Annotated in this window: 54 protein-coding genes (2 of these 54 only partly in view); 5 read left to right on the forward strand and 49 right to left on the reverse strand. The window is 32.4% G+C overall.

All coding sequences use genetic code 11. From position 1 onward, the window contains the following. The 30 genes from G9F70_RS17335 to G9F70_RS17480 form a co-directional block, all read right to left on the reverse strand. A protein-coding gene (locus G9F70_RS17335) for a flagellin (protein ID WP_224617647.1) crosses the window boundary here: on the reverse strand, positions 1 to 707 show its 5' portion. It extends 118 nt beyond the left edge of the window; only the first 707 of its 825 coding nucleotides appear in the window; its start codon is at positions 705 to 707; its stop codon lies off the left edge, out of view. A gap of 756 nt (positions 708 to 1,463) precedes the next feature. Next, positions 1,464 to 1,805 (reverse strand): hypothetical protein, encoded by a 342-nt coding sequence (locus G9F70_RS17340; RefSeq protein ID WP_164944387.1) that lies wholly within the window; start codon positions 1,803 to 1,805, stop codon positions 1,464 to 1,466. Positions 1,806 to 1,840: 35 nt separating this feature from the next. Then, positions 1,841 to 3,451, reverse strand: a complete 1,611-nt coding sequence (gene fliD / locus G9F70_RS17345; RefSeq protein ID WP_164944388.1) for a flagellar filament capping protein FliD — start codon at positions 3,449 to 3,451, stop codon at positions 1,841 to 1,843. Between the two features lie 90 nt (positions 3,452 to 3,541). Continuing rightward, a complete protein-coding gene (gene fliS, locus G9F70_RS17350; RefSeq protein WP_411956006.1) occupies positions 3,542 to 3,937 on the reverse strand; it encodes a flagellar export chaperone FliS in 396 nt (131 codons plus the stop codon). Between the two features lie 12 nt (positions 3,938 to 3,949). After that, entirely contained in the window at positions 3,950 to 4,240 is a 291-nt protein-coding gene (locus tag G9F70_RS17355; RefSeq protein WP_164944389.1) for a hypothetical protein, read from the reverse strand. Positions 4,241 to 4,269: 29 nt separating this feature from the next. After that, positions 4,270 to 4,617 (reverse strand): flagellar protein FlaG, encoded by a 348-nt coding sequence (locus G9F70_RS17360; RefSeq protein ID WP_164944390.1) that lies wholly within the window; start codon positions 4,615 to 4,617, stop codon positions 4,270 to 4,272. A gap of 16 nt (positions 4,618 to 4,633) precedes the next feature. Then, the gene (csrA, locus tag G9F70_RS17365; protein WP_164944391.1) at positions 4,634 to 4,849 is read right to left on the reverse strand and encodes a carbon storage regulator CsrA; all 216 of its coding nucleotides are present in this window, start codon (positions 4,847 to 4,849) and stop codon (positions 4,634 to 4,636) included. A gap of 42 nt (positions 4,850 to 4,891) precedes the next feature. Beyond that, entirely contained in the window at positions 4,892 to 5,326 is a 435-nt protein-coding gene (gene fliW / locus G9F70_RS17370) for a flagellar assembly protein FliW (protein ID WP_164944392.1), read from the reverse strand. A 70-nt stretch (positions 5,327 to 5,396) separates the two neighbouring features. Beyond that, a complete protein-coding gene (flgL, locus tag G9F70_RS17375) occupies positions 5,397 to 6,710 on the reverse strand; it encodes a flagellar hook-associated protein FlgL (protein WP_164944393.1) in 1,314 nt (437 codons plus the stop codon). A 37-nt stretch (positions 6,711 to 6,747) separates the two neighbouring features. Beyond that, complete coding sequence (gene flgK / locus G9F70_RS17380) at positions 6,748 to 8,499, reverse strand: flagellar hook-associated protein FlgK (RefSeq protein WP_164944394.1); 1,752 nt, start codon at positions 8,497 to 8,499, stop codon at positions 6,748 to 6,750. A 15-nt stretch (positions 8,500 to 8,514) separates the two neighbouring features. Continuing rightward, positions 8,515 to 8,925, reverse strand: coding sequence for a flagellar protein FlgN (locus tag G9F70_RS17385; protein ID WP_164944395.1), 411 nt, complete (start codon positions 8,923 to 8,925; stop codon positions 8,515 to 8,517). Between the two features lie 2 nt (positions 8,926 to 8,927). Beyond that, positions 8,928 to 9,200 carry a flagellar biosynthesis anti-sigma factor FlgM gene (locus G9F70_RS17390; protein WP_164944396.1) on the reverse strand — a complete coding sequence of 91 codons (273 nt, stop codon included), beginning with the start codon at positions 9,198 to 9,200 and terminating at the stop codon, positions 8,928 to 8,930. 247 nt (positions 9,201 to 9,447) lie between these two features. Continuing rightward, positions 9,448 to 10,590 (reverse strand): flagellar motor switch phosphatase FliY, encoded by a 1,143-nt coding sequence (gene fliY, locus G9F70_RS17395; RefSeq protein ID WP_164944397.1) that lies wholly within the window; start codon positions 10,588 to 10,590, stop codon positions 9,448 to 9,450. Next, a complete protein-coding gene (gene fliM, locus G9F70_RS17400; RefSeq protein WP_164944398.1) occupies positions 10,583 to 11,578 on the reverse strand; it encodes a flagellar motor switch protein FliM in 996 nt (331 codons plus the stop codon). The genes fliY and fliM overlap by 8 nt, the downstream gene beginning before the upstream one ends. Before the next feature lie 146 nt (positions 11,579 to 11,724). Then, positions 11,725 to 12,126, reverse strand: coding sequence for a chemotaxis protein CheW (locus G9F70_RS17405; protein WP_164944399.1), 402 nt, complete (start codon positions 12,124 to 12,126; stop codon positions 11,725 to 11,727). Positions 12,127 to 12,138: 12 nt separating this feature from the next. Beyond that, a complete protein-coding gene (locus G9F70_RS17410) occupies positions 12,139 to 12,498 on the reverse strand; it encodes a response regulator (RefSeq protein ID WP_164944400.1) in 360 nt (119 codons plus the stop codon). A gap of 16 nt (positions 12,499 to 12,514) precedes the next feature. Beyond that, positions 12,515 to 13,114: a chemotaxis protein CheC gene (locus G9F70_RS17415; protein ID WP_164944401.1), complete on the reverse strand. Its 600-nt coding sequence runs from the start codon at positions 13,112 to 13,114 to the stop codon at positions 12,515 to 12,517. A gap of 11 nt (positions 13,115 to 13,125) precedes the next feature. Beyond that, entirely contained in the window at positions 13,126 to 15,180 is a 2,055-nt protein-coding gene (locus tag G9F70_RS17420) for a chemotaxis protein CheA (RefSeq protein ID WP_164944402.1), read from the reverse strand. A 29-nt stretch (positions 15,181 to 15,209) separates the two neighbouring features. Further along, positions 15,210 to 15,974 (reverse strand): CheR family methyltransferase, encoded by a 765-nt coding sequence (locus tag G9F70_RS17425; protein WP_164944403.1) that lies wholly within the window; start codon positions 15,972 to 15,974, stop codon positions 15,210 to 15,212. Positions 15,975 to 15,983: 9 nt separating this feature from the next. Further along, positions 15,984 to 17,051: a chemotaxis response regulator protein-glutamate methylesterase gene (locus tag G9F70_RS17430; protein ID WP_164944581.1), complete on the reverse strand. Its 1,068-nt coding sequence runs from the start codon at positions 17,049 to 17,051 to the stop codon at positions 15,984 to 15,986. Between the two features lie 75 nt (positions 17,052 to 17,126). After that, positions 17,127 to 17,615 (reverse strand): chemotaxis protein CheD, encoded by a 489-nt coding sequence (locus tag G9F70_RS17435; RefSeq protein WP_164944404.1) that lies wholly within the window; start codon positions 17,613 to 17,615, stop codon positions 17,127 to 17,129. A gap of 14 nt (positions 17,616 to 17,629) precedes the next feature. Then, positions 17,630 to 18,079: a chemotaxis protein CheW gene (locus tag G9F70_RS17440; RefSeq protein ID WP_164944405.1), complete on the reverse strand. Its 450-nt coding sequence runs from the start codon at positions 18,077 to 18,079 to the stop codon at positions 17,630 to 17,632. Positions 18,080 to 18,091: 12 nt separating this feature from the next. Then, positions 18,092 to 20,089 carry a flagellar assembly protein A gene (locus G9F70_RS17445; RefSeq protein ID WP_164944406.1) on the reverse strand — a complete coding sequence of 666 codons (1,998 nt, stop codon included), beginning with the start codon at positions 20,087 to 20,089 and terminating at the stop codon, positions 18,092 to 18,094. Positions 20,090 to 20,160: 71 nt separating this feature from the next. Continuing rightward, positions 20,161 to 21,045, reverse strand: coding sequence for an aminotransferase class IV (locus G9F70_RS17450; protein WP_164944407.1), 885 nt, complete (start codon positions 21,043 to 21,045; stop codon positions 20,161 to 20,163). Between the two features lie 99 nt (positions 21,046 to 21,144). Next, complete coding sequence (locus G9F70_RS17455; RefSeq protein WP_164944408.1) at positions 21,145 to 21,789, reverse strand: HAD-IB family hydrolase; 645 nt, start codon at positions 21,787 to 21,789, stop codon at positions 21,145 to 21,147. A 146-nt stretch (positions 21,790 to 21,935) separates the two neighbouring features. Further along, positions 21,936 to 22,319, reverse strand: coding sequence for a DUF1292 domain-containing protein (locus tag G9F70_RS17460; RefSeq protein ID WP_164944409.1), 384 nt, complete (start codon positions 22,317 to 22,319; stop codon positions 21,936 to 21,938). 319 nt (positions 22,320 to 22,638) lie between these two features. After that, complete coding sequence (gene nifJ / locus G9F70_RS17465) at positions 22,639 to 26,157, reverse strand: pyruvate:ferredoxin (flavodoxin) oxidoreductase (protein WP_164944410.1); 3,519 nt, start codon at positions 26,155 to 26,157, stop codon at positions 22,639 to 22,641. 169 nt (positions 26,158 to 26,326) lie between these two features. Then, positions 26,327 to 26,752 (reverse strand): flavodoxin, encoded by a 426-nt coding sequence (locus tag G9F70_RS17470; RefSeq protein ID WP_164944411.1) that lies wholly within the window; start codon positions 26,750 to 26,752, stop codon positions 26,327 to 26,329. A gap of 157 nt (positions 26,753 to 26,909) precedes the next feature. Beyond that, a complete protein-coding gene (locus tag G9F70_RS17475; protein ID WP_224617649.1) occupies positions 26,910 to 28,343 on the reverse strand; it encodes an MBL fold metallo-hydrolase RNA specificity domain-containing protein in 1,434 nt (477 codons plus the stop codon). A 108-nt stretch (positions 28,344 to 28,451) separates the two neighbouring features. Further along, entirely contained in the window at positions 28,452 to 29,525 is a 1,074-nt protein-coding gene (locus G9F70_RS17480) for an undecaprenyldiphospho-muramoylpentapeptide beta-N-acetylglucosaminyltransferase (protein WP_164944413.1), read from the reverse strand. Between the two features lie 220 nt (positions 29,526 to 29,745). Between G9F70_RS17480 and G9F70_RS17485 the strand changes: the two genes are divergently transcribed. The 3 genes from G9F70_RS17485 (at position 29,746) to G9F70_RS17495 (ending at position 30,837) form a co-directional block, all read left to right on the forward strand. Then, positions 29,746 to 29,940: an alpha/beta-type small acid-soluble spore protein gene (locus G9F70_RS17485; RefSeq protein WP_124998096.1), complete on the forward strand. Its 195-nt coding sequence runs from the start codon at positions 29,746 to 29,748 to the stop codon at positions 29,938 to 29,940. Between the two features lie 289 nt (positions 29,941 to 30,229). Then, a complete protein-coding gene (locus tag G9F70_RS17490) occupies positions 30,230 to 30,421 on the forward strand; it encodes an alpha/beta-type small acid-soluble spore protein (protein WP_164944414.1) in 192 nt (63 codons plus the stop codon). A 233-nt stretch (positions 30,422 to 30,654) separates the two neighbouring features. After that, positions 30,655 to 30,837 carry an alpha/beta-type small acid-soluble spore protein gene (locus G9F70_RS17495; RefSeq protein ID WP_124998100.1) on the forward strand — a complete coding sequence of 61 codons (183 nt, stop codon included), beginning with the start codon at positions 30,655 to 30,657 and terminating at the stop codon, positions 30,835 to 30,837. Positions 30,838 to 30,911: 74 nt separating this feature from the next. On the opposite strand, the gene recJ is transcribed toward G9F70_RS17495, so the two are convergent. Together recJ and G9F70_RS17505 are read right to left on the reverse strand one after the other, a co-directional pair. Continuing rightward, positions 30,912 to 32,681 (reverse strand): single-stranded-DNA-specific exonuclease RecJ, encoded by a 1,770-nt coding sequence (gene recJ, locus G9F70_RS17500; protein ID WP_164944415.1) that lies wholly within the window; start codon positions 32,679 to 32,681, stop codon positions 30,912 to 30,914. A 20-nt stretch (positions 32,682 to 32,701) separates the two neighbouring features. Next, positions 32,702 to 33,964, reverse strand: a complete 1,263-nt coding sequence (locus G9F70_RS17505) for a M16 family metallopeptidase (RefSeq protein WP_164944416.1) — start codon at positions 33,962 to 33,964, stop codon at positions 32,702 to 32,704. A 221-nt stretch (positions 33,965 to 34,185) separates the two neighbouring features. Here G9F70_RS17505 and G9F70_RS17510 point away from each other — a divergent pair, with 221 nt between their 5' ends. Beyond that, positions 34,186 to 34,650, forward strand: a complete 465-nt coding sequence (locus G9F70_RS17510) for a GtrA family protein (RefSeq protein ID WP_164944417.1) — start codon at positions 34,186 to 34,188, stop codon at positions 34,648 to 34,650. A 65-nt stretch (positions 34,651 to 34,715) separates the two neighbouring features. On the opposite strand, the gene G9F70_RS17515 is transcribed toward G9F70_RS17510, so the two are convergent. The 6 genes from G9F70_RS17515 to G9F70_RS17540 all read right to left on the reverse strand — a co-directional run bounded on the left by G9F70_RS17515 (position 34,716) and on the right by G9F70_RS17540 (position 43,098). Further along, on the reverse strand, positions 34,716 to 37,646 hold the full coding sequence (locus G9F70_RS17515) for a DNA topoisomerase IV subunit A (protein ID WP_164944418.1): 2,931 nt from the start codon (positions 37,644 to 37,646) through the stop codon (positions 34,716 to 34,718). 15 nt (positions 37,647 to 37,661) lie between these two features. Further along, positions 37,662 to 39,617, reverse strand: a complete 1,956-nt coding sequence (locus G9F70_RS17520) for a type IIA DNA topoisomerase subunit B (RefSeq protein WP_164944419.1) — start codon at positions 39,615 to 39,617, stop codon at positions 37,662 to 37,664. 121 nt (positions 39,618 to 39,738) lie between these two features. Then, on the reverse strand, positions 39,739 to 40,761 hold the full coding sequence (gene mnmH, locus G9F70_RS17525) for a tRNA 2-selenouridine(34) synthase MnmH (protein ID WP_164944420.1): 1,023 nt from the start codon (positions 40,759 to 40,761) through the stop codon (positions 39,739 to 39,741). A 90-nt stretch (positions 40,762 to 40,851) separates the two neighbouring features. After that, positions 40,852 to 41,238: a hypothetical protein gene (locus G9F70_RS17530; RefSeq protein ID WP_164944421.1), complete on the reverse strand. Its 387-nt coding sequence runs from the start codon at positions 41,236 to 41,238 to the stop codon at positions 40,852 to 40,854. A 102-nt stretch (positions 41,239 to 41,340) separates the two neighbouring features. Further along, a complete protein-coding gene (rlmD, locus tag G9F70_RS17535; RefSeq protein ID WP_164944422.1) occupies positions 41,341 to 42,696 on the reverse strand; it encodes a 23S rRNA (uracil(1939)-C(5))-methyltransferase RlmD in 1,356 nt (451 codons plus the stop codon). Positions 42,697 to 42,711: 15 nt separating this feature from the next. Beyond that, positions 42,712 to 43,098, reverse strand: a complete 387-nt coding sequence (locus G9F70_RS17540) for an RDD family protein (RefSeq protein ID WP_164944423.1) — start codon at positions 43,096 to 43,098, stop codon at positions 42,712 to 42,714. Between the two features lie 286 nt (positions 43,099 to 43,384). Between G9F70_RS17540 and G9F70_RS17545 the strand changes: the two genes are divergently transcribed. After that, on the forward strand, positions 43,385 to 44,140 hold the full coding sequence (locus tag G9F70_RS17545; protein WP_164944424.1) for a TSUP family transporter: 756 nt from the start codon (positions 43,385 to 43,387) through the stop codon (positions 44,138 to 44,140). Between the two features lie 66 nt (positions 44,141 to 44,206). On the opposite strand, the gene G9F70_RS17550 is transcribed toward G9F70_RS17545, so the two are convergent. From G9F70_RS17550 to G9F70_RS17600, 11 genes are all read right to left on the reverse strand, one after another. Further along, entirely contained in the window at positions 44,207 to 44,746 is a 540-nt protein-coding gene (locus tag G9F70_RS17550) for an NUDIX hydrolase (protein ID WP_164944425.1), read from the reverse strand. Positions 44,747 to 44,784: 38 nt separating this feature from the next. Further along, a complete protein-coding gene (locus tag G9F70_RS17555) occupies positions 44,785 to 45,069 on the reverse strand; it encodes an ATP cone domain-containing protein (protein ID WP_164944426.1) in 285 nt (94 codons plus the stop codon). A 777-nt stretch (positions 45,070 to 45,846) separates the two neighbouring features. Further along, positions 45,847 to 47,091 carry a phosphoribosylamine--glycine ligase gene (gene purD / locus G9F70_RS17560; protein WP_164944427.1) on the reverse strand — a complete coding sequence of 415 codons (1,245 nt, stop codon included), beginning with the start codon at positions 47,089 to 47,091 and terminating at the stop codon, positions 45,847 to 45,849. Between the two features lie 139 nt (positions 47,092 to 47,230). Further along, on the reverse strand, positions 47,231 to 48,733 hold the full coding sequence (gene purH, locus G9F70_RS17565) for a bifunctional phosphoribosylaminoimidazolecarboxamide formyltransferase/IMP cyclohydrolase (protein WP_164944428.1): 1,503 nt from the start codon (positions 48,731 to 48,733) through the stop codon (positions 47,231 to 47,233). Between the two features lie 54 nt (positions 48,734 to 48,787). Beyond that, complete coding sequence (purN, locus tag G9F70_RS17570) at positions 48,788 to 49,396, reverse strand: phosphoribosylglycinamide formyltransferase (protein WP_164944429.1); 609 nt, start codon at positions 49,394 to 49,396, stop codon at positions 48,788 to 48,790. Next, the gene (gene purM / locus G9F70_RS17575; RefSeq protein ID WP_164944430.1) at positions 49,384 to 50,382 is read right to left on the reverse strand and encodes a phosphoribosylformylglycinamidine cyclo-ligase; all 999 of its coding nucleotides are present in this window, start codon (positions 50,380 to 50,382) and stop codon (positions 49,384 to 49,386) included. Before purM ends, purN begins: the two co-directional genes overlap by 13 nt. A 9-nt stretch (positions 50,383 to 50,391) precedes the next feature. Next, on the reverse strand, positions 50,392 to 51,825 hold the full coding sequence (gene purF / locus G9F70_RS17580) for an amidophosphoribosyltransferase (protein ID WP_224617650.1): 1,434 nt from the start codon (positions 51,823 to 51,825) through the stop codon (positions 50,392 to 50,394). A gap of 73 nt (positions 51,826 to 51,898) precedes the next feature. Further along, complete coding sequence (gene purC, locus G9F70_RS17585) at positions 51,899 to 52,606, reverse strand: phosphoribosylaminoimidazolesuccinocarboxamide synthase (RefSeq protein WP_164944431.1); 708 nt, start codon at positions 52,604 to 52,606, stop codon at positions 51,899 to 51,901. Positions 52,607 to 52,633: 27 nt separating this feature from the next. Next, positions 52,634 to 53,113: a 5-(carboxyamino)imidazole ribonucleotide mutase gene (purE, locus tag G9F70_RS17590; protein ID WP_164944432.1), complete on the reverse strand. Its 480-nt coding sequence runs from the start codon at positions 53,111 to 53,113 to the stop codon at positions 52,634 to 52,636. A gap of 309 nt (positions 53,114 to 53,422) precedes the next feature. After that, positions 53,423 to 57,202 carry a phosphoribosylformylglycinamidine synthase gene (locus G9F70_RS17595; protein WP_164944433.1) on the reverse strand — a complete coding sequence of 1,260 codons (3,780 nt, stop codon included), beginning with the start codon at positions 57,200 to 57,202 and terminating at the stop codon, positions 53,423 to 53,425. A 225-nt stretch (positions 57,203 to 57,427) separates the two neighbouring features. Further along, on the reverse strand, positions 57,428 to 57,671 hold the 3' portion of the coding sequence (locus G9F70_RS17600) for an alanine/glycine:cation symporter family protein (protein WP_164944434.1). Its footprint extends 1,100 nt past the window's final position; only the last 244 of its 1,344 coding nucleotides appear in the window; its start codon lies off the right edge, out of view; the stop codon is at positions 57,428 to 57,430.

The following is a 57,671-nucleotide window of genomic DNA, read 5'->3' on the forward strand; positions in this document are numbered from 1 at the left end:
ACATCTCTAATTCTTGATTCTGATGATTGTAAGTTTTCTGATGATGTATTTAAGTTATTTATTGTGTGTTCTAATCTATTTTGCACTGAACCAAGATTAGCTCTTTCAGTTGAAACTTTTGCAATTGCATCATTTACTTTTGTAATTGCAGTTTGTGCATCTGTAGCTGTAGATATACTTTGACCACTTACATCTAATCCTGCTGTTGCTGCTGTCATATTACCAATTTTTAAATTAATTACTTGACTTGCATTTGCTCCTACTTGGAAGTCTAAACTACTAGACATGGTTCCACCAGATAAAAGTTTTTTAGTGTTAAATTCTGTTTGAGTACCTATTCTTGTAATTTCTTGTTTCATTTGGTTAAATTCTGTAGCAAGTGCTCCTCTATCTACAGTTGTGTTTGTTGCAGTTGCTGATTGAACTGATATTTCTCTCATTCTTTGAAGAATTGAGTGAGTTTCATTTAAAGCACCCTCTGCAGTTTGGATTAGAGAAATAGCATCCTGTGCATTTCTTGATCCTTGATCAAGTCCTCTAATTTGTCCTCTCATTTTTTCAGAGATTGCAAGACCTGCAGCGTCATCTCCAGCTCTGTTAATTCGAAGTCCTGAAGAAAGTTTTTCCATTGACTTTCCAGCATTAGCTGTGTTTCCTATCATTTGTCTGTGTGCGTTCATTGCATTCATATTGTGATTGATTATCATAATAAATTCCTCCTTGAGTTTTAAGTGTACTTCCTTGCACACTGTGTTTTTTATTTATTTAAAAGCCTTTTTAAATGGGCTGATAAAACTTGGTCAATATTACTTGTTATTAAATTTTAGTGTTATTATTATGAAGCTTAATGTATCGATTAAGTTAACATCCTACTCGCTTATTTATATTTTTAACTTCCAATAATAATATCGTAGGTTTAATTATATACTTTATAGTTTTTTTAAAATTATTTTATTGATTTTAACCTTTCATTCATTTCTATTATCATTATTGCATGTTTTTATTGAAATATAATTAGGATCACTTTGCATGTTATCAACCTTATCCTATAGTATCAAACTTTTCTGTATTTGCTATGTAACCGTGGTATATTGATACTCTTTTTGGCTTTATATCTCTATCAATTGTTGCGCCAACCTTCTTTGTCTACTGTATCAAATCTTCTATTTACATCAATTTTACTTCTTAAAATATGACTTAATCAATTTACCCAACTTCCTATTGCTATTCTATGTGGTGCTGAGAATACATAATTCATAATCTCAATATCACTAACATCTCTATTTCTACTCTTAAAAGCTATATATTATTCTACACATCTCCCATAAAAATTAATAGAACAAAGTTATTTTGTAGTATTACCTATTATGCTTATTTCTTATGAAAGTTTATTCCTACTTTTTTTCTAAGTGTCCATCCTATAGGTACCATTATATTTTACTTGTCCACTGTTTTTTTATCTATCATATTTGTTTATTAAACATGCTTGAATTGGCATAAAAGCTTTTATTATAATTATTATTAGCATTTTTAATTATTTGAATCCTATTTAATTCTTGTTTTGTATCTTCTTTCTTTAATTGCATTAATTCTAATAATTCATGCTGCACCTTTAATATATCCAGTTCATTACATATATCCGCAAATTCTTCAGTAGTATATTGCAGCTTTTCCATATCTTCAATAAGCATTTGTCTACTATCCAATAAAACATCTGATTTGTTAATTTCGTCCTGCTGCAGCACCCTAATAAGTTCCATAGTTACCTGCTTGAATTGTACTAATTTTTGTGTCAATTCATTCATAACAAATTCTCCATTCTATAGATTTTAGAAAGATTTTATTGTCCCCCACCTAATTGTTGCGTTAACCAACTTGATTGGGAGTTCAGCTTATTCATAGCTGTTTCCAATTTTGAAAACTTCAAATAAAAGCTATTCTCTCTATCTGCTAGACTTTTTATCATTTCAGTTATCTTTGCATCTTTCTTTATAATATCCGCAGATAATACAGATTTATATTCACTTTCATCCCCTTTTATACCTGCTCTTTCAAGAAAAATACCCTTTTTGTTATCATTGCTTCTTGTTGTTCTTGTATAATCTTGTAAAATATCACTTATCCTTTGAAATATACCTTGCTCATCGTTTCTTGTTTTTCTCTCATCGCCTATAGGATCTGCATTATATGAAGGATACTTTGTAGATTGCTTTGTAAACAGCTCGGTAACCTGTTTACCTTTAGTTTCAATAGCAGCTTTTAGTTTTGTCTCATCTATTATAATCTTTCCTCTTTGACTTGTATCCCTTGAGGTTGATAACCCAATTTCTGAAAGAGTTATGCCCGCATCTGTTACCCCATCGAAAAAGGCTCTTCTCATTGAGGTAAGCATATTGTCTAAATTTGAGTCACCCTTGAGCAAACCTACTTTAGCTTTAGTCTCCCATTGTTTAATTTCATCTTCCTTCATAGATGTCTTCTGTTCATCAGTAAGTGGAAGATACTTATATTGCTTCTGTTCATCAGCCTTTCCGCTAACCTTATCTACTAATTGATTATATTTATCTATGAACCCAATAATTTTATCATAAGTTTTTTGAGAATTTCCAGCAACTGCAATATTAGTTATGCCTTCCTTTGTTAATGTATAGTTAACCCCATCTATAGAAAAATAATTACCTCGTCCTGTAACAGGAGTTGCAACTGTAGAACCTGGAGGAGTTATTTTAACTATAGCATCCATTCCTTCCACTACAGTACTGCTTAAGTTTAATTTTCCTAGAACAGCACCCCCTACCGTTAATAATGCTTTATCTCCTATTCGTAAACTCTCTATGCTAAATTTTTGTGTTAGTTCACTATAATTTAGTTTAACATTACCATCTGTACCTTTGTTAACCGCATCCATTAATTGTGATATTGTAGCATCTTTTGATATTGTAGGCACCGTTGATGTTGAAGGGTCTCCTGATACTGTTAATGTCTTTGTTCGTTCTATAGCATTATCGTCTTTATACGTAAATGTTAAAGTTTCACCATCTACAATACCTAATGCACTTAATGCTGTAGATTTATTTGCTGTTACTACGCTACCCTCTATCTTGTCTGGTGTAGCTAACTGAGTTACTTCCACCTTATAGTTTCCAACCACAGCGCCTGCAGACGCCGTAGCACTAGCCCCAGCACTTTCTCCTGATACACCACTAGTAGCCGTTACATCAAAGCCATCATAGTTACTCTTTCTTAACACATTAGTATCAGGTTTTGTGTTACTAAAATATGTGTCTTTAATAGCGGTTGTGTCTGATAATATATCCCTATAAATTTCCTGCCTCCAAGCCACTATTTGCCTATCCTGTTTCATCTTATCCACTCTCATTGCATAAGGTTTCATCATTTGCTTTACAGTAGCATCCGTATCCATCCCTGTAGCCATACCAGTAATTCTCATTTAATACAACCTCCTCTTTTTCAATTGACAGATGATTTTTATGCTATGCATAAAACTTTCAACCCACAACTGTCAATCGTCCTCTGTTCTTTATTTCCCACCCTTAGATAATTTATAAGCCTCATTCCAAGTATCTCGAACATCTTCAATTAGTGGTATTATCTCATTCATGATTTTTTCACTTTTCTTAATGTTAGCGTCTGTAAGCCTTCTTGCTATAAAATCATAAATTCTCATTAAATTTTCTGCCCATTGACCACCACTATTTACATCTAAAGTTGCCATTAACTCATAAAATATATTTTGAGTTTTTATAATGTTTTCATGAGCCTTTTTAATATCTTTATCTAAAATAGCTTGTCTACCTATTTTTGAAAACTTTACAGCTCCATCCACAAGCATTAGGAGAAGTTGATCCTTCGATGCGAAGTTTACACTATTATTTTTATAAGTATTAAATGCATTTCCATAAGCGTTCATTGCCATATTCCCTCACCTCTACTTTTTAGTATCTATAAAATTTCCAGTGCACCTTTGCCCTTTTTCTAAATTGTCTTTAAAAGCCTCTACACCATATTCTGTATTTTTAAATGCATTTACAGTTATTTTATGATTATTCTTATATTTTAGAAGCTTGTCCTTAAATTCTTCCTGAGACTTTGAGTTATCTTTAGAATTTCTATCTTTATTTACAGATATTGCTCCTTTTCTATGAATTACACCGGACTTGGTTGTGTCCTTAACTCTCTGTCTTATTTCAACATCAATTTTATTTAACTTAAATTCCATAATACCCCTCCCAACTTTCTCCTAAAAAGTTATGCCTTTTTATCTACTAAAATACCAGCCATTTCGCACATTTTTGCTACCATGTCTAGTATTTTTCTTGAGGGAATTTCTTTTATCACTTCATTAGTATCATTATCAATTACCTTTATAATCATTTGGTTAAGTACATCATGCTTTTCATATTGTATGTGAGTACATTGTCCTTCTAAAAGTTTATTTATTTTGCTTACTGCATTTTCAACTTCTATTTCAATGTTTTCTTTCTCATCTAGCGAATTCTTACTTTCAGTAGCCTTTGGAATCTTACTGTTTTCCGAAACCTTATAAAATTTATCTAAATCTAAGGATTTATTTTGATTTATACCCCCAATATCCATGTTTGCCCCCCATAATTTATTTCTTTAACTTTTCTAAAGCTGACACATCAAAAACTATAGCTCTTTGATTTTCATCCGTCACTTCTCTATATAGTTCTGACCTTAAAATACTAATTTCCCTTGGTGCATTTATGGAAATTTTTACAGATCCATTTTCAATCTTAACTATAGTTATTTCCACATCATCACCTATTAATAGAGATTCACCTTTTTTTCTACCTATCACTAACATTTATCTATCCCCCTTGTTTCTCTCTGGCGTAGATAACACTTACTAATTCTCATTTCCTTTAAATAAAGGCTCCTTTATTTTATATTTATCATTGTCTAATATTAATTGTTCCCCTAATTTTTCTTTTATATTAATAATAATAGGAGCTTTTAAATTAGTAGTCATATTCTCGGTATTTGAACTTAAAGTTACTGTAGTTAATACTAATGCTTCTTCAGGCCTCAATATTTGTAGTTCATTTATATAGGTGTCCGGTATTTTAAATTCATAATCCGCAAGAACTGTAAATGGCGATACCAATACTAAACCCACTTCAGTATCTTCAATTGAGTGTAATATACTAAAAACTTCATTACTTTCTAATGGAAAAATTATAAAGTTTTTGAGTTCCTTAAATCCCGGCAGACCTTTTTTGAACACTATAACATCTTCATCACTATATTTTCTAACTCCATGGTACTTCGTAACGAGCTCCATATTACAAATCAACTCCTTTAATAAAAATCTTTTCTCTATTAACTCTCAACTCTCAACTTTCAATTCTCAACTATCTCAAGTAATCCAGCAATGAAGGCTGAAGTACCTTAGCGCTAGTTTGTAGCGATGCCATATATACAGTTTGCATAGTTGCATATTCCATTGTTTTTTCTGTAATATCTATATCTTCAGTTGCAGATAGGATTTCTGTCATATTAAAATTCTGATCTTCATTTCTAGTTTGTGCACTTTCCATTCTATTTTGTTTGGCACCAGCCTCAGAACGGAGCTTTAAAATGTTGGTCATAACCTTTTGTATTCCTTCCAAGTCTGCATTGGTCAAAGCTTTAATATCGTCAGCATAATTAGGATTCGGAGTGCCTGCTGAAATCTCCGGCTTCGAATCAAGATGTTTAGTAATATTCCCTAATAATTTCATAAGATTCTCATTAGCACCCGTTCCATAGTTTATAAGCTGTGATGCTGTAATATTATAATCCATAGTTACACCTTGGGATACTTCTACTAGTAACTTATCAGGTTCTTGGATTAAGCCTAAATCTTTAGCAGCTGTAGTTGGTTGAGCTGGTGGGATTACACTATTATCTGAGAATGTCACAGTTCCTGATGGAGTAATGTTAAATCGTCCATCGTTAGTTGCTGTAACTGTAACTGCATTAGCAGATGGTATAGATTTATTAATACTTTCTTGAAGAATAGCCGCTGCCTCGGTCATAGTGGTTTTACCACTTATAATCCCCTCAGTGGTTGGTGGTGTTGTCACTGATATATTTACTGGCATTGGCGATCCTCCATTTAATGATATATCGAATGTTGCCCCGAGCTCTACTGTTTTACCACTATAAGTCATTCCTCCAGCCATAGGTTTCCCAACCACCTTTGTGCTACAAATTAACTCATCATTTCCACCTGCATCCTTACTAGTTTGCATGGGTTTACTTGTTCCATCCGTTCCTCCAAAAATATACTTACCATCAAAGCTGGTATTTAATATTTGTGAAACTTCTTGTATTCTTTGATTAATTTCATCCTTAATAGCCTGCCTTTGTTCACTTCCGTAGGTACCATTTCCAGCGGATACTAAAAGCTCTTCAATTCTTCCAACTACATTGCCTGCATGTGATAATGCTGTATCTGTTGTGTCAAGGAAATTCATTGAATTTTTAATATTACTATTATATTGTTTATTTGAATCTATATCTGAATACATTTGCATTATTCTTGAAGATTTAAAAGGATCATCTGAAGCCTTTGTTATTTGTTTACCAGAAGTCATTTGGCCCTGTATCCTACTCATATTAGTTAAATTTGTTCTCATGTCTCTTAAAAAATTATTTGAAAGCATTTTATTGGTTACTCTCATATCTTCACCCCTTACTTAATGCGTATATTTCTATCATTTATCTTTTCAACCCATTAATAACCACATCTAAAAGCTCATCCACAGTAGATATAATCTTTGCATTAGCTTGATAAGCATGTTGAAATTGAATCATATTAGCCATTTCTTCATCCAAGGATACACCCGATATAGATGTCCTTGATTCATCTAAGCCTGATAATAGTGCTTCATGGTTTTTTACAATTCTTTTTGCTTCTTGGGTTTGCACCGCGAGTCTATTCACAATATCCGTAAAATAACCACTAACAGTCATACCATTCACACTTGATGCAATTGTTTTAACTCCTAGTACTGGGTCTAAACTAAATAGACTGCTGCTTTTCGATAAAAAATCCGCCCTAGTCGTTGTGTTATTAATGCTTTGGATATCTAATCTTATATCTCTAAGACTTGCAATAGCTAGTGCTCTTTTTCCATCAGTTGCCGATGGGGTATCACCTGCTGCAACCTTAATCTTCATAACATCATCAAGGATGACTTTGTTAACAGAAATATTACCTGCATTAATTTCTATTTCTCCATCTGCACCAGTTTTCGTACTATTAACAAAAATATTAGGTATGCCTGTTTCTTTCGTTGCATCACTTTCACCGCTATGCACTGCATTTATAGAAAATGCAATACCCTTAGCTAAACTATTTAACTGGTCCACATATTTGTCAATATCTTCCTGAACAGACATATAGCCTTTTAACTCTCCCTTTTGAGGTTTAAACAATGCTAGATTTGCGAAGTCTGCACTTGATTCCAGCTTAACTCCTGCTTTATCTATAGCATTTCCTTCCTTGTCAGCCCAAAGCACTCTACCTTGATCTAACTGTTTATATTGCTCAGGAGTTAAACTCATATTTAAAGTTGCTTTATTCTTCTCATTGGACATATCCCCATTTTTGTAATAAGTTACTTCATACTCTCCAGTTTCACCTGGCTTTTGTCCCGCTTTTGGTACAATGCTACTTACATAAGAAAACCTGCTAACCTCATCTTTGTTAATAGACTTTACAAGATATGCATTGTAACTGCCTACAACATCATCTGGTTTAAGATCTTCTCCTCCTAATGATTTTTTATCAATAGTTATCCCAAATTTTACGCTTAGCTGATCTACTAACAAGTCCCTTCTATCCATTAAATCATTAGGCTCATTTCCACCAACTTTTACACTTATAATCTGTTGATTTAATACATTTAGCTGATCTAACATACTATTTACATCCACTACATCCTGCTTAATAACCTGTTGACTATTGCCTTTTAATTTTGTTAATTGATTATAAGTATTATTTAATTCATCTGTAAGTGCTTTGGACTGCTGTGCTACCACTGTTCTTGAATTTGAACTTTCTGGATGTAATGAAAGTTCTTGCCAAGAATTGAAGACCTTTGTGAGGAGAGTTGACACTCCTGTATCACTAGGCTCATTCATAATACCTTCAACCCCTGTAAGGAATTTCTCACGTCCTTGGTATAAGCCACTAGTTCCATTTTCCGTTCTTACCTGATAATCTAAAAAATTGTCTCTAATTCTTGTTATGGAGGAAATCTGCACACCAGTACCTAATTGGCCTGGCCCCATAGCATTATTCATAGAAGGCATACCGAATGGCCTTGTAGTCTCCATAGTAGCCCTTTGTCTTGAATAACCTTCTGTATTAGCATTAGCTATGTTGTGACTAACTACATCTAAAGCCTTTTGTTGAGCACTCATGCCCCTTGTAGCTACATTAAAAGTTCCAAATAATCCTGACATCTCTTTCACCTCATACTATTTTTTTACTTTACCATATGCATTGTAAGTTTTTGTTTCTCTTGCTGGATTTAATACATTTAATATTCTATTTGTAAAACTAAGTCCTTGTTTTATAAGTAACTCGTTTGTATCCTTTTGAAGTACAACTTCTTGTAATAAGTTGTTTATTTTAAAATAATTCTTCTCAAGTTCTTCATCTTTAAATTCTTCAATTATGGACCTCATAGCTCTACTTTCCGTAAGTTTTCTTCTCTCAACTTCCATATGGGCTATATCTTTGTTAGCCTTTTTAATCTTGTCCACACAAGCTTCCATTCCAAAAATATCATTAACAACTATACATCTGTGTTGCTCTTCAAGTTCTACTAAAAGCACCATCACAGCTTCTATTTCCTGTATCATGACAACATTTAGTTTTTCCTTCATAACTAAATATCTCTCCCCTTCATAATATCCATCATTCTAGTAGCTGTTAATTTTGAATCCATCTTATAGGTACCCTGCATTACTTCATTTCTAATAGCTTCTATCTTAGCCTCGAAATTAACTGTTTTACTATCTAGTGATAATGCGCTTAAGCTTTTTCCTGCGGTGGACAATTCTATGGTATCTTTCTTTAATGCTACTGCCTTTAATTCTGTTTTAGGTGTATTATTTTTATAGAAACTAACCACATTATTTTTTACTCCATCTATTTTCATTCCTAACCACTCCTAGCTTTTTATATCTTTATACTAGATTCCTTCTAGTTTGTTCTCTCTATTTATATTATCGTATATAATCTTTCAAAGTTTATACAGTAAACAAATTATTAGTTTAATATTAATAATTTGTTTACTATATATATTTATTTGCATATGTTTTTTAAAACCATATGCAGTTTATAGCGCACAAAAATAAAAAGGAATAAATTTCTTTATTCCTTTTTATTTCCTATATGATTTCCTTTTATTCAGATATAGCTTTAACTCTTTCTTCTCCACTAATTATACTAGTAATTCTAACTCCAAAATTTTCATCTACAACTACCACTTCACCGTAGGCTACCTTTTTACCATTTACTAAGATATCTACTGGTTCTTCTGCTAGCTTATCAAGTTCAATTAGTGATCCAGTTCCCAAGTTCAAAATATCCCTAATGTTCTTTTTAGTTTTTCCAAGCACTACGGAAATTTCTAGTGGAACATCTAATATTAAGTCAATATTTCTAGGAGAATTATGAACCGTAGTATTTGTTAGAGGCACAAAAGATGCTTGTCTAACTTCTACTTGTGGCTGTGGCCTCTCAATAGGTTTTGCGTAATACTCCGGCTCAGCTGGAACACTTGTATAAGCTGCTTCCTGCTGCGCCGTTTCCCTTACAGGTGCCTGTTGTTTAATTTCACTTTGGGTGCTAGCTACTTTAGGAGCTTCCGCTGGTTGTTCTGTGCCCATCATAATAGCTACTATTTTTTTAGCAGTTTCAATAGGGAGCACTTGCATGATAACACTATCAATTAAATCACCAATTGTCATTTTAAAAGCTACCTGAACAACCTGTTCATCTTCATCTATACTATCACTTAAGGCTGAAGTACTATCATCCCATATCTTAGATTCCGGAGGTGAAATGTTTACTTCTCTAGCAAACATTGTTGCCATGGATGTTGCAGCAGATCCAATCATCTGATTCATAGCTTCTGAAACAGCGCTAACTTCAATTTCTGAAAGCGCTGGTGTACCTTCTATTTTGCCATCTCCACCCATCATTAAACTAGCTATAACTGCCGCATCTGGAGTCTTCATCACTAAAAGATTTCCCCCTGCAATACCACTTACAAACTTTACGTCTAAAGCAATATTCGGAACCTCAAAGTTAGCTCTTAATTCTCTAAGTGTACTTACTGAAACTATTGGTGTTGCTATATTCACTTGTTGACCTACTATAGTGGAAAGAGCTGTTGATGCTGAGCCCATCGAAATATTTCCAACTTCCCCTAGCAAATCTTTCTCAATATCAGAAAGCTCAAATTTTTCTATAGGTTCAGAGCTGCTGTCCCCTCCATTTAAGAGAGCGTCGATTTCTTCTTGTGAAAGAAAGCCGTTACTCATAATTTTCCACATCCTTATCTATTATATCTAATATCTTAATTCCCCTGTTTTTGCCTACAGTACCAGGTTTACCCATATAACATAAATGTTCCTCTACAAATACTTTAACTTTGCTATCGCTTTCATTATCTAATGTAATTACGTCACCTTCTGTCAATTGTAGAAATTCATTTACAGTAATATTTGTACTCCCTAGCACTCCTGTTACTGGAACGCTTACTATATTTAGTCGATTCTTTAATTTATTTCTAGAGTCGTTAACAAGTTCTTCATCATTTTCTCTAAACCAATATTGAACAACAAGTTTATCAAGTACTTTTTCAATGCTTAAATAAGGTATACAAATATTTATAAATGTACTATTATTATTCATTTCTACGGAAAAAGTAATTAGGGCAACTGGTTCATTTGGCGCTAGCGTTTGATTAAGTGCAGGATTAGTTTCTAATGCCTCAATTTCTGGTTCTACCTCTAAAACATCTTCCCAAGCAAGCTTCAAGTTAGCTATAAGCCCCTCATTAACATTTTTTAATATATTTTTATCTATATCAGAAAACTCTTTGCTTTTAACCTTTCTATTACCATCTCCTCCTAAAAGTATATCAATTACTTGAAAAGAGAACTGAGGGTTAGTCTCAAATAATATAGACCCATTTAGTGGTGGCATTTTAAATATAGTTAAAATCGTAGGATTAGAAATTGAATGAATAAATTCCTCATAGGTTATTTGCTCAATACTTTCAATTTTAACCTTTACATTATTTCTTAGCTGTGCGGATAAATGACTTGATATTATTCTTCCATAATTATCGTGAATTAACTCAAGCGTTCTCAAATGATCCTTTGAGAATTTTTGAGGACTTCTAAAATCATACAATTTAATTTTATGCTTTTCCTCTTCACCCGGGAGCTGATCTGGTTCTATTTCCCCAGAAGAAAGGGCAGATAAAAGTGAATCTATTTCACTTTGCGATAATACTTCTGCCATATTTCTACCTCATTTCTCTGTATAAAGTGTGCTTACTATATTCCATGAAGTTTCTATTTCTTAAAACTTACTTTTTATCTTTGGATAAATTTTTATCTTTCGGTAAGCTCTTATCTTTCGGTAAGCTCTTATCTTTCGGTAAGCTCTTATCTTTCGATAAGCTTACCAATATCAATTAATGTAACTATTCTATCTTTAAAATTTATAACCCCTTTAATATAGGCTTTTTTTCTGTCAGCTTCAACTTTTTCAATTAAATTTTCTTCAATTTCTAATACTTCATCAACTTGATCTACAGTTACTCCAACAGACTCTTCTTGCAGGTTTAATATAATAATATTTTCTTGGGCCCCCTCTCCCTTTTCAATATCTAAAAGGAGATTTATATCTAAGAGAGAAATTATATTCCCTCTTAGATTAATTAAGCCCTTTATATAATCTGCAGACTTAGGTACCTTTGTTATTTCCATCATATCGTTAATACTTTGAACAATAGAGGCTTCTACTGCAAACTGCTCCTCATTAACTTTAAATACAACCACTTGCATAACATTCTCCTCCTAGCCTAAAACTTTTTTTATTGCTTCAATTACCCTATCTGCTTGAAAGGGCTTAACAATAAAATCTTTTGCACCAGCTCTTATTGCATCCATAACCATGCTTTGTTGTCCCATAGCGCTACACATAATTATTTTTGCAGCAGGGTCAAAAATTTTAATTTCTTTAACAGCTTCAATTCCATCCATGTCAGGCATTGTGATATCCATAGTAACCACATCTGGTTTTTCTGCTTTATATAGCTCCACAGCTTTTAATCCATTGCTTGCTTCACCCACAACTTCAAATCCATTTTTTTCCAATATATCTTTTACCATCATTCTCATAAATGCCGCGTCATCAACAATTAGTACTCTAGCCATTTTATATTACCTCCAATTAATTTACACCTAATGAATTTAGTATTTTTTCTAGTGATCCAGGCATCGGTATATAATAAAAATGCCCGCTTACCTTTTGATTTTCTTGTAAAAACTGTGTTTCTAAATCAAGTACATGCTCATCATACTGACCTGATTCAATAAAAGTAGTAGAAAGTATTGCCCCCATCATGTCTACTGCAACAGCTGGCACAGAAGGCATAATCGTAAGACTCGTAAGTTTTGCTATTGCATTCATAAAGGAGCTTGAAATAATGTTCCCTATTTCGCATAATGCTGAACTTCCAATTTCAGTTATCTCTTCCTGCTGCTCACGTAAAAGACTTGATATAATTTTCAGTGCAGTTTCCTTATCGAAAGTAAACAGTATATTACCTGGTATATCTCCCAGGACTCGTACAATTACACCAATTACAACTTCTTCGACTTCGGTTCCAGAAAAAATGTCATCAAAGGGAACAATATTTACTGATGGCACCGCCATATCTACTTTTTCATTTAATAACTCAGATAAGGATGTAGCTGCATTTCCTGCACCAATATTGCCTACTTCTTGTAACACATCTAATTGCATAGCACTAAGCTCAGAATAATCCATATTATATCCTCCTATACTAAGGCTGCAGCATCAAGTATCAATGTAACTAGTCCATCCCCTAAAATAGTTGCGCCTATATATTCTGTTAATCCCTGCAGTGTTTTTCCTAGAGGCTTTATTACAATTTCTTGTTGTCCTAGCAATGAATCTACTAAAAGCCCTACTATTTTCTCTCCCACTCTTACAATAACAATGTATTTCTTATTCTTATTACTAGTTTCTATTTGCAATTTTTTGCTTACCCTTACTAGTGGAATTACAGAATCATTATAAACAATAACTTCTTTATTATTAGTTTTCTTAATTAGCTCCTCGTTATAGTCTATTACTCTATCAATATAACCAAGAGAAATAGCCATAGTCTCATCACCAATTTTTATTAATAATGCTTGGATGATTTGTAATGTCAATGGTAATCTTATAATAAAGGAAGTACCTTTGTCAATCTCACTTATTGCATCTACGGTTCCACCAAGGGCAGCAATTTTAGTTTTAACAACATCCATGCCTACTCCACGTCCAGAAATATCTGTTACTTCCTCATTAGTGCTAAAGCCTTGTGCAAAAATTAAATTCTTTATATCTGCGTCTGACATTCCTTCAGTATTTATACCAACTTTATTAGCTTTTGCCTTGATTTTATCAACAGCTAGCCCTTTACCATCGTCTTCCACCTTTATTATGGCTTTAGTACCTTCTGCATAAGCTATAAGTTTAATCACACCAATAGGATTTTTCCCCTTAGCGATTCGGTCCTCACTAGATTCTATGCCATGATCTGCAGCGTTTCGAAGCAAATGGAGTAGTGGTTCACCTATTTCATCAATAACCGTCCTATCAAGCTCTGTCTCCTGTCCTTGTATTTGAAGATCCATTTCTTTTCCTAAATCTTTTGATAAATCTCGTATCATCCTTGGAAATCTATTAAATACTACTTCTAGTGGAAGCATTCTTATTTTCATTACTAAATCCTGAAGCTCTGAGGTGGCCCTAGCCACTTGTTCTAGTGTTTCATTTAAATCATTTAATTTATGAACACTACTTATCTGTTCTAGTCTTGTTCTATGAATTACAAGTTCTGAGACCATATTCATAAATTTATCTAATCTATCCAGTTCTACTCTCACAGATTGATGAGCTTTTTTGTGAACTACCGCTTCTTTTTTATTCTTATTTTTATCCTCGTCCTTACCTTTAGCCTCCACGGTGGCACTATCTTTTGTTTCGCCCTTTTCAACTTTTGAAGATTGTTCTATTTCTTTAAATTCTCCTGATTTATCATCCAAATTATTCTTACCATTTTCAAGGTCAACATTTTCAACTTCAACCTTTTCCACTTCGGAAATATTTGTTAAGTTATCAATAACTTCATCTTTTTCTTTGTTAGTAATATATATTAAATTTATTTCGAATTCAAAGTTTTCATTTTCTAATTCTTCAGATCCAGGTATGGATTTTATTATTTCACCATATTCTTCTAAACTCTTAAATATAAGAAATGCTCTTGCTGACTTAAGTAGCGTATTTTCACTTAGTAGAATCTTTATTTCATAGGCATTGTACATTCTCTCCATAGCTTGTTTAATAACATTAACATCATATTCATTGAGTGTAATTCTCTCTGACCCATTACCCTTACTATCTCCTGTGACAGCTATTTCTTTTTTCTGATTTTCAACTGTTCCATTTCCTTCTGCTATGGAATGTAGATCATCTATTATATCCTCAATTTCAAGTTTATCAGAAATCCCCTCTGATATATTATTTACCATCTTTTCTAAAGTGTCTAGACATCTAAATAAAACAGTTACCACCTTTTCTGTTACTTTAAGTTCACCTTCGCGAAACTTAGAAAGAACATCTTCCATTTTGTGTGTTAATTCAGCCATTTGACTAAATCCCATAGTTGCAGCCATACCCTTTATGGTATGAGCTACCCTAAATATTTCATTTAGCTTGTCCATATCTTCTGGTTGTTGTTCTAGCGTAAGAAGTGCTTCATTCAACGTCTGCAAATTTTCCATAGATTCTTCTAAGAACATTGACATATATTGCGATGTATCCATTTTTTCCCTCCTTATTAATTGTACCTGCCTTATATTTTTTTATAAATAAATGTTGATGTTTTCTCAAATCCATACTCTTTATAATTATATATACTCTCAGTGGCCCCAACGAAAAGTAATCCGCCTTTTTTTAATGAGTCACTAAATTTTTTATATATTTTATCTTTAATCTCTGCATTGAAATAAATAACTACATTTCGACAGACTATTAAATCAAAATTGTTTTCATAATTATCTAAAATAAGATCATGTTTCTTAAAGTCCACCATTTTTTTTATGACAGAATTAATACAGTATTTATCCCCCTTAACTAGGAAATATTTTTCCAGAAATTGTTTTGGAACATTTTTAACTTCAGCATAGACATACTCACCATTTTTTGCTTTTTGAAGTATGGTACTGTCTATGTCTGTAGCTACAATTTTATGACTCGCTCCTTTGCATAAATCATCCATAATCATAGCTAATGAATATGGTTCAGCTCCAACAGAACAAGCTGCACTCCAAATCTTAAGCCCTCCGCTATAGTTCAGTTCCGATTTAACTTTTTGCGCAAGTTCCTGGAATATTTCTGGATTTCTAAAAAATTCTGTTACGTTTATTGTAATAAAGTCTAAAAATTTCTGTTTTTGACTCGGATCACTCTTTAATAAAGTAATATACTCTTCTACAGACCTCGCCCCAACTCTCGACATTAAACTTAAAATTCGCCTATGTAATTGATTAGATTTATAAGCGGCTAGATCTATTTTATATTCTTTTAAAACCCATTGCTGAAAATATATTAAATCCATTATCTATAATCATCTCCCCATGACAATTCTATTAATTTCTTGCGCAACATTATCTAGGGGAACAACTTCATCTACTTTACCTGTTTCAAAAGCCGCCTTTGGCATGCCATATATGGTGCAAGTAGATTGGTGCTCTGCCATAGTGATGCCTCCATTGTCTTTAATAGCTACTGTGCCTTGCGCCCCATCTCGTCCCATGCCGGTAAGTATAACACTTAGTAGCTTCGATCCATAGACTGCGGTGGCAGATATAAAAAGTTTATCTACTGCTGGTCTAACTCCCCAAATACTAGGTTCTGTATTTAAATGTATTCTCTTATCCCGTCCTATTTCCATATGATATCCACCAGGAGCTATGTAAACTACATTTTTTGAAACTGTGTCACCCTCCCCCGCTTCTACAACCTTTAATTTGCTGTTTAAATTAAGTCTCTCTGCAAAAGCCTTTGTAAACCCCATTGGCATATGCTGCACAACGAGTACTGGAACTCCTATATCCTCTGGCAAAGCTGTTATTACTTTATATAGGGCTTTAGGGCCACCTGTAGAAGCTCCGATGACCACGGCCTCTATATTGCACATTGAGGTGGTTCTATTGCGTGTTACGGCTCCTACGTTTGTAGCTACTTCATTTAATTCTGTAGTTGTACCCTTATTTGTATTTATCCTATTTGATTTGATTATTTTTTCAGACATTAGGGTATTTTTACCCTCCCTCTGCATAAAAGCCAATTTTATTTTTTGCACCAATTCATCTCTAACTTTATTGATGTCTAGTGATATTGCTCCAGATGGTTTTGCTATAAAATCGAAAGCACCTTGTGCAAGGCATTCCATAGTTAATTCTGGACCAGTTTTAGAGACACTACTAAGTATAATAACTGGTACATTAAGATTCATTTTTTTCAATTCTTTTAAGGTGGAAATACCATCTTTTCTTGGCATTTCAATATCCAAAGTTATTACATCAGGTATTTTACCAATTATTTTTTTTATCAGGTCTTCTCCATCTTTTGCTGTATCTATAACTTCCATTTCTGGCTGTTCATTGATCATATCAGAAATGATTTTTCTCATTAATGCTGAATCATCTACTACAGTGACTTTAATTTTTTTTAACAATATATCACCTCATTAATTATGTATAATATACTAAATTTCTACGGTTCCCATCCCCACTGTTCGAATAGACAGTACTCCACTTGTGGTATCAAATATTAAAGTTCTGCCTTTATTCCCGCCAATATCTTCTGAAAGTATTGGAATAGATAAACTTTTTAAAGCACTTTTCACTGCTATACCATTTCTATTTCCTATGTCCATGATTATACTTTTATCAGGAAAGTTAAACATTGAAGCTCCACCTGCTATTTTAGCCCTCATATTTCTAAGTGTTGCGCCTTTTTTTATCATCTTCTCTACCAGGATTGGTATAGCTAAATCTGCAAATTTCATTTCGTTAGTTATTTTATTAAATTGGCTACTATCTGGAAGCATTATGTGCGCCAATCCTCCAATACCTATCGCTTTATCATATATTGCAATGCCTATACAGGATCCAAGGCCCACGGTTATTATTTTATATGGGGAAAAAGCCACATTTAAATCTGCAATTCCTACTTTTATTTCATTATATTCCATAATTACACCCTATTTTATAATATTTCATTTTTTTCTTCTTCTGTCAATATAGTTGAAAGATTTAGATAAATAATTATTTTACCATCAACCTTAATAAGTCCTTTAATATATCTTCTGGATACTCCATAAATGATTTCTGGTGAATCTTCTATACTATCTATTAATACATCCTTAACTTCAGAAACAAAATCAACTATTATACCTATTTTACTATATTCTTGCTTACCAACTATTATCTTACATCCTTCTTTTATTTCAGTTAAAGGCAAATTAAATCTTTTTGATAATGTTATAACGGGTAAAATATTACCCTCATAATTTACAACACCTTCCACAAATTGCGGTAAATCTGGAATTTTAGTTATCTTTTCGTATTCCAGTATTCTTTCCACTTCCATAATATTTGTAGCATAAGACTCACCATTTATGCTACAAATCAAGATTTTAATTTCTTGCTCCTTCATATTAACTCCTCCCTATAACAGTAATTTATCAACAGCTAGTTCTCTGTTTTCATCTATAAATGCATGAATTTGTTTACTAGGAGCATCTAAAATATATTCTCTAGTACCTATAATAAACCTAGTATTTGGATGAGCAACTTCTGCCCATATATGACCATGGTTTTCTACAATAAGCTTTGTTGCTACCCCTCCAGGGCCCCCAACTATTTTGCATTTAATTTCTTTTCCAGCTTTTATGACTCCACCGCGAGCTACGCTTTTATCATTTTGAAATATTACACTATCACTTGCTTCTATTTGTGATACATATTGGCCTTTGCCACTAAAGGTAATATTACCAGAACTCTTAATTATTGAATCTTGGCAATAATCTAGCACTACATCCACAGGAAGAGTTAAATTCATTGAGAGTGTAGAAATTTTATTTTTAATAATTGTCACTGTAGCATTTAGTTCCTCATAGCTCTTGATATTAAGAGGACCCAAATCAAGTATTTTATTTTTAATGATAAATAGTAATTCATCTTCAACATTTCCCAGCTTCAAAATTCTTTTAGCTACTTTAATAGAAGTTTGAGAGAGTTTTTTGAATTTAGTCTCCATTAAAATTTTAATTAATTCACCATCACTAGTATTTCTTTCTAAAAGGTTCATTTCTTTCAATTGTCTAATGGAAGCTATTAACTTTGTAATATCGTTTTCCATGCTATTTAAATCACTTAAATACTCTAAAATTAATACATCTTCTTTTCCAGCTGAAACACTTGAATGAATTACATTGCCATTTATCACAACATCACCATTCGCAGTAATTTCAGCTTCTGATACATTGTTTTTAATTAAAACAGAATTACCAGCCTCTACTTTCATACCTTCCCGTACACTGCCACTTATAACTATATCCCCTACAAATTTAATGTTTCCAGTTTTTAATTCCACATCTCCATTTATTTCATGAGTTTTATAAACGAAAAAAGTATTCCCCTTGGCTGATGGTCTACCTTTACTTGTAGCTACAACAGTAAATTCATCTTTAAGAGCGCAACCATCTCCTACCCCTAAAATTATTTTTTTTGCATTTTTAGCTTTTATAATTTTACCTGCAATATCTATTCCATCTTCTCCATTTTTACCTGGATAGTGAATAGCTAGAACTTGTCCTACTTCTACTCCACTTACAGTACCTATAGCCTTATAGTCTATAGCACCTACATTGTCATTTTGCTGATTATCTTTTGCCTCTGACTCATTGTATTTAATCTCCACTATATCATCTATCTTCTCTATAGGTTTCTTGCCAGATGCTATAAGTAGTTCGGAAATTTCATCAGCGCTTGTACATTTTATAATGCTCATCTTCAAAATTCCATATTTTATGTTGCTATTTAATAGCTCATTTTTAATTTCTGATTCTGTGAATTTTGGTGGCATAATTTCTTCTTTTATTTCTATTGCTATCGTCACTGCGTTTGAGCTCTCCGCATCTTTTAGTTTATAAGTGGTAGTAGGTTTGTATCTAATACTAATGTACGCTTCCATCTTGTCTTCACTTATTCTTAAATCCATCTTCCTTTTGGCCTTATCTTCTTCAAACACAAATTCTATCTTGCTTTCCGAAGTGACAAGAGCGGGCTTATTAATCTTTTCTCCATTTATAATTACCGTAATGTTATTACCAAAACAAATTACTGCTGGTTTACCGCCCTCGCAAGGGTCTTTTACAATAATTCTACCCCCTTGAATTTCTATGGTTCCGTTTATTTCTGGTTTCTGAGTATCTTTTTTTAAAACTTCTTTTTCAGAGAAATCTTCGTCTTTAATGTTTTCATCATTTAAACCTTCTATTGAATCAATAGAAATTATAGCATGTTTCTTGAAAAAACCATTTTTCTCCTCTAGTATTGAATATTTCAACTTTTCTACTGGAACCCCCAAACTAGAACTTGCAAGACTTAAACATTCCTGAACGTTCGACCCTCGGAATTTTTCTCCGCATGTTTTAGTTACCAATTATACCACCTCTTTCTATAGAGAAATTATACCATAATTCTTCTATTCTTTTACTTAACATTTCAATTGTTTTATTTATTTATCGACCTATTACAAAGAAACTTTACAATTTTCTGTTTATCCTCATTTAATTCAGCTTGAAATCCTAGCATTATTGAATTTATCAATGGATTTTTTGAAGAATTGAAGAAAAATTCATCCACACTTTTGATTGGTAGTACATTGGGTGAAGTGCCAGAAATAAAAAGTCCTGTTAAGGATTCAATGTCCCTTTCATGGACATTTCTTTCTTCAACTACTATATTTAGCTTTTTGCAAGCTTTTATAATAAATTGTCTTGTTATACCAGGCAGCACATTCTCTATTTTGGAGGTTAAAACAGTAGATCCTATAACCATAAAAATATTTGATCTACTGCCCTCAGTAATAAAACCAGCATCATCCACTAAAATTGCCTCATATGCGGTGTTACTTGCAATTTTCTCATTTACCTTTTCTCTGAAGTCACTATCGATAACCTTAGCATTAGGAGTCCTGCGTTCCCCGTGATAAGTAATAGTTTTTACGCCTTCCGCGTATTGCTGATTTGAAGGGTATGCATGAGGTATAAAATATGCTAAAAATTTTTCATTTAAGTTTTTGCCATTTTCACTACACTCCATATTAGGCTGATAATTAATAACTAATTTTAGATTCCCGTCACAAATATTGTTTTTACGTATTAGTTCAAAAATTCCATTTATTATTTTTTCTTTTGTAATACACAAGTTATATTCCATGATTTTAGCAGAGTTTTCTAAACGACTTAAGTGCGACCTAAGAAAAACAGGCATTCCATCACTTACTCTTATAACTTCATATAGTGATTTTCCTATATTCATGTTATAATTTTTAAACTCTTCCCTTGTCTTAAATTCGTCCCCAAATAAAAAGTATTCATTTATGCACTTGTCCATATATATCCTCCTTTTAATTTTCTGTATAAACAAAAATTTCGAATTTTTATTTATACAGATTTAATTTAAATACTGATTTTTACTTATATGCGCTTTATGCTATTTCCATTTTAAAATTTCGATTTTATCATGTGTTTTTCTGAAATTTATTAAATAAGGATGCCCCACCAAATTAAAAAGTGGCAAATCTGATAGAGAATCAGAAAACATATAGGAGTTTTCAAAGTCAACGACCATGTTTTCTTTTTTCAAAACTTCTTTAAGTCTTTTTACTTTTTCTTCTCCTTTACAATTTTCCCCCAAGATTTCATTTCTATGTAAGCCATTTTCCAGGGTAAACCTTGTTCCTATTATTTTATCTACTTCTTCTATGTTATAAAGCTCATTTAAATAGAATTCAGCTGAAGCAGAAATCAAATAAATTTTATAGCCCTCTGCTTTCATTTTTTTTATCATCACAATAGCGTCACTATATAGTATTTTACTTAACCGTTTTTCATAAAATTCCTTGACGATTTTTTTCATTTGATTTTCTTCTATACCATCAATGAATCGTATAAAGGTTTTCTTTACTTTTGAAGCATCATGAATCTTCAACATGTAAAAAATAGATGAGTATATACTTTTAGGTAGATATTTTAATAATATAGGATTCTTTCTCATCATAAAAAAATAGAATTCCACTAGTGTCTCACGTTTTGTTAATGTGTAATCCACATCGAAAATAGCTAATTTTTCTTTCACAACGTATACCTCCTTTAATTATATTGGGCTACTCTTATTGTACTCTTATAATGGAAATAATAATATTATTACCATTAAATCTCTATTCATTCCTTTTTTTAAACTTAAAAAGAGCCGATGCATTTGCAACGACTCTTTTTACTTAACTATTTCTCTTCTTTAATCATTTCTTCATAATATGCAGTTACTTCTGCGAATTCTTCATCTTCTGGGATAATTAATTCGCCTGTTTCTTCATCTCCAATTACTTTGAAAAGATATATTGAATCATCTTCAGGATTTTGAACTAATGCATATTCATTATCTTTATAAGTAAATCCATCTACTATTTCACATGGAACTACATTACCATTTTCATCTTCTAAATCTACAGTTAGTGCTTCTCCTTCGCCACAGCCACAACCGCAACCCTCGTGTTCATCGTGATCATGACCACCACATCCACAGCCTTCATTTTCTTGGTTGTTTGAACCACATCCGCAGCCATCATTTTCCTCGCCGCCGCAACAAGTCTTTTTCTCTTCATTCATAATGTGTTACCTCCTACATTCAGTATATTTTCTATTTTACCCTTAATTACGAAATAATAAAAGGTTTTTTTTAAATTTTATTGTTAAGTTATTGTTAAATGTCTTTATTGTGTGATTTAACGACATTTCAGAAGGAAAGTCACCCACTTATATAAGTGGGTGTACCCTACTATAACAAATAAAAAACTTCGTGGGGAGTCTGAATCTCCTTCTGAAGTCGTTAATATTTCAGCATCGCAGATGATGATTTAATTACAAAAGAAGATGAAATTTAATTCATCTTCTTTTGAATTTGCAATTTTAAATAAAGCCTTAAATACTATTTTTGGTCAGCAAGTCTTTTGTAACTGTCTAACCTTTCCATAGCATCTTTCTCTGTCTTAACAAATAATGCTTCTGCTGTTTCTGGGTATATTTTTGCAAGTGAAGAATATCTTACTTCGCCCATTAAATATTCTCTAAATGAAGTAGTTGGTTCTTTAGAGTCTAATATAAATGGATTCTTTCCTGCTTCTTTAAGTTCTGGATTAAATCTATACATAGCCCAGTATCCAGATTCAACAGCTCTCTTAGTTTCAAATTGAGTACATCCCATTCCTGCTCTGATACCATGATTGATACATGGAGCATAAGCAATTATAAGTGATGGTCCTTTATAAGCTTCTGCTTCTTTTATAGCTTTTAGTGTTTGATTTTTATCAGCACCCATTGCTATTTGAGCAACATAAACATATCCGTAACTCATTGCCATCATACCTAAATCTTTTTTCTTAGTTTTCTTACCAGTTGCTGCAAATTTTGCAATAGCTGCAGTTGGTGTAGATTTTGAAGATTGACCTCCAGTATTTGAATATACTTCTGTATCCATTACAAGAATATTTACATCTTGGCCAGATGCAAGTACATGATCAACTCCACCAAATCCTATATCATAAGCCCAACCGTCTCCACCAAATATCCATTGAGACTTTTTAACTAAATGATCTTTTTTACTAAATATTTCTTTTAATGCTTCATTATTGTCTTTTTCAGCTGTTAACAATGGTAACATTTTAGCTGTTGCAACTTTTGAACCTTCTGCATCTTGTTTGTTTTCGATCCATTCATTAATAGCTGCTTTTAATGCATCACTTGTGTTTAAAGTTAAAGCTTTTACTGCTGACAATTCAACTCTATCTCTTAATTGAGTAGTTCCAAGGAACATTCCAAGTCCAAATTCAGCATTATCTTCAAATAATGAGTTAGCCCAAGCTGGTCCCTGACCACATTCATTAACTGTATATGGTGATGCTGGTGAACTTCCTCCCCAAATTGAAGAACATCCTGTAGCATTAGCTATTAACATTCTGTCTCCAAATAATTGAGTAATGAGTCTAGCATATGGAGTTTCTCCACATCCAGCACAAGCTCCACTGAATTCCATTAATGGTTTTTCAAATTGACTTCCCTTAACAGTTGCAGTTCCCATTGGATTTTCTTTTTTAGATAATGATTGTTCAAATTTCCAATTTTTTATTTTTGTTTCTTGTGACGCAAATGGTTTCATTATTAATGCTTTTTCTTTAGCTGGACATACTTCTGCGCAGTTACCACAACCAGTACAATCTTCTAAACTTATACCAATAGTGAAATTTAAGCCTTCAAAATTCTTTCCGCCTGCTGCTTTTTTGCTTTCATAGCTTTCTGGAGCATTTGCAAGCTCTGCGTCAGTTGCTAAGAATGGTCTTATTACAGCATGAGGACATACATACGCACATTGGTTACATTGTATACATTTATCTACTTGCCATTCTGGTACATTAACAGCAATACCTCTCTTTTCAAAAGCAGCTGTTCCTGATTGTAATGTTCCATCTTCTATTCCAACAAATGCACTAACAGGTAGTGAGTCTCCCTCTTGTCTGTTCATTACATCAGCTATATTTTTAATGAAATCTGGTCTAACTTCTTTTGAAATTTCATTATTGTCCACAGCCTGTTTCCAGCTTTCTGGCACATTAATTTTAACAACTGATTCAATTCCTTTATCTATTGCAGCATTGTTCATATTAATAATTTTTTCACCTTTTTTACCATAAGATGAAATAACTGCCTCTTTAAGATATTTAACTGCATCTTCTAGAGGAATTATATCTGCAAGTTTAAAGAAAGCAGATTGCATTATCATGTTAGTTCTTCCGCCAAGGCCTATTGATTGAGCTATGCCAACTGCATCGATAATGTTGAAATTAATATTGTGGCTAGCAATATATCTCTTCATTGCTGCTGGTAAATGTATTTCTAATTCTTCTGGACTCCATATGCAGTTTAATAGGAATGTTCCATTATCTTTTATTCCTTTTAAAACATCATACTTATATACGTAAGATTGATTACCACAGGCAACATAGCTTGCAGCATTTATTAAATATGTTGATTTTATAGCTTTCTTACCAAATCTTAAGTGAGAAACTGTAATTCCACCTGATTTTTTAGAATCATATGCAAAGTATGCTTGAGCATACATGTTTGTATGGTTTCCTATGATTTTTATAGCACTCTTGTTAGCTCCAACAGTACCATCTGATCCAAGTCCCCAGAATTTACACTCTTTAGTTCCTTCAGGAGTTGTTGTTATCTCAGGTCCTGTTACAAGTGATGTATTAGTAACATCATCTACTATTCCAATAGTAAACCCGTTTTTAGGAGATTCCGCTTTTAAGTTTTCAAATACTGCAACCATTTGAGCTGGAGTAGTATCTTTTGAACCAAGTCCGTATCTTCCACCAACTATAACTGGTCTGTTTTCTTTTTCATAGTAAGCATTTCTTACATCTTGGAATAATGGTTCTCCAACTGATCCTGGTTCTTTTGTTCTATCTAATACAGATATTTTTTTAACTGTAGAAGGTATGTATTTAAAGAAATGATCCAATGAGAATGGTCTGAAAAGATGTACTTTAAGTACTCCAACCTTTTCTCCTTTTGCATTTAAATAATCTATAGTTTCTTCAATAGTATCACAAACTGATCCCATTGCTATTATTATTCTATCTGCATCAGGCGCACCATAATAATTAAACAAATGGTAATCAGTTCCGATTAATGAATTTATTTTTCCCATATATGTTTCAACTTTTGCTGGAAGAGCATCATAGTATGAGTTTGAAGCTTCTCTTCCTTGGAAATAGATGTCTGGATTTTGTGCTGTTCCACGAGTTACAGGATGTTCTGGATTAAGTGCATGATTTCTAAATGCTTCTAGTGATTCTGTATTTATAAGAGAAGCTAGAGTTTCATAATCCCAAGTTTCAATCTTTTGTATTTCGTGAGAAGTTCTAAATCCGTCAAAGAAGTTTACAAAAGGAATTTTTCCTTCAATAGCTGTTAAATGAGCAACTGGCGAAAGGTCCATTACTTCTTGTACACTGCCTGATGCAAGTAGTGCAAATCCAGTTTGTCTTGCAGCCATTACATCCTGATGATCTCCAAAAATATTAAGTGCATGAGTAGTTAATGCTCTAGCAGCTACATGAAATACTCCTGGAAGTAATTCTCCTGCTATTTTGTACATGTTTGGAATCATTAATAATAATCCTTGAGAAGATGTAAAAGTTGTAGTTAAAGCCCCTGTTTGAAGTGATCCATGAACCGCTCCTGCAGCTCCTGCTTCTGATTGCATCTCCATAATTTTAACTTTTTGTCCAAATACATTTTTTGTTTCTTTAGCTGCCAATTCGTCACAATATTCTGCCATCGTTGAAGATGGTGTTATAGGATAAATCGCCGCCACGTCAGTATATGCATAAGCAACGTGTGCTGCTGCTGTATTACCATCCATTGTTTTCATTTTTCTCATTAATAAACCTTCTTTCATTAATAATATTATAAAAAAGTGTTACAAAGCTTAATAAAGCCATGTTTCTTGTTTAGTTTTACCATTTGAAGTACCTTTATTCAAATTACAAACTATGCATTTTATAGATAATCTATAAATTGCATAGTTTACAGATTTCTATTATTAAATGTTATTTAACTAAATTCTTTCCCATCTCTTCTGCTTCAACTAATTGCTGCTTAGAAGGTGCTTCATTAACGGTTAGATTTTGTATAACATTAAACTCATAATCCTTCATTTGACCTATCCATTTGTTCATAAATTCGCCATCATCCCATCCATAAGATCCAAATAATCCAGTAACTTTGTTACTTATTGGAATCAATTTGAACTTATCAATGAAAGGTTGCATTTCCTTTTGTTCTATTCTATTGTTATCCATTGACGGACTTCCGAAAGCAACTGCATCTGCGCTAGTTACATCTTCCACAGTAGCTTCACTAACTAGTTTAACTAGTACTGTAGCGCCTGCTTCTTTTGCACCTTTAGCTATGTGATTCGCTAGAACTTCAACATTTCCATTGTTGCTCCAATAAATTATGGTTAATTTTTTCATTACTATCACCCCATACTTTCATATTAATAGATAGTTTTTCTTACCCCTTAATTATACATCAAAATGAAAAACATTCAAGTTCTTTGTTGTGAATATTGTATAAATATTGCATTATACCTTAATAATTCTTAATAAAGTATAAAATAACTAACTCTCTCTAAATTTCTTCTAATTTATACTTTTCTCCACTTTTAACAATCACAGATTTATACTCTTTGGAATCTAATAATTCCTTAAAACTTTTTTGAGCATCACTATCTCCGTGTACAAGAAAAATACCTTTAGGTTTTATCTTCATATGTTCTACCCAATTAATTAACCCGTTTCTATCTGCATGACCAGAAAGTCCTTGCAAATTATATATGGTCGCTGCTACGGAAATATCTTCGCCAAAAATTTTAACCATTTTATTCCCGTCTAAAATTTTTCTACCTAAGGTGCCCTCAGCTTGATATCCTACAAATACTATAGAATTTTCACGAATCCATAAACCATGTTTCAAGTGATGTTTTATTCTACCTGCATCACACATTCCAGACGTTGATATTATTACCATTCCCTTTTGAACCTCATTTAATTTCATAGACTCCTCTGCTGAATGAGTATATTTAAGCCCCTCAAATCCTAGTATATTATCATCATATTTTTCCATCTCTTTTGCCTCAGGATCAAAATATTCTCTGTTATTTTCAAAAATTCTTGTTGCTTTTTCTGCCAGGGGACTATCCACATAAACAGAGAGATTTTTAAGCATCTCTTTATCAAAATAATTATTCAAGGCATATATAACTTCTTGTGTCCTACCTACTGCAAAGGATGGAATTATAACATTTCCTCCTCTATCAAAAGTTTCTTTTACTATACTAGCCAGTTCCTTTAATACATCTTTGAAATTATTATGTACTTTATCTCCATAAGTAGTTTCCATAATTACATAATCTGCATCCCCTATAAATGTGGGATCATTTATAAGTGGAATGTTAACATTACCTAAGTCTCCAGTATAAACAAGTTTTACAGGTGAAGCTCCTTTTTCTTCCACTTGGAGTTCTATAATAGCTGACCCCAATAAATGGCCTGCATCCCTAAATACAATTGTTAATCCATCAAAAGGTTTTATTTCCTCATTGTAAGGGTAACCTTTAAAAAGCTTTAAACACTCCTCTGCATCTTTCGAAGAATATAAGGGCTGAGTAGTCTCCAGTCCTTTTCTTTTAAGCTTCTTATTCTCCCACTGAGCTTCCATCTCCTGAATATGCCCACTATCTGGAAGCATCACAAGGCATAGTTCATTGGTAGCTTTTGTACATAAAATTTCACCTTTAAATCCATTCTTATATAGTAGTGGAATTCTTCCACTATGATCTATGTGAGCATGGGATAATATCATTAAATCTATTTCTGCTGGGTTAAATTCAAAATTCTGGTTTTTACCTCCATCTCCATCTCTTCCTTGGTATAATCCACAATCCAATAAGATAGTTTTATTTCCTATTTTGAGCATATGGCATGAACCTGTAACACACTGGCAAGCACCAAAAAAATTAAGCTCCATCTTACTTCTCCTTTGATCTGTATTATTATTTTTCATATATAATAATTAAGGATATATTCTCATAATTATAGTTTACGCTTTTTTAGGTTTTTTATAGGATAAATATTATTTGAAATAAAAAAAGATGAAGAAATTTTACTTTCTTCATCTTTTTCTATATTTTTCTATTAAGTTAACTATTAAATCAATACTATTTTCAGTGTTACTACGATTCATATTCGCAATGTATTTTTCTGAATCATTATACAATTCATCAATCTTCATTTGCAAACATTCTGGAGTTAGCTCCTCGTCTTGAAGAACCATACTATATCCGCTCTTTTCAAAAGATCTGGCATTAAGTATTTGATCGCCGCGGCTAGCCCTGGCAGATAGCGGAATTAATAAATTAGGTTTTCTTAGTGCTAAAAGTTCAAAAATTGCATTTGCTCCTGCTCTTGATACCACAAGATCTGCAGCCACCAATAAATGAGGTAATTCATCTTTTACATATTCAAATTGCACATAGCCATTTTTATTTTGGAGTGATTTATCCAAATTATTCTCACCACAAATGTGAATAATATTATACTTTAAAATCAATTTTTCAAGTTTTGACCTTATAGCTTCATTTATAACTTTAGATCCTAGGCTACCACCAATAATCAGCAATATTGGTTTTTCACTTTTAAAGCCGCATATTTCCTTAGCCTTTATTTTACTTCCTAAAAACAATTCCCGCCTTATAGGATTACCAGTTACTACTCCTTTTCCATTTTTTATTTCATTTAAGGCTTCTGGAAAAGTTACACATACTTTCGTACAATAAGGCGCCGCCAGTTTATTCGCAAGTCCTGGCGTAATATCACATTCATGAGCAATTACTGGAATCTTGCAAAGGTATGCAGCAAGTACCACTGGTACAGAAACAAAACCACCCTTAGAAAAAACAATATCTGGCTTTTGAATTTTCATTATTTTTTTTGCCTCAAAAAGTCCTTTAATTACCTTTAGTGGATCAGTAAAATTTTTCATATCGAAGTATCTTCGAAGTTTCCCGCTTGAAATAGGATAATATTTTATATTTTCACCCTCTATTATTTTTCTTTCAATACCCTCTTTTGTTCCAATATATTGAATTTCATAACCTAACATTTTAAGTTTTGGTACAAGTGCAAGATTTGGTGTTACATGTCCTGCTGAACCTCCACCAGTCATTATTATTTTGTGCTTTTCCACTTTAACACTCCTTTAAAAAACATGGTTTACTCAGTTTATTCTACATTATTATATACCAAATGCAATAATAAGTTCTAGTTTTTTTAAAAAAGTTGTCCAAATTTTACTAAACATAATATAATTTTCAAAACTAACCTTTAACTCACTAATATAAAAATTACAAATGAGGTTAAGCTATTAGTATACCAAATAAACTTAAATTTAAAGGGAGGTAATGAATATGTCAAACGGAAGTAATAGAACATTAGTACCACAAGCTAGAGAGGGACTAAACAAATTTAAAATGGAAGCTGCTCAAGAGGTTGGAGTTAATTTAACTAATGGATATAACGGTGATCTTACTTCTAGACAAAATGGTTCTGTAGGCGGTCAAATGGTTAAAAAAATGGTAGAACAATACGAGAAAAATTTATAATTTAAAGTTTAAAATTTAGAATAAGTTAAAAGGTATATGCTAGCCATATACCTTTTAACTATGATATTTTCACCTTAATCATATAAATATATGTATTCATTTTATATTGATTAAAGCAAGAGTAATATGTAATTTTTTTTCATATAATTAAACTTTTTCATATAATAACAAGTATTAATTTAAAATGATGTACTTGCCTTATTTTCCTTCAATATTCTATTATATATTTCAAATTTCTGCACAAGATACTATCATAACACAAATAAAATATAGAGGGAGGTAATTAATAATGACAAGCAGAAACAGATCATTAGTACCACAAGCTAGAGAGGGTTTAAACAAATTTAAAATGGAAGCTGCTCAAGAAGTCGGAGTTAATTTAACTAATGGATACAATGGAGATCTTACTTCTAGACAAAACGGTTCTGTAGGCGGACAAATGGTTAAAAAAATGGTAGAGCAATACGAAAAAAATCTATAATTTAAATTAGTTATTAAAGAGTATATGCTAGTCATATACTCTTTAATTTTTATTATTTTGCCTAAGTCTTATAAATATTTATAATTTCTTTTTATCTATTTTAACTGCATATAATGAAAGTTACAATTTAAAATTAACTTGCCTTATTTTCCACAAATATTCTATTATATATTTTAAGTTTTTGCACAAGATACTATCATAATAAAATAAAATATAAAAGGAGTGATTAACAAATGTCAAACAGAAAATTAGTACCTCAAGCTAAAGCCGGATTAAATAAATTTAAAATGGAAACTGCAAAAGAACTAGGTGTTAACTTTACAGATTACAATGGTGATTTAACTTCAAGGGAATGTGGTTCTGTTGGCGGAGAAATGGTAAAAAAAATGGTACAACAGTACGAAGAAAATTTATAATTTATCCAAAATATATAAAGACACATAGGCCTCGGTCTATGTGTCTTTAATATTACAGCTTCGAAGAAGATCATTTAACTGAGTTTAAATTCTATGATTTTTAATTGAATAGACTTGTACCCATTGTACTCATTAATTTGAGGTGAAAAAATTAAATCTAGTTTCATTCCTCTTGGAATATCAAGATAGGTCCTATATTCTTCTCCATAGGAATCCTTTAACATTTCCATAAATTCCTCTACCCTATTGAAAAATATTCCATCAATGGTTTTATTCGTTCCTGGAATTAAAAATTTTATTTTTATTGTATTTGCACTTTTACCTAATATATCTATTTTTAAAACCGGTATGTTTTTTTCAGCTAGTAGTGGTGAAGAATTACCTTTTCCATAAGGTTCTAAAAGCTCTAATTCTTCAATTATCCCATAATTTATTTTATTAAGTGGCATTCTCTCATCTATTCTTACTTTAGGTATAATATCTTCATCTGTTAGCTTGCAAATAGAATTTAACTTTAGCCTTAATTTTTCTATATTTTCCTCTTTTATAGAAAGACCTGCCGCCATTGGGTGTCCTCCGAATTTTAAAAGTAGTTCTTCGCATTTTATTAATTCCTCAAACAAATTATATTCTTCAATAGATCTTGCTGAACCTTTAGGACTTTCCTTTCCACTAGTTAATATTATTGTTGGCACATTGAAAGTTTCTCTAACACGCCCTGCTACAATTCCTGCGATACTCTCATGAATGGTATCTTTATAAATTACTAATACTTTGTCATTTTTGAAAGGGGAATGCTGCACAAGTTCTATCACCTGCTGCACATTTTCCGTTGTCATGTCTTGTCTTTTTTTATTAAGTTCATATAGTGTTTTAGCTAGTTCCACTGCTCTAGTTTGTTCTTCACATATAAGAAGTTCAACTGAAATGGCCGCTGACTCTAGTCTCCCTGTAGCATTTATGCAGGGTCCTATTTGAAACCCAACATGATAAGATTTTATCTCTTTACCCTCAATGCTTAAAATTTCTTTTAAACATTTTAAACCAAGATTTTTTGTATTTGTTAACATCCCTAATGCATTTTTAGCAATTATTCTATTTTCGTCTATCAAATCTACCACATCACAAATAGTTCCTATTCCTGCTATTTCTATAAATTCTTTTACAGCTTCACTATTAATTCCAAGTTTTAAATATAGCGCTTGTACAAATTTAAGTGCAATACCTGCTCCACAGAGTTGTTTAAATGGATAATTACATTCCTTTTGTTTTGGGTTAATAACTGCATCCGCTGGGGGGATATTGAAGGTTCTATGTCCTGTACTATCTTCCTCAAAAGATAACTCATGATGATCAGTTATTATAACGGTCATTCCTAGTTCTTTTGCTAGTTTTACCTGCTGCATTGCAGCAATCCCATTATCACAAGTTAAAATCACCTCAAACCCTTCTACGCTGAGTTTTCTAATCCTATCACTATTTATGCCATAACCTTCAAGTTCTCTATCAGGAACATAGTATTCTACAGCTGCACCACATTGTTTTAATGATTTGTACATTATAACAGTACTAGTAACACCATCCGCATCATAATCTCCATATACTACTATTTTTTTCTTGTTTTCTATAGCGAGTTTTATTAGTTCTATGGCTTTTTCCATATCTTTCATTAAAAATGGATCATATAAATCCTCTAAACTAGCCCTCATAAATTTTTTTATATCTATTTCATTACTAAATCCCCTGTTAATTAAAATTTTAGCTAAAACCTCGCTTACACCAGATTTTTTTGCTAGCGCTTTAATATCTTTAGAGGTACTTCTTATTAACCACTTTTTCTCCATATTTATCTCCTAATTAATTATTATTTCATATTTGCTGCTGAATTTTTCGGCATCAAAATTTGAATAGTAGGATTAACTAAAACACTATTCACTACTTTCATTATTTCTGCCTCTTTTATGTTTTCCATGGCTTTAAATTCAGAAAAAATTGCAGAGCCATCTCCATACATAATTTCATATACACATAAACTCATGCTAGTTTGAATAGATTTCTCTAGGGCTAGCATCCTTCTTAATTTGTAACTTTTACACAGTTTTAAAAGGCAAGACCCATCAAAATAACCCTTTATTTTTTTTACTTCCTCAATTTGATTATTAATAATTTCTATGGTCTTATTTACATTTTCATAGGAAGTTCCAAGGGTAATTGTAAAGAGTTTTATTCCTGTCTCATTTTTAATTTTACTGCTTATATCATAGACAAGGCCTCTTTTAGTCCTAATTTCATCATATAGTATACTGCTTGTACCTTCTCCAAAAACTAAGCTAAATAGCTTTAGTGCACTAATTTCTCTATCATTTAAATCATGGATAGGGAAACAATATTGAATTTTAGCACCTTGCAAGTCATCTCTATACTCGAAGTAGGTACCTGGATTATTATTTTCGTATATATGCTCTGACGCACCATCTATGTGATGCTTAATATTAAATAACTTATTATCAAAATTACAAAGATACTTTTCCACTATGTCTGAAACACTTTTAAAACTCATGGAGGATATTATACTCACAACACAATTATCTGAGGTATAGTTTTTATGATAAAAGTTTTTAATTCTATCGATGGTGATGGAACGAATTGACTCTTCTGTGCCTATGATTAAATTCTTTATTCTTCGCTTATTAAATCCATTATACAGCATGGAATCTTCACAAAACTGGCTAGAATCATCTTTCCACTCTTTTAATTCGGCGCTTATTACATCTATTTCCTCTTTGAACCCCGACCCTGGAAAAGTTGGATTCAAAATTATATCTGAGTAAATTTCAAAACCCTTTTCAAAATCTTCATCTAGGGTGGTGCCATAATATACTGCATAGGGATAATTAGTCATTGCATTACAAAATCCAAAGGTTTCATCGCATAATTTATTAATCTGGAATTCCGTGCGGGAAGCTGTGCCCTTAAAAAGCATGTGCTCTACCACATGAGCCATGCCTAAATCATTATTTTCCTCACGATTTGCCCCAGCATTAAAACCTATGGTAAAAGAAGTTAAATTATTTTCTGCTTTTTTATACATTAGTTTTACTCCATTTTTAAACGTTATTTTTTCCATTTAATCACCTTCATTTTTTTATTTTTGTTTTATTTTTATTTTTGTTTTATTTTTGTTTTTTTTGTTGTAAACTAATATGATGACAATATTCATTTTATGTAAATAGTTACCTTGTATAAAAACTACTATTTTAAAATTAATTTAAGAAGGAGGTAGGTTGGTTTTGAGTGCCTATGGCATTCCTCTCATGATTTAAATCACGAGTATCCAGTCACAAAAACATGAATAATAAACATAAAACACAATCCTTAACTCAATTTATTAAGTATTCCCTAGTTGGTGCTATTAATATTATAATAGAGCTTATCATATTGAATATTCTTTCCTATACCACAGGCATTACTAGTGGTAAAATGCTATTTGTTTTTAATCTCATAGCCTTTTTCGTTTATTCAATCTGTAGTTATAATTTAAATAAAAAATTCACTTTTAAAGAAACTTCACCTGAAAAAGCTTATTTTCCATATGCCTCTGTATTATTTTTTAGTATGATTTTAAATAGTTTTATGTTAATTTTATTAACAAGTCACAACCCTTTAATTCATCATATGCATAGAGGAACACCTATGGTGAAATTAAACCACCTTTGGTTTAACATATGCATTTTAATAGATTCTACGACTATAGGTTTACTTGGTTTTTCAATTAATAAATTCTTTATTTTCAATAAAAAGAAAACACGCTAAACCAAGTTTTATTTAACTTTTTATTGCGTGTTTTTTTATTTTTGTTTATTATCATCTTTGGCTTGTTATTTTTCTTCTGAAGCTAAAGTAACATCCTCTACGTAATCATCTATAAGTGCATTAGTTAAATTTTTACCTCTACCTGCCCTATTTTGAACGTTTATATCCTGAAGCCTTATAGTCTTCTTTTCACCTTTAAAGCAGCTGACGGTTAAACATAAATCTTCCTCCAAAGTGAGGGCTATTTCACTCGCACCTTTGTCTTTTTTTGTTACTGAAGGTACCAAATCTACAAAGATAACTTCGTCATCTCTTAAGCTAATTCCTGTTACCCCTGATGCAACTTTCCCCATAAAGTTAATATTACTCACATTAAATCTTATGCACATTGCCTTTTTGGTTACCATTAGTATATCTTTATCTTCAGTATCCTTGTTGATTTTTACAGAGGTCAATTTATCTTCTTCTGTTTTTAATTTATAAACCATGGAGGAGAAGAAATCTCCTTCTAATTCACAAAGCTTAGTTCGTTTTGTAAATCCCTTTTTAGTAAAGAAATATATACTTATTTCTTCATTGAAATTATCAATGGACGCAATGTCTACTATTTTATCGTAAGTATTGAAATTGTCCAGTAGAGTGTTAATAAATATACCTGTCTTATCAACATTCTGAATCATATAGCTAGGTAATTTATGAACTGCGCCCTTTTCCGTAAATATAAGCAATGTAGAAGATGATTTAGTATAGGTACTTAAATGCGTATTTGTTTTTCTACTAGATACTTTTATTGCACCTTTTATATTTATACTAAGATAAAATTCTTTATAATCATACTCCGGGGTAAATTCTATTTTTACCACTTCATCCTTGCTTGTAAGATTAAATAACTGAGTACCTATTGTATTTCTATCAATATCCTGGAGAACCGGTTCTTCCACACAGAATTCTAACCCTTCCTTTGTTAATACCTTAAAGAAATTTTCTTGCCTTTCTTTATCTATTAACCTAACATGAAGAAGTTTTTCATTTTCTCTTAGCCTTAAAGCTGATAATTTAGTATAACTTGTAATAAATTTTTCCAAATCTGTTTTCTTTATATTCCCTTTATTAGTAAAGAACATAAGTTCCTTTTGAGAAGATAGGTTTTCAGCTGAAAGTATACCCACGATTTTCTCTTTTGTTAAATCTATACCTCGAAGTAGGGTATCAAGTCTTTCGCCTTTTTCCTTCCACTTATATTCCGGCACTAAATCGCCTCTTAGCTGGTACATATTTCCGAGGTCCGTAAAGATCATTAAGGTATCTTTAGTATTTGTTCCAATTAAATATGTATTAAAATCTCCCTCTCTATACTCTATATCTTCTATATTAGTATTAGACCTATTATAGGATTTCATAGGCACTCTTTTTATATAACCATCATTAGATAATGTTATCATAATATCCTCTACCACGATTAACTCTTCTAGGTCTATTTTAGCTTCGTTATCATCTTCGATAATTTCCGAACGCCTAGGATCATTATATTTTTCTTTGATTTCTAAGATTTCTGTTTTTATTATTTTCAAAAGTTCCTTGTCATTTTCAAGAATTTTTTTATATCCCATAATTAGTGCTTCCAGCTTTTTATATTCCTTTAAGAATATTTTTATTTCAAGTCCCGTTAGCCTATATAGCATAAGTTCAAGTATTGCATCACTTTGAATTGTGGAAAAACCAAACCTACTAATAAGGTTTTCTGAGGCATCCTTTTTAGATTTTGAGCCTCTAATTATTACAATAATTTCATCCATTACTTCTACTGCCTTAATAAATCCTTCTACAATATGGAATCTATTTTCAGCAACTGCCAGTTCACTTTGAGTTCTTTTAGTGACAACATCCTTTTGATGATTTAAATAGTGCATTAATATAGTTTTAAGCCCCATAGTTTGAGGTTTTCCACCCGCCAATGCTACCATATTAAAAGGTAAATTACATTGAAGTTCTGTTTTTTTCAATAAGTATTTAAGTACCTTAGTAGCAGTTTCTGCATCTGTAGACTTTTTAAATTCAATCACAGATCTTAGCCCACTTCTATCTGATTCATCTCTAATATCTACAATAGACTCAAGTGCTTTTGCATGTTTTTTGTCTGCTGTCATATCAGAAATAGATTGCAGTAATTTTGCCTTGTTTTTCCTATATGGAAACTCCGTAATAACTATGCCAAGTTTCCCATTTTCTAATGTTTCAATTTTCATTTTAGAACGTAGCGTTACTTTGCCTTCACCAGTTGCGTAAGCAGATTCCATAGCCTTCTTGCCAATTAATATTCCTCCAGTTGGTAGATCTGGACCTTTAATATACTGCATAAGCTGCTTTGTTGTAATTTCCATATTATCAGCATAAGCTAATAATCCATCAATTACCTCTCCTAGATTATGAGGTGGTATGTTTGTTGCTATTCCTACCGCTATACCAAAGGTCCCATTTACAAGCAAATTAGGATATCTTGATGGCAGTACAGATGGTTCCTTCTCTGTATCAGAATAATTATCTACCATTTCCACAACGCCTTTATCTATATCTCTTATCATTTCAAGAGCAATGGGTGACAGCCTTGCTTCTGTATAACGCATAGCAGCTGCATTATCCCCATCTTGACTTCCCCAGTTTCCATGACCATCTATTAATGGTTTTCTTGTGGCGAAATCTTGAGCTAGTATTACCATAGCTCCATAAACAGAGCTGTCTCCATGAGGATGGTATTTCCCAAGAATATCTCCAACTATTCTTGCTGACTTATAGTAAGGCTTATCTGGAAAGGCCTTTAGCATATATGCTCCATAAAGAATCCTTCTATGTACTGGTTTTAAACCATCTCGTACATCTGGTAGCGCTCTATCCCGGGCAACCTCCACAGCATATGGAAGGTAGTTATCTGGCATCGCTTCCTCTATAGGAGTCATTATTATATTATTATCTTTAGGTATGTCAATTTTTTTTGCCATTAAATAAATCCCCCTTTAAAACTCAGCATATTTGTACATGTAATTTTTTCTAGGCGCAACAACATCACCCATTAGAAGTGAAACCATCTTCTCTGCCTTTGCTGCATCTTCTATGGTAACCTGCTGCAAAGTCCTAGTACTTGGATTTAGTGTAGTATCCCAAAGTTGATCTGGATTCATTTCTCCAAGACCCTTATATCTTTGGATAATAGCACCTTTTCCAATTTCTTTTTTTGTCTTATTTAGTTCTTCATCACTATAAGCATACTTAGCAACTTCGCCATTTTTACCGTTCTTATAAACCTTATAAAGTGGTGGCATCCCCATATAAAGGTGACCATTGGCGATGAGCGGTCTCATATATCTATAAATAAAAGTCATCCATAAGGTCCTAATGTGATATCCATCAACATCTGCATCACTTAAAATAATTATTTTGCCATATTTTAAATCTTTTTCCTTATAATTTTCCAAAACTCCTGTTCCAATGGCAGTGTTAAATATTTTAAGTTCTTCACTAGCTAGTACATTTTCCAACTTTTGCTTTTCGGTATTCATAATTTTACCTTTTGAAGGCATTATAGCTTGGAATCTTCTATCTCTGGCTTGTTTTGCACTTCCACCAGCTGAGTCTCCCTCCACCACTATAAATTCTGTAAATTCCGAATCTTTTAATGTACATACTGCAATCTTCCCTGCAAGAGGAGCTGCACCCTTACCTATTTTTTTTCTCTCAGCGTCATTAATCTTTTTTATTTTATCCCGTCTTGATGCAGCAGAAATAGCATTATTTATTATACTAGTAGCCATTTCTTTATTGTCTTCTATCCACTCTAAAATTTTAGCAAAGCATAATTCATTCATCATGCTATAGGCCTCATTATTTCCTAATTTGCTTTTAGTCTGACCTTCAAAGATTGGGTTGCTTATTTTAATTCTAGCAATGGCCGTCATACCTTCTCTTAAATCGTCACCTTCAAATTCCTTATCCTTCTCTTTTAAAAGATTAAGCTTTTTAGCGCCTTCTTTAAAAGCTCTTGTCATGCCTGTTTTAAATCCAGTTTCATGAGTTCCTGATTCTGTAGTTGGTATATTATTAACATAGCTAGCAATGTATTCTGTAGTAGAATCAGTAAATTGTATGCACACTTCGCCATATAATTGTATCCCATTTATTTCTTTTTCACCTTGAAAAAATATAGGATCCTTATGCAAAACAGTTTTGCTCTCATTTAGATAATCTATAAAATCTAAAAGTCCCCGCTCCGAGTGATATTCTTTTGTAGGGTTCCCTTCTTTTCTATTATCTATAAATACTAAGGTAATTCCTTTATTTTGAAAGGCTAATTCTTGAAGCCGCTCATCAATAACGTCTGTTTTAAATTCCAGGGTAGTGAATACATCTTTATCCGGCATAAAAGTAATTTTACTACCCGTCTTTTTGGTTAACCCTACTTCGAGCAGCTTGGTCACCGGTGTACCTGGCATAGGTCTTTTTAACTCCTTATCATAAGAATATTCAAATCTTTGAGTGAAGATCTTACCCTTTTGACTTATTTCAACTAAGAGCCACTCCGATAATGCATTTACTACGGCAGCTCCAACACCATGAAGTCCACCAGAAGTTTTATAGTTCTTATTATTAAACTTTCCACCAGTGTGAAGCTCAGTAAATACCATTTCCACACCAGATTTATTTTTTATAGGATGTATTCCTGTAGGAATCCCCCTACCATTATCAAGAATAGTAACACTTTTATCTTTATTTAATATTATTTCAGCTCTATCACCATAACCATTAGCTATCTCATCTATAGAATTATCTAAAATTTCCCATATACAATGATGTAACCCTTTGCTCCCTGTAGAACCTATGTACATACCTGGTCTTATTCTCACAGGCTCTAGTTTTTCTAGAGAAGTTAAGTCGGTTACATCATAGGTTTGAATTTCTTCCTTATCAAAACTCATATAAATCCTCCAGTAAAATTTTATTATACATTTGTTATTTTATATGTTTACTCTCAAAAGGTAAAGGCCTTTAAATAAAAAAACAGAACATTAGTTTCTGTTTTTTGGTATTTTTATTCTTTTATATAACTTTGAACCAATTTTCTATTTGTTTTGTAGCAGTTTTTATGTCCTCTACTGTAACTTTTAATTTATAATCATATTTATTAGAGGTATGCATATACATCGGGTCATAATGTTTTATCATAAGTTCACTTACCACGACCTGATATTCTGATTCTAAAACAGCCTTGCAGTACCTGTCAATGTTTTTTTCTCCAATATATTTTTCCAATCTTTTTAAACAATCAATTATTTCGCTATTACAGTTTTCAAACTTTGTATATTCATTAATAATAAGATTTGTTCTAAAATCAATATCTGCATCTACAAATATATGTATACCACTTTTCATCTTTTGAAATATAAAATCAGGTATTGTAGTGTTTCCTATACGTTTGCTTTCTGCTTCAATAAATACATATGAGCTTTTAGCCTCTCGTAGCATATGGTATATTTTAGATTCAAAGGCCTTTTGACTAGCGGTTTTTCCAAGTCCTACTGTACCTAAAAGTGATCCTCTATGATTAGCAAACCCTTCAAGGTCTAAAACATCAAATCCATCACATTCTAACTGTTTAAGTATTTCAGTTTTACCGACACCAGTATTACCATGCAAAACCACATATTGAACACCATCATTAAGTTCAGGTAACTTTTCAATTACAAATTTTCTATATCCCTTATATCCCTCATGTATTCTCTCTGTATTTATGCCAAGAGAACTAAGTAGCATACCAAGCACACCACTTCTCATTCCTCCTCTAGCGCAAAATAACACAATTTTATTGTATTGTTTACTAAGTTCTTTTATTTCATCATAAATATGGAGTAATTTTTTAGATGCCACTTCTAGTCCAATTCTTTTTGCTTTGTCAACACTTTCCCTTGTATATATGGTACCAATAATTTTTCTTTCTTCATCATCAAATAAGGGTATATTAATTGCCCCTTTTATAGTCCCTTCCTCAAATTCACCTGGACTTCTTACGTCAACTAATACATAATTCCCCTCAAGTTCTCCATATTCTATGGTTTCTAACATTAACTTTCCTCCTTGGCTTGTTTCAGTTAAGAAAATAACAACCGACAGAACAAAACTCTCCTGCCGGTTAATATCGTAATTGCTGTAATCTTATTTTGTTATTTTATTAGTTGCTGGAAGTAATGCTGCAGCTAATCTTATAATATATTTTAGGCTTTCTCTATCTATGTTGCTTTCAAGATTTAATAAACTAATAGCATCCTTTGCCATATTAATAGCTTTTTCTTCTTTAAATGCATTTTCACTATTTTTATAGTTTGATTCTACGTGCTGAACTATGCTTGAAATAATTCTAATAATTCTTTTTGCATTTTCAGGTGTAGACTCACTAGCAGATAATCCACCAAATATTACATAAGCAAGACCAAAATAGTCTTCCCTAAGATTTATATCCTTATCCTTTAACAAGTAAACTAAATAGCCAAGGCCTACTACTAAAAGCAGTATTAAAACATATTGAATAACTATCTCTACCATCCAGCCATCCCTCCTTTATTTGAATTTATACTACTTTATATGCCATTCAAATGCGAAAGGGTACATTTTTCAACTAAATATAAAAATAATTATGCTATATGATTAAATTTTTACTATATCTACAATAGTTTCTATATGTGGAGTATGTGGAAACATATCCATAAGTATTACTTTTTGAACTTTGTATCCATTATCCATCATTTCCTTCAAATCAACTACTAGACTTTTAGGATTACAAGATACATAAACTATATGTGGCGCATCAAATTTTATAACATAATCTAAGGCTACAGGATGCACTCCAGCTCTTGGAGGATCTAAAATAATGCAATCTGGTTTATATTTCACTTCTTTAATAACCTTTGCTACATCACCTGCTATAAACTCACAATTATCTAATTGGTTAATTTTAGCATTTTCATTTGCAGCAGCAACCGCTTCTTCTATTAATTCAATTCCCAAAACTTTTTTCGCTTTAGCTGCAACAATTTGTCCAATAGTTCCCGTTCCACAATATAAATCAAATACTACTTTTGATTCAGCGCAGCCTAAGAAATCCCTAACTAAACCATAAAGCTTTTCTGCACCTTTTGTATTAGTTTGAAAAAAAGAAAAAGCATTTATTTTGAATTTAAGATCTAATATTTCTTCCATAATATAATCTCTTCCGTATAATACTTCTATTTTATCAGGGTGAACTGTATCTGCCAGGCCATCATTAAATGTATGTATTATTCCTGTGATGTTTCCAACACATTTTAACCCCTTAAGCATATTAGTTATTTCGCTAAAATCAAAATCTATCTGAGTTGTAGTTACAATATTAACTAATACTTCACCAGTACTTGTGGCTTTTCGAATAACTAAGTTTCTTAAATATCCTGCATGCTCCATTACTTTATAATGTGGTAATTTTAATTCTTTAAAATAGTTTAATACTAATTTTAAAATTTCTCTAAAATCAACATCTACAATTCTACAATCATCCACAGTAACTATGCTAAAACTTCTTCCTTTGAGATGCATGCCTAGAGTTAACTCACCATCTTTTTGAAAGTCTCCAAAAGTAAATTCCATTTTATTTCTATATTCGAATTGATCTGGGCTCTCCTCTATTCCTAAAAACTCAAAATCTTTAATTTCTGCAGCCTCAAATAACCTTAATACCTGTTGCTTTTTAAATTCTAATTGTTTTTCATAAGAAAGAAATTGATGGCTACAGCCCCCGCATAAATCCGTAATAGTACATTGCGGTTCAATCTTATAGTCCACATCCTCAATGACACTTACAAGTTTAGCTTGGAATCCATCTGGTTTCTTCTTTAACACTCTGCCAATTACCTTTTGACCTGGCAGTGTATTTTTAATAGAAACTTTTTCACCTTCATGAAATGCTATTCCCTGTGCTGGAAATTCCATATCTTCTATATAAAATTCGTATTCTTTTCTTTTTTGCATAGTTTTCTCTATCCCCTATCCTTTTGTAATAATTAGTCCGGATATTTTCTTACCAATAGTACTAGATTTTTTACCACTTTCCATAATACTCATATATAGAACCATAACCACCATGAAAATTATAAATCCCATTTGGAACTTTTGAGTTATAGAATATCCTGCTAATTTCAAAATCGCATCTGCCACAAATACTCCTACTGCCGATATTCCTCCTATAACTACCAAATCTATTAGACTAGCTTTAAGCGTATCTATAAAATTAGGTTTTATAGATTTGTACTCGTTAGAATTTTGGTTACTAATATCCGTACCCATTAATTCTTCGTTTTTTCCTAAAGATTTATTATTTATATCATCTGATTCCTCAATAACACTTTTGTTTATGTCCTTTTGTTCTAACATTGTAAATCCTCCTTCTCATTATACTATTATTTTTCAAAACCTTATTTTATTAATCCGAGACGAGAGAAAAACATATACTTTTACTCCCATCTATATATAATACGTATTTATGAAGTATAAATCAAGAGGCTATTATGTATCCTTTGAAAATTCACAGGATGTTTTTGTGTGATAGCCTAACTTACAGTGAATGGATATATGTCTTTAATTTATATTAATAATCATTTATAATGATAGGGAAACTGTATATTTGCTTTTGTTTAAATGAAAATTAGGTAGGTGTTATATGATTACTAAAATTATCCTTCTATGCATAGCTGGTTTTTTAGCCTCTTTTGTAGATTCCATCGCTGGAGGTGGAGGCCTCATAAGTGTACCCGCCTTTATGCTTGCAGGACTCCCTCCTCATATGGTTCTTGGTACAAACAAATTTAGTGCCACTGCTGGTTCTTTTACTAGCTCTCTTGGATTTATAAAATCGGGCAAGGCGAATTTCAAACTTTTAAAATATCTTATTCCCTTTACTTTTATAGGTTCAATGCTAGGTGTTAAGGCAGTACTAAATATAGACCAAAAGTTTCTAAATACACTAGTATTAATTCTTATCATGTTTATTGGAATTTATACTCTTTTTTCCAAATCTTTAGGTCTCCAAGATAAATTTAAGGGACTTACTAAAAAAAATGTCCTAGGTGGTGTTATCCTCGCACTATCTCTAGGTTTTTATGATGGATTTTTCGGTCCTGGCACTGGCTCTTTTTTAGTTTTTGGATTTATAAATATCTTCGGGTTCAACTTTGTATCATCTTCTGCTAATGCTCGAATTTTAAACTTTGTCAGCAATGTTACAGCTCTAATTTTATTTGCTCTTAGCGGCCAGATAAATTATATGTTGGGATTACCAGTGGCAGTATTTATGATTTTAGGGGCTAAAATGGGTACAAGAGTTGCCTTAAATAAGGGTTCAAAACTTATAAAACCTATATTTGTAACCATGTCCCTAGCAGTTGCCTTGAAAATGCTTATAAATATACTTCAATAGTTACATAACCAATTTAAAAATAAAAAGTAGATGGTTAAAAGAAACCAACTACTTTTTAATAGTTTTTTAATTTTTCGCCTTAACTTCACTAGGAAATATAGGTTTCTTTATGTTAGAACTCACCATTTCAAAAATTTTATCAATGTAATTGTATGCTATAAATTCACCATTCCCTATCATTTGTTTAATTTGCTTCTCACTAGCCCATTTTGCGTCTGCAACTTCCTCGTATTGAAGTTTTATATCTTTCATATTAACATTTTGCCTAACAAGCCAAATATCCTCAAAGCCACTAGAAAATTTAATGGTGAACAAAATTTCACCTCTTCTCATATCCAAATCAACGCCTAGCTCTTCCTTCGTTTCTCTTATAGCTGCATCTTTACTACTATCTCCAACTATTGCAGAACCAGCAGCGGAACCATCCCACATATTAGGCCAACCCTCTTTCCAGGGTTGCCTCTTTTGAATTAAAAATTCTCCTCTATCATTAACAATCCAAACATGAACCACCAAATGATAATCACCTTCCTTCACAGGAATACCTCTCTCGTGTGTCCGTCCGGTTTTTTCTCTATTCTCATCATAAATATCCCATAATTCCATAAAAATCCACTCCTAACAAAAAAGCAGATGATTTTAATTCATCTACTTTGTTTTTTATTATTAACTTTTCCTTGTTTATAATATTCAGCCACAACTTTAAATCCTTGTTTTTCTAATTCGCGCAATACAAATTTTTGAATAATATCAGAATGAATATTTTCCTTTTGATAATTTTTTAAACCTTTTTCAATGCTCTTTGCCACATTCTCAATATCTGATTCATTAAGCGGTTGCATAGCATCGGAAGAAGCCCTATCTATGCTAGTTTTTATTTTGATTAAATCAAATTCTTGAAGTTTACCATCCTGTTTGATAACTTTCATACCTCTCATCTCCTGTGCATAAATGAAACCATTATTATATTATTACTATTAATAATATAATATATTATCGCAATATTCAACCTTTTTTCAATATTTCTAGGGACGATTCTCAATATCATTTTGAGAACCGTCCCTAAGCACACTTTCAAGAAACATTAAATCATCTCCTGCGGAGCTGTAATTAACGACTTCAGAAGGAGATTTAGACTCCCACTGAAGTTTTCTTTTTGTTGTAGTATGTGACCCCAACTTATAGAAGTTGGAGACTTCCTTCTGAAATGTCGTTAAATGATATGAAATTTCTCTGGAGCTACTTGCAAAAAAACTCTAAACTGGAAATTAGATTAAAAGTTTTTTCTTAGATTATGCTATAACTAAAAGTATAATCCAAGAAAAAATACCTGATTTCGAAATTACAATTATTTTACAATAACATACCTTAAGTTCATTACGTAAACGTGACTCTAAATAGTATTTAAACGTTTCTATCGTCTTTTATTGCAAGTCACTACGGAGAATTTTCATATTTTTTAATTATAATCATGAAGGTGAAAGCATGTAGGAGTGTGATAGATAGTATATAGTGAGTTTTACAGACTCTTAGTTTATGTAATGAAAAATTTACGTAAGCAGCCCAGGACGGGCTGCTAGCACTTTTGAGACAGGACGTCGAATAAGTGCGCTAGGAAATTTTTCATGGAATAAACTTAGAGTCTGTTAACGAACGATCTACTATCAGAACATTCTACATGCCGAGCCTTCATTGGATACTTAAAATTATTTTCCAATGTCCCTTCTATAGTACATTCCATCAAACTGAACTTTTTTCATATCAGCGTAAGCTATATCCCTTGCCTTATCTAATGTTTCACCAAGACCTGTTATTCCTAAAACTCTTCCACCAGAAGTCTTAAGAACCCCATCTTCCTCTTTAGCCCCAGCTATAAATAACTTACCTTCTAATTTATTATTCTCATTTATTTCAATTCCTGTATCATAGCTACCTGGGTATCCTTTTGATGCAGCAATCACGCAGCAAGAATATCCTTTATTCCATTGCAGCTCAAAATTCTGGAGGTCCCCATCTATAGCACTAATCACAAGCTCCGCAAAATCACTTTTCATAAGTGGTAAAACAGCCTGAGTCTCAGGGTCTCCAAATCTAACATTATACTCAAGCAAATATACCCCTTTACTAGTTATCATTATACCAAAAAATATTATCCCCTTATAATCCATAGCTTCTTCTTGAATTCCCACAAGAGTAGGTCTCAATATATGTTTTTCAAACTCATCTAATACTGTTTTATTGCAATAGGGATTTGGTGCTATAACTCCCATGCCTCCGGTGTTAGGTCCCATGTCCCCGTCGAATATTTGTTTGTGATCTTTTGAGGATATAAACGGAAGTATTATTTTCCCATCTGTGATAGAAAGTATAGATGCCTCTACCCCTTCTAAAAACTCTTCAATTATAATTTTCTTACCGCTACCTTTAAATATATCGAGTATCATAAAATCATTTATGCTATTTCTAGCCTGTATAAGATCATTACAAATAACTACACCTTTTCCCGCTGCCAGACCATCTGCTTTAATTACTATTGGATATTCGCATTTTTTTAAATACTCTAAAGCTTTATTTTGATTTTCAAATACTTCATAGGCAGCTGTTTTTATACCATATTTCTTCATAAATTCTTTTGAATAAGATTTACTTCCTTCAAGTCTAGCGGCTTTTTGCCTAGGTCCTAATATTCTAAGTCCATTTTCATTGAACTTATCCACTATACCTTGTACCAAGAGTTCCTCTGATCCAACTATGGTAATATCTATTCTGTTTTCCAAAGCAAAAGATAAAAGTTCATCTATTTTTGTAATATTAATATTCTCACACTTGTTTTCTCTCTGCGAGCCACCATTACCAGGAGCACAATACACCTTTTTAACAGAGGGATTTTCTGCAACTTTTGATACTAGTGCATGTTCTCTTCCCCCAGAACCAATTATTAACACTTTCATAATTTCATCTCCTATTATCTTAATAAATCTCATGATGGAATAACTTGGTTATCCTATCATGAGACTAATACTTTAGAGCTTATTCATTTACTAAAGTAGCTTAAGCCGTGATAAAGGCTTCATCTACTTATGTAGATGCTTAATGTTTAAAATGACGAGTACCCGTAAACACCATTGAAATTCCATTTTTATCGCACATATCTATGGACTCTACATCTTTAATAGAGCCACCCGGTTGAATAATGGATGTTATTTTATATTTTGCAGCTAGCTCTACCACGTCTCCAAAGGGAAAAAATGCATCTGATGCCATTATATTACCATAACCTGATCTTTCTAATGCTTGCTCTGCTGCCCATATTCTATTTACTTGACCTGCTCCAATTCCTTTAGTCACACCATCTTTAACTACCACAATAGCATTAGATTTAACATATTTAACCACTTTCATTGCAAATATTAAATCTTTCATTTCTTCTTCTGATGGCTTATTTTCTGTAACTACTTTAACATCCTGGATTAATTTTTGGTCTGAACTTTGTACGAGTATTCCACCATCAACCCTAGCCATCTGTATTTTATCAATTGCTTTATTTGAACATATTATAATTCTTAAATTCTTCTTAGCTTTTAATATATTTAAAGCTTCCTCGTCAAATTCAGGTGCAATAACCACCTCTAAAAATATTTTTACAAGTTCCTGTGCTGTTTCACTGTCTACCTTTTTATTAAAAGCAACAATACCACCAAATATAGACATAGGGTCGCAATCGTAGGCCTTTTTATATGTTTGGAGCACGCTACTTCCTATAGCAACTCCACAAGGTGTGTTGTGCTTTAAGCCGCAACAAGCAGTTTCCTCAAATTCACATACTACCTTCCATGCAATGTCCATGTCTTTTATATTATTATAAGATAATTCCTTGCCATTTAACTGCTTAAAATCCTTCATAGCTCCATTTTCTGTTGTGCTAACATAATAAGCTGCACTTTGATGTGGATTTTCACCATATCTTAAATCCATTTGTTTTTTATAAGAAACAGAAAGATATTCGGAGTATGTTTCCTCTCCAAGTAAGAAATTACTTATAGCCGCATCGTAAGCTGATATTAAATTAAATACTTTGCCTGCTAGGTATTTTCTAGTTTCAAAATCTACTTCTTCTTTAGCTTGCATTTTATTTATAATATTTTCATAATCACTAGTATCACTAAGTACAATAACATCCTTGAAGTTTTTAGCAGCAGCTCTTAGCATTGTTGGTCCACCAATATCGATAAATTCAACTTTCTCCTCAAAACTTATGTTTTCTGTTACTTTATCAAAGAAAGGATAAAGATTAACTACTACCATATCAATAGGTTTTATTCCCTTGGATTTGATAGTTGCCATATGCTCTTTATTATCTCTTATGGCTAAAATCCCACTATGAATAGTTGGATGAAGGGTCTTAACCCTTCCATCTAAAATCTCTTCAAAGCCTGTTATATCAGAAATTTCTACTACTTTTATACCATTGTCCTTTAAATATTTAAAAGTTCCACCTGTGGATATAATTTCTACCCCATTATTTTGTAATGATGTTGCAAGGTTTAAAATATTTTCTTTATCAAATACACTTATAAGTGCTGTTTTAATCATACTTATTCCACCTCTCGAGTAAGGCACATTTATTTTTCTATGCCTTCTTCACATTTAAATACCTATTACTTTTCTTCCAACAATTTTTATAGTTTTCTCACTTATATATTTAATAGCCTCTGAAAGCGCAATATGTTCTTGCTCTAAAACCCTTTTCTGCAAATCAATAGCTGTATCTTTATCATAAACTTGTACGACTTTTTGAATTATAATTGGTCCTGAGTCTGTACCTGCATCTACGAAATGAACGCTACATCCTGAAACTTTAACACCGTATTCTATTGCTTTTTCATGAACTTTTATTCCATACATTCCAGGTCCACAAAAACATGGGATTAGGGCCGGATGAATATTAATTATTTTATTTTTAAATTTTTCAAGAACATCCCCTTGAAGTATAGATAAAAATCCAGCCAGCACTATTAAATCTACATTATCATCTAAAATTTTTAATATTTCATCCGAAAGCTTTGTACCATATTCTTTTTTATCTACTACATAGGTTTTTATATTTTTAGCTTTTGCTCTTTCTATGCCATATACATCTTTCTTATCACTAATCACCGCTTCTATGGAGCAATTTAAATATCCACTTTCTATATTATCAATTATAGCTTGAAGATTGCTTCCGCTTCCTGATAATAATAGGGCTATTTTAAGCAAACTCCGCCACCTCCAGCTTCAACGTGGCCAATTTTATATGCTCTATCTCCTAAATCCTCAATGGTCTTTATAACCTTAAGTGCATCACTATTTTCAACACATAATACATAGCCTATTCCCATATTATACGTATTAAACATATGCTGCTCAGTTACTCCAAGGGAAATAAGATGTTTGAAGATATCTGGAGTGTTAAAACTATTTTTATCTACCACCGCTGTGAACTTATCGCTAAACATTCTCGGTATATTTTCATAAAAACCACCACCAGTTATATGTGCCATACCCTTTATATCAAATTTTTCTATAAGATTTAGTACAGTTTTCACATAAATTTTTGTTGGAGTCAAAAGAGTATTACCGATCTTATCTCCCTTAAAATCAATATTTAAATCCGGTATTAATTTTCTAACTAAGGAGTATCCATTGCTATGAAGACCTGTTGACTCAATTCCTATAAGTGAATAACCATCTTTAATAGCGCAGCCGTCAATAATCTTATGCTTATCCACTATACCTACAGTAAATCCTGCCATATCATATTCACCATCTCTATAGAACCCTGGCATTTCAGCAGTTTCACCGCCTATAAGTGCGCATCCAGCTTGAATACATCCAAGGGATACACCCCGTACAAGCTCTGCTGCTGTTTCAGCCTCGAGTTTTCCACAAGCTATATAGTCTAAAAAGAAAAGTGGCTTTGCACCATGGCAAAGGACATCATTTACACACATGGCAACGCAATCAATTCCTACAGTGCCATAGTTTTTCATTCTAAATGCAATATCAAGTTTAGTACCTACTCCATCAGTTCCAGACACTAAAATAGGATTTTTATAGCCCTCACCTATTTCAAACATACCAGCAAAACTTCCTAAATGATTTAAAACACCTTTTGTAAAAGTACTTGCCGCAAATTCTTTTATTAATTTTACTGACTTGTATCCTTCTTCAATATTAACACCTGCATCTTTATAAGTTATCATGAATATCCCCTACCTTTCTAATCTTTCTTTGTCATTTTCAAAGGGAGCAGAAACTGGATATCTCCCCTTAAAACACCCTAAGCAAAATTCAGTATGACCTAAGGATTTGAGTAGTCCCTCTATGCTTAAATATCCTAAACTATCGGCACCTATATCTTGCCTTATTTCCTCAACAGAGACATTAGCTCCAATTAAATCTTTTCTATAGGGTGTATCTATTCCAAAATAACAAGGATATTTTACTACTGGTGAACAAACCCTAAAATGAACTTCTTTTGCTCCAGCTTTTTTTAATATTTCAACTAATCTTTTGCTAGTTGTTCCGCGAACTATTGAATCATCTATGAGAATAACTCTTTTACCTTCTACATTTATTTTTAATGCATTTAGTTTTACTGACACCGCTCTTTCACGAATTTCTTGAGTTGGACTTATAAAGGTTCTACCCACATATCTGTTTTTTATAAGACCCATTCCAAAAGGTATTCCAGAAATCTTAGAATATCCAATTGCAGCCGCCATACCTGAATCTGGAACCCCTATAACCATATCGGCGTCCACTGGTGATTCTTTAAATAACTGTTCTCCAGCCATAACTCTGGAAGTGTACACATTAATTCCATCAATGGTACTGTCTGGTCTTGCAAAATATATATATTCAAATGAACAAGTTGCATTTTTAGTTTTTTCTGCGAAGTTTATTGATGTAAGTCCATTTTCATCTATTATAACTATCTCACCAGGCTTTACATCTCTTAAAAAGTCTGCACCTACTGCATCTAGAGCGCAACTTTCCGATGCAATAACATAACTATTGCCTATTGTCCCTATACAAAGAGGTCGTATACCATTTTGATCTCTAACCCCTATTAACTTTTCCTTTGTAAGCATTACTATTGCATAGGAACCCTTAATAGCCTGTATTGCATCCACTACGGCTTTTTCAACACCTTTTTTGGCACCTCTAGCAATTAAGTTTAATATAACTTCTGAATCTATAGATGTTTGAAACAGGTGACCAGCATCCTCTAGTAGTTCTCTAATAACATCTGCATTTACTAAATTTCCATTATGAGCTATAGCTATGTCCCCTAGTTTAAACTTACTCAGTAGTGGCTGTGCATTTTTTAATTCACTGCCTCCGGTTGTGGAATATCTAACGTGTCCAATGGCAGCATGACCCTTCATAGCTTTAATTTGCTTTTCATTAAAAACATCACATACAAGACCCATAGCCTTTTCACAAACAAGGTTAACTCCATCAGAATATACTATTCCAGCACTTTCTTCTCCCCGATGCTGCAGGGCATAAAGACCATAGTAAGTTAGAGATGCTACATCTAAGTCTTTATCCGGTGAAAAAATACCAAACACACCGCACTCTTCTTTAAACTTATCTTCATCATTAATTGTTACATTATTTAATTCTACAATTCCATTCAAAGAAATCCCTCCTTGTTATTGTTTTTCTAGCCTTTGGATATAGTCAGCTTTTTTTATGTTTCAGACATATATTTTATTTATCACTAATTCTATTTAATATTTCCACATAGGCCTCGGTAACATTACCTAAATCTCTTCTAAATCTATCTTTATCTAATTTTTCTCCTGTTTTAACATCCCAGAATCTGCAAGTATCTGGTGATATCTCATCTGCCAAAAGTATTTCTCCATTAAATCTTCCAAATTCTAATTTAAAATCTATTAAATTTATATCTTTTTCAAGGAAAATAGCCTTTAGAATATCATTTATTTCTGAAGCTAAATGGTATATCTCTAATAATTCTTCAAAAGTTGCAAGCCCCATAGCTACTGCATGATAATCATTTATAAGTGGATCACCTAATTCATCATTTTTATAACTTAATTCAAATACTGTTGTTTTTAGTTTTGTGCCTTCTTCTATTCCATATCTTTTAGCCATGCTACCAGCTGCTACATTTCTTACAATTACTTCAAGAGGTATTATTTCAACCCTTTTACAAAGTTGTTCCCTGTCACTTAATTTTTTGATAAAATGAGTTCTTATACCTTTTTTCTCTAACAATTCGAATAACGCAGTAGTTATGCTATTATTTAAAATTCCCTTGTTCTGAATTTCAGCCTTTTTAATTCCATTAAAAGCAGTTGCATCATCTTTATAATATACTCTAATCTCATCTTTATTATCTGTACTATAAATTATTTTAGCTTTTCCCTCATATAACAATACTGAATCTCCCATTAATAACCACTCCTTAATATTTTTATTTTAAAATTCAATGTTTTCTTCATTTTCTGCTATAAATTTTTCTTTCATTTCTTTTCTATATATTATTAATTTATTTTTAAGTTCTATGTCTTTAAGTGATAAAATTTGAACTGCCAGCATTCCAGCGTTATAGCTATTGTTAATACCCACTGTAGCAACAGGAATAGCTTTTGGCATTTGCACAATTGAAAGTAGTGAGTCTATCCCCTCTATAGCAGCCTTAATTGGCACTCCAATCACCGGCAATACCGTATGTGAAGCAATTACTCCTGGAAGATGTGCAGCAAGACCTGCTCCTGCTATAATGCATTCTACGCCTCTATTTTCCATTTCTTTTATTACTTTTACTAATCTTTCTGGTACTCTGTGAGCTGATAAAATATGTACTTCGTACTCAACCTTAAATTCTTTAAGTACTATTACTGCATTTTTCATTACCTCTTTATCTGATTTGCTTCCAAAAACAATTCCTACACTCATCTTTTTACCTCCGATTGTACTAAAGTAATCCCTTTTTATAATTTCCAATAAAAAAAGGACTATACCATAAAAAAACTAATTTATATTTTTATATTAACATCTATTTTCGGCTTAGTCAATATATTAATGTTTATTTTAATAATATTGTTCGTATTTATATCTACATATATACATTTAAACACTTATATAATATTTATTGTTCGTGTTTTTAATGTTTTTTCTTGTTTTTTATATTCTAAATTACAAAAAATTCAAAAGCAGTAAGTATAAATTTGCTATACTTACTGCTTTTTTTATAAATTTTAGGTTCTATTTAAAATAATTTACTCCTGCCTCGAATATTTTTTGATCCTTTTCACCAATAATATTTTTTCCGATATTTGAGCCTACTCTTTCAGAGTGACCCATTTTGCCAAAAATTCTTCCATCTAAACTAGTAATTCCTTCAATAGCGTACATTGACCCATTTGGATTAAAGTCTATATCAAAACTTGGGTTGCCTTCAAAATCTACGTATTGAGTTGCTACTTGGCCGCTCTCAAATAGTTTTTTAATAACCTGGTCGCTCCCTACAAATCTACCTTCTCCATGAGATACTGGAATGGTATGAATATCTCCAATTTTCAAATGACTTAGCCAAGGAGACATGTTTGAAACTACTTTAGTTTTCACCATACGAGATATATGTCTACCAATTTCATTGTAGGTTAAGGTCGGGCTATTTTCAGTTATAGACCCTATTTTCCCATAAGGTAATAGGCCAAGTTTTATTAAAGCTTGAAATCCGTTGCATATTCCAAGAATTAATCCATCTCTATTTTCTAATAACTCATGTATGCTTTCACTTATTATAGGATTTCTAAAAAATGTGGCCATAAATTTACCAGCCCCATCTGGTTCATCACCAGCACTAAATCCTCCTGGAAGCATAACTATTTGGGAATTTCTTATCTTTTCTGCCATGACTTTTATAGATTCTTCAATATTCCTAGATGATAAATTGTTTACTACCATTATTTCTACCTGCGCCCCAGCTCTCTCGAAAGCCTTCATAGAATCATATTCACAATTAGTGCCAGGAAACACGGGAATTATAACTCTAGGCTTTGCAATTTTAATTATAGCTCGTGATTTAGGTTTTAAATTTACTCCGATTTTGTCACTAAAACTATTTATTTTTGCATTATTTACTTTTGTAGTAAATACACTCTCCAGCGTACCTTCCCAATTGCATAATGCTTCCTCTAAACTAATAGTTTCTGAAAGCACCGTAATAACTGGCTCCTTTTGAGTATTTCCAAGTACTACAATATTTGCATTGTCTTTAATTAGCTCCTGAAGTACGCAATTATCAATTTCCATTACTATACTGCCATAATCCTCTTTGAATATCTGCTCTACCTGAATACCTCTTTCAAATTTAAATCCTATTTTATTACCAAAACACATTTTTGATATTGCCTCTGCTAGGCCTCCAGTTCCTACTGCATAAGTTGATAAAACCTTACCATTATTTATTAATTTCTTTACTAATTTATAGTTTTGCCCAAGCTTTTCAAAATCAGGTAATCCATCGCCGCAAATATTTGCATAAATTAAAACTACCTGACTATCATGCTTTTTAAACTCTGGAGATATAACCTTGTCTGTATTTACAAGGTCCACCGCAAAAGATACCAAGGTTGGTGGTACATTCATATCATTAAAAGTACCTGACATGCTATCTTTTCCACCAATAGCAGCTATACCAAATTGTTTTTGCACATGATACGCTCCAAGCAGTGCTGAAAATGGTTTACCCCATTTTTGTGGATCCTTTGACAATTTTTCAAAATACTCTTGGAAGGTAAGTTTAACATTTGCATAATCTGCACCATTTGCTACTACCTTTGTTACAGAATCTATTACCGCATAGGCAGCTCCGTGAAAAGGACTCCATTTAGATAATTTAGGATTATATCCATAGGACATTATTGTACCAGTATTTGTATTTCCAATAAGGACAGGCAATTTTGCTACCATAGCCTGAATTGGTGTTTTCTGAAACTTGCCACCAAAAGGCATTAAAATTGTTCCTGCTCCTATAGTGCTATCAAATCTCTCAACTAAACCCTTTTGGCTACAAACGTTAAGGTCTTGTAATGTATCATTCCATAATTTTTTTATTGATTTTTCGGAATTTCTTTTTATATCTTTCGAAAAATAATATTCACTTTCACTTGGTGCTGATACTTTTACGTCTGAACACTGCTTAACTCCATTTGTATCTAAAAAGCTTCTACTTACATCAACTATAGTTTTTCCCTTCCATAGCATTTTAAGCCTGTTGTCATCAGTTATTTGCGCTACTTCCACAGCTTCCAAATTTTCCTCTTCTGAAAGTTTTATAAATAGCCCAGCATCCTGGCGTCTAACAACAACAGCCATACGTTCTTGTGATTCTGATATGGCAAGTTCTGTACCATCTAGACCATGGTATTTCTTTGGCACAGCATCTAAATTAATTATAAGTGCATCCGCCAGTTCCCCTATAGCTACAGACACTCCACCTGCACCGAAATCATTACACCTTTTTATAAGTTTTGTAACTTTAGGATTTCTAAATAGTCTTTGAATTTTTCTCTCTGTAGGTGCATTCCCCTTTTGAACTTCTGCTCCTGAAGTTTGTAATGAACTATCACTATGCTGCTTAGATGAGCCTGTAGCTCCCCCACATCCATCTCGGCCTGTTTTTCCACCAAGAAGTATAACGCTATCCCCAGCTATTGGCGTCTCACGAACCACATTTTCATAAGGCACTGCTCCAATAACCGCCCCTACTTCCATTCTTTTAGCCACAAAGTCTTCATCATAGACCTCGGAAACTAGTCCTGTGGCAAGTCCTATTTGATTTCCATAAGAACTATATCCATGAGCAGCTTCAAGGGTTATTTTTCTTTGAGGGAGCTTTCCTTTTATGGTATCTGAAATCAGGCTTCTTGGGTCACCGCAGCCTGTAACACGCATTGCCTGATATACATAACTCCTACCTGATAATGGATCTCTTATGGCCCCACCAAGACAGGTGGCTGCCCCTCCAAAAGGTTCTATTTCAGTGGGGTGATTATGGGTTTCATTTTTAAACATTACAAGCCACTTTTCCTTAACTCCCTCAATGTCCGCTTCTACAATTATACTGCAGGCATTGATTTCGTCTGAGACATCTAAGTCCTGTAACTTTCCTTTTTTTCTTAACTCTTTCATGCCAATAACTGCCATATCCATCAATGTGACATCTCTACCTTTGTCCCCATAAACAAACTCTCTAGTATCTAAATATTCCTCGTAAGCCTTTTTAATTGGCTCTGAATATTTCCCCTCTTCTATATAAATATCCTCAATCACAGTATTAAAGGTAGTATGCCTACAGTGATCTGACCAATAGGTATCTATAACTTTTATCTCCGTTATGGTTGGGTCTCTCTTTTCAGTTTCCCTAAAGTATTCTCTGCAGTATTTTAAATCTTCAAAGCTCATAGCAAGACCCTTATCATTTAAAAATTCTCTTAAGTCCACCTCATTCATATCAATAAAGGATTCTACCGTAGCTACTTCCTCTGGTTCATCAAAAATTTGCTGTAAATCACTTTGCTTTTCTAAACCTGTTTCTCTAGAGTCTACAGCATTTATACAATATTCTTTAATCTCATCTATTTCACTTTTAGTAATATTACCCTTTAATATTATAACTTTTGCTGTTTTAACTATAGGTTTATCCTTTTGAGTTAAGATTTGTATACACTCCGCAGCAGAATCTGCCCTTTGATCATATTGTCCTGGCAAATATTCAATAGCAAATACGCTTTCTCCGCTTTCAATATTTAGCTCTTCATCATAAACCTCATCTACTGTAGGTTCTGAAAATATTGTATTTCTTGACTTTTGATACTGATTTTCTGATATTCCCATAATATCATATCTATTAATTAATCTAAGCCCTGTAAGGTTCGCTATACCTAGATTTATCACTATATCCCTTAATAATCTTTCACCTTCAACATTATAGTTCGTTTTTTTCTCTACATATAACCTATATATCTTATTTTCCATGATTAATACCTCCAAAATGTAAATTTATACGAATATTAAACATTAAATATCTTTTATAATTCGTTATAGTTATAGTATAGTATATTTTCTCTAATTATAAAAGCTTATTTTACTATAATTCCATACTTTTCTGATTTTAATGCCTTTTATAATATAAATATAATGCAAAAACAGGATGGCACAAATATGCCATCCTGTTTTATTCTAAAAAATATATTACTAAATTTAGTTTTTCTTTTCAAAATCATCTTCGTAATTTTTCAATGTCTTTTTAACTAACGCTGAAAGTCCTAACAATGCAATTAGATTTGGTATAACCATTAATCCATTGAAAGTATCTGCTAGTTCCCAAACTAGGTCAACCTTTAATGCTGCACCTAATACTATAAATACAAGAACTAAACATCTATATAATGTTAATGCTTTTTTCCCAAATAAGTATTTAACATTGGCTTCTCCAAAGAAATAC

The sequence above is a fragment of the Clostridium sp. FP1 genome, assembly GCF_011065975.2.
In the GTDB taxonomy this organism is placed as follows: Bacteria; Bacillota; Clostridia; order Clostridiales; family Clostridiaceae; genus Clostridium_AD; species Clostridium_AD tagluense.

Bases quoted from the DNA above. Each gene is read 5' to 3' on its own strand.
- fliS (WP_411956006.1), bottom strand. From the start codon at position 3,937: ATGGCAATGAACGCTTATGGAAATGCATTTAATACTTATAAAAATAAT.
- G9F70_RS17420 (WP_164944402.1), bottom strand. From the start codon at position 15,180: ATGGATACATCGCAATATATGTCAATGTTCTTAGAAGAATCTATGGAA.
- csrA (WP_164944391.1), bottom strand. From the start codon at position 4,849: ATGTTAGTGATAGGTAGAAAAAAAGGTGAATCTCTATTAATAGGTGAT.
- G9F70_RS17515 (WP_164944418.1), bottom strand. From the start codon at position 37,646: ATGGCAAAAAAAATTGACATACCTAAAGATAATAATATAATAATGACT.
- G9F70_RS17460 (WP_164944409.1), bottom strand. From the start codon at position 22,319: ATGAATGAAGAGAAAAAGACTTGTTGCGGCGGCGAGGAAAATGATGGC.
- G9F70_RS17490 (WP_164944414.1), top strand. From the start codon at position 30,230: ATGACAAGCAGAAACAGATCATTAGTACCACAAGCTAGAGAGGGTTTA.
- purM (WP_164944430.1), bottom strand. From the start codon at position 50,382: ATGATAACTTATAAAGATGCAGGTGTTAATATTGAAGAAGGATACAAG.
- G9F70_RS17385 (WP_164944395.1), bottom strand. From the start codon at position 8,925: ATGAAGGAAAAACTAAATGTTGTCATGATACAGGAAATAGAAGCTGTG.
- fliD (WP_164944388.1), bottom strand. From the start codon at position 3,451: ATGAGAATTACTGGTATGGCTACAGGGATGGATACGGATGCTACTGTA.
- fliW (WP_164944392.1), bottom strand. From the start codon at position 5,326: ATGGAGCTCGTTACGAAGTACCATGGAGTTAGAAAATATAGTGATGAA.
- G9F70_RS17470 (WP_164944411.1), bottom strand. From the start codon at position 26,752: ATGAAAAAATTAACCATAATTTATTGGAGCAACAATGGAAATGTTGAA.
- G9F70_RS17475 (WP_224617649.1), bottom strand. From the start codon at position 28,343: ATGAAAAATAATAATACAGATCAAAGGAGAAGTAAGATGGAGCTTAAT.
- G9F70_RS17410 (WP_164944400.1), bottom strand. From the start codon at position 12,498: ATGGCTAGAGTACTAATTGTTGATGACGCGGCATTTATGAGAATGATG.
- G9F70_RS17430 (WP_164944581.1), bottom strand. From the start codon at position 17,051: ATGAGAAAAATCATTTCTGATATGATCAATGAACAGCCAGAAATGGAA.
- G9F70_RS17390 (WP_164944396.1), bottom strand. From the start codon at position 9,200: ATGAAAATAGATGGAGTAAAAAATAATGTGGTTAGTTTCTATAAAAAT.
- G9F70_RS17355 (WP_164944389.1), bottom strand. From the start codon at position 4,240: ATGGAATTTAAGTTAAATAAAATTGATGTTGAAATAAGACAGAGAGTT.
- G9F70_RS17505 (WP_164944416.1), bottom strand. From the start codon at position 33,964: ATGGAAAAAATAACGTTTAAAAATGGAGTAAAACTAATGTATAAAAAA.
- G9F70_RS17545 (WP_164944424.1), top strand. From the start codon at position 43,385: ATGATTACTAAAATTATCCTTCTATGCATAGCTGGTTTTTTAGCCTCT.
- G9F70_RS17550 (WP_164944425.1), bottom strand. From the start codon at position 44,746: ATGGAATTATGGGATATTTATGATGAGAATAGAGAAAAAACCGGACGG.
- G9F70_RS17555 (WP_164944426.1), bottom strand. From the start codon at position 45,069: ATGAAAGTTATCAAACAGGATGGTAAACTTCAAGAATTTGATTTAATC.
- G9F70_RS17540 (WP_164944423.1), bottom strand. From the start codon at position 43,098: ATGTTAGAACAAAAGGACATAAACAAAAGTGTTATTGAGGAATCAGAT.
- G9F70_RS17360 (WP_164944390.1), bottom strand. From the start codon at position 4,617: ATGGATATTGGGGGTATAAATCAAAATAAATCCTTAGATTTAGATAAA.
- purH (WP_164944428.1), bottom strand. From the start codon at position 48,733: ATGATTAAAACAGCACTTATAAGTGTATTTGATAAAGAAAATATTTTA.
- flgL (WP_164944393.1), bottom strand. From the start codon at position 6,710: ATGAGAGTAACCAATAAAATGCTTTCAAATAATTTTTTAAGAGACATG.
- G9F70_RS17405 (WP_164944399.1), bottom strand. From the start codon at position 12,126: ATGCAAGTGGTTGTATTTAAAGTTAATGAGGAGCAGTTTGCAGTAGAA.
- mnmH (WP_164944420.1), bottom strand. From the start codon at position 40,761: ATGTTAGAAACCATAGAATATGGAGAACTTGAGGGGAATTATGTATTA.
- flgK (WP_164944394.1), bottom strand. From the start codon at position 8,499: ATGTCAGGATTATTTGGAACTTTTAATGTAGCTACAAGGGGCATGAGT.
- G9F70_RS17495 (WP_124998100.1), top strand. From the start codon at position 30,655: ATGTCAAACAGAAAATTAGTACCTCAAGCTAAAGCCGGATTAAATAAA.
- G9F70_RS17340 (WP_164944387.1), bottom strand. From the start codon at position 1,805: ATGAATGAATTGACACAAAAATTAGTACAATTCAAGCAGGTAACTATG.
- nifJ (WP_164944410.1), bottom strand. From the start codon at position 26,157: ATGAGAAAAATGAAAACAATGGATGGTAATACAGCAGCAGCACACGTT.
- G9F70_RS17435 (WP_164944404.1), bottom strand. From the start codon at position 17,615: ATGGAATATAATGAAATAAAAGTAGGAATTGCAGATTTAAATGTGGCT.
- G9F70_RS17440 (WP_164944405.1), bottom strand. From the start codon at position 18,079: ATGAAGGAGCAAGAAATTAAAATCTTGATTTGTAGCATAAATGGTGAG.
- purE (WP_164944432.1), bottom strand. From the start codon at position 53,113: ATGAGTGTAGGAATTGTTTTTGGAAGCAAATCAGATAAAGAGGTAATG.
- purC (WP_164944431.1), bottom strand. From the start codon at position 52,606: ATGGGAGATTCAGTATTGTTATATGAGGGAAAAGCTAAAATAATTTAT.
- G9F70_RS17520 (WP_164944419.1), bottom strand. From the start codon at position 39,617: ATGAGTTTTGATAAGGAAGAAATTCAAACCTATGATGTAACCGACTTA.
- G9F70_RS17510 (WP_164944417.1), top strand. From the start codon at position 34,186: ATGAATAATAAACATAAAACACAATCCTTAACTCAATTTATTAAGTAT.
- G9F70_RS17530 (WP_164944421.1), bottom strand. From the start codon at position 41,238: ATGGTAGAGATAGTTATTCAATATGTTTTAATACTGCTTTTAGTAGTA.
- rlmD (WP_164944422.1), bottom strand. From the start codon at position 42,696: ATGCAAAAAAGAAAAGAATACGAATTTTATATAGAAGATATGGAATTT.
- fliM (WP_164944398.1), bottom strand. From the start codon at position 11,578: ATGGCAGAAGTATTATCGCAAAGTGAAATAGATTCACTTTTATCTGCC.
- purD (WP_164944427.1), bottom strand. From the start codon at position 47,091: ATGAAAGTGTTAATAATTGGTTCTGGGGGAAGAGAACATGCACTAGTA.
- G9F70_RS17450 (WP_164944407.1), bottom strand. From the start codon at position 21,045: ATGGACAAGTGCATAAATGAATACTTTTTATTTGGGGACGAATTTAAG.
- G9F70_RS17415 (WP_164944401.1), bottom strand. From the start codon at position 13,114: ATGGATTATTCTGAGCTTAGTGCTATGCAATTAGATGTGTTACAAGAA.
- fliY (WP_164944397.1), bottom strand. From the start codon at position 10,590: ATGAGTAACGGCTTTCTTTCACAAGAAGAAATCGACGCTCTCTTAAAT.
- recJ (WP_164944415.1), bottom strand. From the start codon at position 32,681: ATGGAGAAAAAGTGGTTAATAAGAAGTACCTCTAAAGATATTAAAGCG.
- G9F70_RS17425 (WP_164944403.1), bottom strand. From the start codon at position 15,974: ATGGATTTAATATATTTTCAGCAATGGGTTTTAAAAGAATATAAAATA.
- G9F70_RS17595 (WP_164944433.1), bottom strand. From the start codon at position 57,202: ATGGAAAATAAGATATATAGGTTATATGTAGAGAAAAAAACGAACTAT.
- G9F70_RS17485 (WP_124998096.1), top strand. From the start codon at position 29,746: ATGTCAAACGGAAGTAATAGAACATTAGTACCACAAGCTAGAGAGGGA.